Genomic DNA, 55,840 nt, shown 5'->3' with positions numbered 1-55,840 from the left:
ACGTTGTTCGTCCCGGAGGACGGGGTCCCGGAAGAGGAGGGCCAGGCTCGCCACGTGCAGGAGGAAAACAGCGGTGCCCGCGGTCGATATCGCGTGCCGGTTCCACCAGGGTGCTTCGACCTCGGTGGCCACGTAATTGTGGAAAAGGCTCGTGTCGCTGTAATGCAGGGCGGACTCCAGCAGGGCCAGCGCGTAGGGCAGTCCGAGGACCCCGGCCACCAGGCCGGCCCATATCCGTGCGCGCCCGTGGCCGAACAGCAGGATCAGGCCGCCCACCACGACGGGGACGGCCGGGATCGCGAGGTGTTCGGCGTGGGCAACCATGACACTCCGTGACCGTCGGTCAGCAGAAGGAGACCCTGCACCTGCGCGACCGCGGCGACCACGAGCAGGACGCCACGGAGAGGGGAGTACCAGCCGGGCTGACGCAGATTGACGATGTGCGGCGATTCCCCCCTGCCGGTCACGACCATGTGGGTGGACAACTGCTCGAGGTGGACCGGCCAGAGCGCGGCCACGTAAACGGCGGTCAGTCCGGCGGCCACCGCGAGGAGGAGCGTGGGCCGGCGTGCGCCGCGCCGTACCTTCAACGCGATCACGCCGAAAGCGGCGGTGGTCACCGCGGCGAACACGCCGAGCCCGAGTAGCCGGTCACGGAAGCTCATGCCGGATAGGCTCGCCGCGGAGCGCCACATCGCCGCCGAGATCTCGCTCGGGTCCTCGTAGTACGGCAGGGTGAGCGAGCTCTGCGCGTAGGCGAGCAGCGCGATGAGTACCATCACGGTTCCGGTCAGGGCCGGAGAAAGGATCAGAACGATCGCGATTCTGATCCTGTGGGGGACGACCTCCATGTGATCTTTGACGTGACGGAGCTCACTCGTCGTTCCCGCGCCGACGAATCGCCGCGAGGTGACCTCCTGCCTCGTCCGTCTCGTGGTGTTCGTCGATCCCGTAGGGTTTCCCGGCGGTCTCGCGGGAGCTTCCGCACCCCGCCCGCTCCGGCATTTCGCGTCCACCGGCGGGCGGGCGGATGATAAGCGCAGGCCAGGGCGTTCTATGGGGCTGTGTGCCGCCGGGGTGCGGCGGCGTCATCACTATTCGCATGCGGACTCACGGGAGGCGGCGTGTCCACGTACCGAGTTCATCGCTCAGGTGGTTTGCAAGATGAGCCCGCGGTGACCGAAGGTCTGCGCTGGGAGCTGCTCGGACCGGTCAGGGCGTGGCGCGGGGAGGTCGAGATCGGCCTCGGCGCCCCTCAGCAGCGTGCGCTCCTCGGCGTCCTGCTGCTGCGCGAGGGCGCGGTGACGTCGCAGGACCAGTTGATCTCGGCGATCTGGGGTGAGGAGCCGCCGTCCGCCGCGGCGGGGATGATCCGGTCCTATGTCTCGCGGCTTCGCAGGGTCCTGGAAGACGGTTCGACGGCCGTGGTGATCGAGTCCGTGGCCGGTGGCTACGCGTTGCCGGTGACGGCCGGGACCCTCGATCTCGCCGACTTCCAGCGGCGGATCAGGGCCGCCTACGACGCCCGGCGGATCGGTGACCACGAGACCGAGGCGACCGAGCTGCGCGCCGCCCTCGGGCTCTGGAAGGGCACCCCGCTGGCCGGCGTACCGGGCGGGTACCTCGAGAACGAGCGCACCCGGCTGATCGAACTCCGGTTCGCGGCGATCGAGGACCTGGCCGCCGCCGACCTCCGGCTGGGCCGGCACGCCGAGGCCGGGCCCTCGCTGGCGTCGATGGTGGTCGAACAGCCCCTGCGGGAACGGCCCCGCGAACTGCTCATGCTGGCGTTGTACCGGTCGGGGCGGAAGGCGGACGCGCTCGCGCTGTTCCAGGAGACGCAGCGGTTGCTGGCCGACGAGCTGGGCCTCGATCCGGGGCCGGGGCTGCGGGAGATGCAGCGGCGCATCCTGGCTTCGGACCCCTCGCTGGACACCCCGAGGCGGGACGGGCCGGCGGTGGCCGGATCACGGCACGCCGGGGCCGGGGCGGTCGAGACTTCCAGATCACTGCCGCCGGACCTGCCGGAGTTCACCGGAAGGTCCGGCGAGGTGCGCCGGCTGGCCGGGATGCTGGAGGCTTCCGACACGCAGGTGCCGGTGATCGGTATCGCCGGGCTTCCCGGCATCGGCAAGACCACTTTGGCGGTCCACCTCGGGCACAGGCTGGCCGGCGAGTTCCCGGACGGCCAGTTCTTCGTCGACCTGGGCGCGTCGGGGGACCCTCTCGCGGTCCTGCTGCGCGCGGCCGGGGTCGAGGCACCCCCGGAGTCCTCCGGTGAGCGTGCCGCGCTCTGGCGGTCGCTGACCATCGGCCGCCGGTCGCTGGTGGTGCTGGACGACGCGCGCGACGCGGACCAGGTGCGGCCGCTCCTGCCCGGCGCAGGCGGGGCGGCGGTCGTCATCACCGCCCAGCGGTGGCTGTTCGGGCTGTCCCACGCGCGCTGGACCAAGCTCGACCCGTTCTCGGAGCCGGAGGCACGCGCGTTGCTGGAGCGGATGCTGGGCGCGGCACGGATCCGGGCGGAACCCGGCGAGGCCCGTCGCCTGTACGAGTTCACCGCGGGACTGCCGCAGGTGGTCCACACGGTCGGGGCCCGCCTGGCGTCGCGGCCGGACTGGAGCCTGGCGACCGCGGTGAGAAGGCTGGGTGTCCGCGGTCACCACCCGGAGTGGGGGTTCGAGGAGTGCGGGGCGATCGAGGGCAGGTACGAGTCCGCGGTGCGCGCCCTGCCCAGGAACCAGGTCCGGGCGCTCCGGCTCCTGGCCGTGCCACAGGCGGCCGACTTCTCGCTGAGCGCGGCGACGGCCGTGCTCGATCTGGCGCCGCACAAGACCGAGAGCCTGCTGGAGTCGCTCGCCGATGTTCACCTCGTGGAGACCGCCGGCGAGCGCTACCGCTTCCACAACCCGATTCGCAAGTACGCCCGCTCCCGGGCGTTGCTCGAGGAGGGCGAGGCCGCCTGCCACGCCGCGCTGGCCAGACTGACGCGGTTCTACGCGGCCACGCTGCGCAACGCCCTGCTGGCCACCGACCCCGGCCTCGTCCCCGGCCTCTCCCCCGGCCTCGCCCCCGAAGAGGCCGGGGGAGAGGCCGGGCTGGAGTTCGACGGTGCCGGGACGGCCCGGGCCTGGATGCGGGACGAGTGGGAGAACCTGCGGGAGACCGCCGCGCAGGTCGCCGGGATCGGCGAGGCGCCGGCACGGTGGCTGGCCGACATGATCGGTCGGGCGGGCCTGGGAGAGCCCGGCCGCCGTCAAGCCGGGTAGGCGGGTTCCGCCTGCGGGGAGGGGGCGGCCGCCCCTGCACAAAACGTGAACAAAAAATGCACGCCGAGGTACCAGGCTCAGAGCCGGCGCGGAATCTCCGTCGCCGGTGCGGGACGCCCGCGCGCAACCTCTGAGAGGACCTCATGCCCAAGATCGCGATCATCATCGGAAGCACCCGTCCTGGCCGTGTCGGCGAGGCCGTGGCCAGGTGGGTGCTCGACATCGCCGGACGGCGCGGTGACGCCGAGTTCGAGCTGGTCGACATCGCCGATTTCAAGCTGCCGCACCTGGACGAGGAGCTCCCGCCGGCGGCCGGTCGCTACAGCAGGCCGCACACGCTGGCCTGGGCGGAGAAGATCGCGTCGTTCGACGGTTTCGTCTTCGTCACGCCCGAGTACAACCACTCCACCTCCGGCGCGCTGAAGAACGCCATCGACTTCCTGTTCGCGGAGTGGAACGACAAGGCGGCCGGCTTCGTCAGCTACGGCTCCGTCGGCGGCGCCCGCGCCGTCGAGCACCTGCGCCTGGTGATGGCCGAGCTGAAGGTCGCCACCGTGCGCGCCCAGGTCGCGCTGTCGCTGATGACGGACTTCAAGAACTACACCGAGTTCGCCCCCGCCGAGTACCACGTCGCGTCGGTCGACGCGATGCTCGACCAGGTCGTCTCCTGGAGCAACGCCCTCGCGACGGTCAGGGCGGCGTGATCCGAGGCACCTCGACGGGAGTCGCGGTGTTCCCGGCCGGCCGGTACCGCCTGGGGAGCGGGGCCGCACCGGGGATCGATCAATAACAGATGCCGAAAAGACGGGGATGAAGATGCAAATCGGGATCTTCGGGGTGGGGGACGTGGTCGGTGACCCGGTCACCGGCCGCCCCGTCACGGAGCGTGAGCGGATCAAGGCGGTACTGGAGTACGCCGAGCTGGCCGAGCAGGTCGGGCTCGACGTCTTCGCGATCGGCGAGCACCACAACCCGCCGTTCATGCCCTCGTCGCCGACCACGATCCTGGGCCACGTCGCCGCCCGGACGAACCGGATCATCCTGTCGACCTCGACCACGCTGATCACCACCAACGACCCGGTGAAGATCGCCGAGGACTACGCGATGTTGCAGCACCTGGCCGACGGCCGGGTCGACCTGATGATGGGCCGGGGCAACACCGGGCCGGTCTACCCCTGGTTCGGCAAGGACATCCGGGACGGGATCGCTCTCGCCGTCGAGAACTACGCGCTGCTGCGCAGGCTCTGGCAGGAGGAGGTCGTCGACTGGGAGGGCCGGTTCCGTACGCCGCTGCAGGGATTCACCTCGACACCGCGGCCACTGGACGGCGTACCGCCGTTCGTCTGGCACGGCTCGATCCGCAGCCCCGAGATCGCCGAACAGGCCGCGTACTACGGTGACGGGTTCTTCCACAACAACGTGCTCTGGCCGAAGCGGCACGTCCGGCAGATGGTCGGGCTGTACCGCCGGCGGTTCGAGCACTACGGCCACGGCCCGGCGGACCAGGCGATCGTCGGTCTCGCCGCCCAGCTGTACGTCCGGAAGAACTCGCAGGACGCGATCCGCGAGTTCCGCCCGTACTACGACGCCTCGCCGGTCTACGGCGGCGGGCCGTCGCTGGAGGAGACGGCGCGGGACACCGCCCTGCTGGTCGGCAGCCCGCAGCAGGTGATCGAGCGGACGATGGAGTTCCGGGAGTTCGCCGGCGGCGACTACCAGCGGCAGCTCTTCAACGTCGACGCGCTGGGGGTGCCGCGCGCGGTCGTGCTGGAGCAGATCGAACAGCTCGGGGAGATCGCTCAGGTGCTCCGGAAGGAGTTCGCCGCCGACCGGCCCGCGCACGTGCCGGACGCGCCCACGCACGCCTCCCTGAAAGCGGCGAAGGAGGCCGGACGTTGAAGCGCACCATCGCGGTGGTGGCCGCCGGCCTGCGGCAGCCCTCGTCCACGCGGTTGCTCGCCGACCGGCTGGCCGAGGCGACGCGACGCGAACTGGAACGGCTCGGCGCGGAGGTGGATCTCGAGACGATCGAAGTACGTGACCACGGCCACGACCTGGTCAACAACCTGATCGTCGGATATCCGTCCGAGGAACTGGAGCGGGTGCTCCAGAAGGTCGCCCGCGCCGACGGGTTGATCGCGGTGACGCCGACCTTCACCACGTCGTACAACGGGCTGTTCAAGATGTTCGTCGACGTGCTCGACGACACCGCGCTGATCGGCAAACCCGTGCTGATCGCCGCGACCGGCGGCACGGCGAGGCACTCGCTGGTGCTCGAACACGGGCTACGGCCGCTCTTCTCCTACCTGCGGGCCGTGGTCGTCCCGACCGGGGTCTTCGCCGGTCCCGAGGACTGGGGCGCCGCCGAGGGCACCGAGGAGCCCCTGGCGAGACGGGTCGATCGAGCGGCCGCCGAACTCGCCCGCGAGGTCGACCGCCGCGACCCCCCCGACCCCGCCGACCCCGCCGACCCCTTCGAGGCCCCGGCGCCCTTCAGCAGCCTGCTTCACCCCTCGTAGCCGACCGCGACCGCTTCCCGCGTGACCGGCCGCACGCTCGCCTCCACCCCGACGAAGGTGAGGCGGGCTCTCCGTTCCGCTGCCCGGTGAGCGTTTACGGCCCGGGAGGGCGCGGGAGACGGCCCTCCGGGTGCCGCTCGGGCGCCGCTGGAGGCCGGCACCCACCCCCCTCACAGGGCCGGGTGGCCTATATGGTCCACTGGCCAGGGGGAACCGGAGGATGAGTACAGGACGGCGAAGCTCGATCACGACCCGCATCACTCTGTTCACGGGTGTGGTGGCGCTTCTGCTGTGCTCACTGGTGGCGACGATGCTCATGTTCTCGATCAACCGTTTCGTCACCGATTCCCTCATCGAGGAGATCACCGCTGCCGGCGGCCGCGTGGCCGTGCAAATAGAGCGGAACCGTCTGGAGTACCCCCTGGCGCAGCGCCGGTCCCGCAACCTGCAGGTCGTCGACTCGAAGGGCAGGGTCGTCGCCTCGACCCCGCGGCTGTACGGCAAACCGCCCATGGCGACGTTCACCCCCGACGGAATGAACGTCGCCACCTCCGTCGTGTGCGGCGGTGACTTCCTGCTCGGCGAATGCGACCTCGTGGTCGCGCAGTGGGCCCATCGGGGGGGAGAGAGGTGGGTCGTCTACAGTGCCTCTCCCACGGTTCCCCCGCTGGTCGATCCGTGGCTGGCCACGGCGGTCATCGGGGGCATGGCGGTGCTCGCCGGCACCATCACCTGCATCGGCCACCGGATCGTCACCGTGTCCCTCAAGCCGGTGACCGCCGTTCGCACCGAACTCGACGAGATCAACGCGAACTCCCTCGATCGCCGGGTGCCCGTATCACCCGGCGATGACGAGATCCACGAGCTGGCCGACAGCGTCAACCGCACCCTGGCCCGCCTGGAGGGTGCCATGGAACGTCAGCGGCAGTTCACCGCCGACGCCTCCCACGAGCTGCGCACCCCTCTCGCCGGGCTTCGCGCCCAGCTGGAGGAGGCTCAGCTGCACCCCGGCGAGACCGACCTGAACGATCTGCTCGCGCACTCGCTGTCCGACCTCGACCGGCTGCAGTCGATCATCACCGACCTGCTCCTGCTGGCCAAGATCGAGTGCAGCCCGCCCGGCCTTCGGGAAAGGATCGATCTGGCGACGCTGGTACGGGCGGAGGTCTCGCGGCGGGCGGATCCGCGGAAAATGCGGCTCGTCCTCGCTCCGGAAGTGCCCGTCGACGCCGTGCACAGCCAGATCGGCCGCGCCGTCACCAACCTGCTGGACAACGCCGAGCGGCACGCCAGGGAGACGGTGGTCGTCGAGGTGCGGGCGAACGGCGACGGCGCCGAGGTCATCGTCGACGACGACGGGGAAGGCATCGCCGAGACCGACCGGGGACGGATCTTCGAACGGTTCGCCCGGCTGGACGCGGCCCGCAGCCGCGACCGCGGAGGCACGGGCCTCGGCCTCGCCATCGCCCGTAGCATCGCCCACGCCCACGACGGGACGCTCCAGGTCGGAACCTCACCCTCCGGAGGCGCACGCTTCGTCCTGCGCCTCCGCAAGGCACCACCGGAGGACGACTCCTCGTAGCCGAGCCGTCTGATCCGTCCACGTCCAGCCACACCACCGAGCCGGCCCGCGCCGCCGGCGGCCTCCGCCCGGCCGGGTCCCGGCTCGTCGAACGTGAGCGGGAGGCGTCGCCCGCCCGTTCCCGCGGCGGTCGGAACATCACACAAACTCCGGCGTCGGTGATTGCCGCGATTGCGCAGAGACGGCCGTCGATTCCTCCTTCAGGATGTGCGATCAAACAAGGTGTGAGCCGGACGAAACCTCCGGTTCACCGTGGCGTCAGGAGTTCGCCGTGCTGTGGAGAAAACTGCTCGTCCCGCTGACCTCGATCGCCCTCGTCCTCGTCCTGTCCGCCCCGGCCGGCGTGGGCGCCGCCTCGGCGTCCGCCGCCCCCGCCGCCGGCGCCGCGTCGGCCGCCGACTTCGGCGCCCTCGGCCCCTACGCCACCGCCGTGGAGATCGGGACGGTGAACACCCTGTACTACCCGCGTGACATCGCACGGAGCGACCGCCGCCATCCGGTGATCGTGTGGGGCAACGGCACCTTCGCCTTCCCGGTCGTCTACCGGGATCTGCTGCTGCACTGGGCCAGCCACGGCTTCGTCGTCGCCGCCGCCAACACCCCGCAGTCCAACCTCGGCATCTCCATGCGCGCCGGCATCGACCTGCTCACCCGCAGGAACGCCGACCCGAGCAGCGTCTTCCACGACCGCGTCGACCTGGGGCGCGTCGGCGCGTCCGGTCACTCCCAGGGCGGCGCGGCGGCCGTCGTCGTCGGCGCGGACCCGCGGGTGGACACCGTCCTGCCCATCCAGCCCGGACCGCTGGCCAACATCAACGCCGTACACGGCCCGGCGCTCCTGCTGGCCGGCCAGCGCGACAGCATCGTCCTCCCCGCCCTGGTGAGGGTCTTCTACAACGCCGCCGACCACATCCCGGCCATCTACGGCGAGTTGCGCGGGGCCGACCACTTCACCGTGGTGGGCGGGGCCGGGCCGTTCGCCGCGCCGACGACCGCCTGGTTCCGCCTGCACCTCATGGACGACCAGGCGGCCCGTACCCAGTTCTTCGGCCCCGGTTGCGGCATCTGCGCCGACACCCGCACCTGGTCCGACGTCCGTCGCAACGCCCGGGCCACCCAGATCCCCGTCACCGCTCCCTGACCCGGCCCGGAAGATCGCTCCCGCCGCGACCCGCGGCGCCCGATCCCCGTCGCGCCCGCCCCCGGCCCCGCCACGGCCAGGGGCGGCCCGCCGGCCACCCATCGAAAAGGACCGAGATGGACATCATCGCGACCACCCGGCACGGCAAGGTCAGGGGCCGCGTCCAGGACGGGATCGCGACCTTCCTCGGCGTTCCCTACGCCGCCCCGCCCTTCGGCGCCCACCGTTTCCTCGCCCCGGCTCCCGTCGAGCCCTGGGAGGGGGTGCGTGACGCGCTGGAGTACGGGCCGACCGCCCCCAAGAGGCCCTACCGGCCGCCTCTCGACCGGCTGATCCCCGATCCGGACATCCCCGGCGACGAGTGTCTCAACCTCAACGTCTGGACTCCGGCCGCCGGTGAGGACCGGCTGCCGGTGATGGTCTGGATCCACGGGGGCTCGATGCGCAACGGCTCGGCGAGCCTGCCGCTCTACGACGGGCGGGCCTTCGCGCGCGACGGCGTGGTCCTCGTCTCGATCAACTACCGGCTCGGGGTCGAGGGGTTCGGCGTCTTCCCCGACGCGCCAGACAACCGCGGCCTGCTCGACCAGATCGCGGCCCTGACCTGGGTCAGGGAGAACATCGCCGCCTTCGGCGGAGACCCGGGCAACGTCACCGTGTGCGGGGAGTCCGCCGGAGCCATCGCCATCGCGGCCCTGATGACCAGCCCGCGCGCGGCCGGCCTGTTCCACCGGGCGATCCTGCAGAGCGGCCCGCCGCACACGGTGCCGCGCGGCGAGGGCGCGAAGATCGTGAGATCGATGGCGAGGGCGCTGCGGGTGCCGGCCACGGCCGAGGCGTTCGCGGCGGTGGACCGCGAGCGGCTGCTGGACGTGCAGGCCACGGTGGTCGGCAGGGCCGACCCCATCGGCGGCGGGCCCGGCTTCCACATCGTGGTCGACGGCGACGTGGTGCCCGCCGACCCCCCGCCTCCCGAGGTCGACCTGCTGCTGGGCTCCAACCGGGAGGAGTACCGGCTGTGGTTCGTGCCGGACGGGACGGTGGACCGGATCAGCGGTCTCACCCTGCGGCTGGCGCTGCTGAGGTTCCGGATCCCGGGGCGGGTGGCGCGGCTGTACCGGGCCACCCGGCCGGGGGTCGGACCCGGGGAGATCCTCGGCGAGATGGCCACCGACCTGCTGCTGCGCGGCCCCCTCAACCGGCTCGCCGACTCCCGGCCGTCCCGGACGTTCGTCTACGAGTTCGCCTGGCGCTCACCCGTCATGGGGCTCGGCGCGTGCCACGCGCTGGAGATCGGTTTCGTCTTCGACACCCTGCGCGCCGGCGAGGAACTGGCCGGGCCCGGCGCCCCCCAGCCGCTGGCCGACGCCATGCACCGCGCCTGGGTGGCCTTCGCCACCTCGGGAGACCCCGGCTGGGCCGCCTGGGACGCGCGCCGGCCCGTCATGGTCTTCGACCATCCCGGCATGGGCGTGGTCCTCGCGCCGCGGGAGGAGGAACTGCGCGTGTGGCTCTAGAGCCTGTTTCAAAGGCAGGTGAGCCAGTCGTCGATGGCGGCGGGATGGTGGCCTGGTAACGGACGGCGAGCTTGTCGTATCTGGTGGCGAGGGCGCGGTGGCGCTTGAGCCGGTTGACGCCGCGCTCCACGGTGTCGCGATCGCGGTGGTCGATCCGGCCGAAGGCCGAAGGCCGGCCACCGCGGCCACCGCGGCTGCCGCGTCGTAGCCGGCCTTGAACCCGGTCGGCCGGTTCGGGAATCGTGGCGCGGATACCGCGCCGGCGCAGGTGAGAACGGATGGCCTGGGAGGAGCAGGCCTTGCCCGCCCGCACCCGGGCCGGACGGGTGCGCGGCCGTCCCGGCCCTGAACGAAACATCCTGATGGCGGCCATGACCGCCTCGAACTGCGGCGCGTCCCCGCCCCGGCGAGGTGTGGGAGGTGGCGTTCCGCGCGGTCGATCCCGGCGTGTGGATGAACCACTGCCACAACCTCGCGCACGCCGACCAGGGGATGGCCCTGCATCTGCGGTACGAGGGCGTGACATCCCCCTTCCACGGCGGGCACGGCGGCTAGCACCGCGTGGAAGTTTCACGGCGGGGCGGGGCGTCCCGCCACCGGGCGGAAGTGGTCTTCGCAGGAGACGAGCGGGGACGGGCCGGCACGGAAGGATCATGCCGTGGGCAACCGGTTGCCCGGATTTTGCGGTTATATAAGGATTCTCGCGTGACTGATCGCGCGTCCGCCGGGCCGGTGGAGATCACGGAGCCGGAACCGGCCGACGCGGAACCCGGCGCACGTCCCGGCGAGACGACCGCCGAGACTTCCGGCGAAACTTCCAGCAAGGCGACCGGCGAGTCAACCGGTGAGGTGGCCGGGCGGCGGTGGGTGCCCAGGTTCCTGACCGACCCCGGCGACCGGCTGGCCCTGCTCCTCTGGGCGCTGTCGCACGTCGGTGTGCTGATCTACGCCTACCTGGCCGGCCCTGGCCGGACCACCGACCCCTTCCTCAACCGGTTCACCCGCTGGGACGCCGAGAACTTCATCGCCATCGCCCAGTTCGGCTACGACGGCCCCCCGGGCATGCAGGACGCCGGGAAGCTGCCGGCGTTCTTCCCCGGCATGGCGATACTGATCAAGATGATGCGGCCGGTCGTCGAGGACGGCCGGCTGGCCACGATGATCATCTCGCTGGTGGCCAGCGCGGTGCTCGCGGTGGCGCTGTCGCGGCTCGCCGAGACGTACGCGGCAGGCAGCGGCCGGTACGCGGTGGCGGCGCTGTTCCTCAGCCCGTTCGCCGTGTTCCTGTACTCCGGCTACTCGGAGGCGCTGTTCCTCGCCCTGGCCGTCTCGGCGTGGCTGCTCGCCAGGAACGGCCGTTGGGAGGACGCCGCGCTGTGCGCCACCGGAGCCGCCACGGTGCGCATCTCCGGCCTGTTCCTGGCCTTCGGGCTGCTCGTCATGTTCCTGGTGGCGGAGAACGGCCGCAAACGCCCGGGCGGGTGGCGCCTGCTGCCCTGGCTCGCGCTCCCCGGTGTGCCGCTCGTGCTGTACAGCGTCTACCAGTGGACCCGCACCGGCGACTGGCTGGCCTACAACTCGGTGCAGGACCGGTTCTGGGGCCGGCACGCCGTCTGGCCGTGGGAGGCGCTCGCCAACACCTGGAGCATGTCCGACGACGTCGCCTCGCTCACCACCTCCTACTACGAGGAGATCATCTCGGCCGCGGTGCTGCTGGTGCTGGCCGGCTGCCTCGCGGTACGGCGCAAGTGGCCGGAGTTCGCGTACATCGCCCCCCAGGTGCTGTCCTTCCTCACCCTGTCGTCGTTCTACATGTCGATCGGCCGGGGGTCGCTGACCTGGTTCCCCCTGTGGATCGCCATCGGCGTCGCGGGGGTGCGAAGACCCTGGGTGTGGCTGGTGAGCATGGCCATCATGATCCCGGTCATGGCGATCAACACCGGGAACTTCACCACCGGCGCGTGGATCGGCTGACACCGCCCGCGCCCGGCACTCCGCCCGCGCCCGGCGGTCCACCGGCGGGCGTCAGGGCGGGCGCGGGGCGGCGGGTGCCGTCAGGGCCAGGAGGAGTCCTGCTCGGGGTCGCCACCGTCGGACAGCAGCCGGACGTCCGCCTCGACCATCATGGCGACGAGCCCCTCGAACCCCACCGTCGGCTCCCAGCCGAGCTGCACCCTCGCCTTCTTCGGGTCGGCGCACAGCAGGTCCACCTCCGCCGGGCGGTGCAGCGACCGGTCGACCACGACGTACCGCTCCCCGTCGAGCTCGGCCGCCTCGAAGGCCGCGACGACCAGCTCGCGCACCGAGCGCGTCCGGCCGGTGCCGATGACGTAGTCCTCGGCGGTCCCTGCCCGCAGCATCAGGCGCATGGCCTTGACGTAGTCGCCGGCGTACCCCCAGTCGCGCCGGGCCTCCAGGTTGCCGAGCCGCAGGTCGGCGGCCGGGCCCAGCTTGATCCTCGCGGCGCCGAGCGTCACCTTGCGGGTGACGAACTCCGCTCCGCGCCGGGGCGACTCGTGGTTGAACAGGATGCCGGACACCGCGAACATCCCGTAGGACTCGCGGTAGTTCTGGGTGAGGAAGTGCCCGTAGGCCTTTAGTGATCGTGACACATCGCTACATACCGGACTTCGAAACAGGTCCTAGGCCCGCCATGCGAGCCGGACGAACTGAGGCGAACTAGGCGAGATCCCGGGAGATGAGCGCCGCCTGCAGCAACCGCGCCTCGGCGGGGACCGCCAGGTCCAACCCGGTCAGCGCGCGCACCCGGTGCAACCGGTAGTCCAGGGTGTTGCGGTGGATGCACAGCTCCAACGCGGTCCGGCGGCGGTTGTATCCGCGGTCGACGAACACGCGCAACGTCTCCAGCAGGTACGGATGCTCCTCCAGCGGGTCGAGCTTGGCCGCCAGCCGGACCAGCCCGTCACCCGGACGCGCGAGCTGGTACTCCAGCAGCACGTCGTCGAGGCGATAGCACCCGGGCGGGCGGCCGAGCCGCTGGACGAGTTCCAGCACGCGGCCCGCCTCCTCCGCCGCCGACGGGATGGCCGCCGGTTCGGCGGCCTGGGCGGCGGCGGCGAGAACGGGCTCTCCCACCTCCTCCGCGAGCCTGGCCACCAGGCCGGGCAGGTCGGACCCGCCGGGCAGCAGCGCGATCCCGGCGACGTGGTCCATCAGCACCGGGATGCCCGTATGGGCGTCGAGCGAGGACTGCACCAACCTGGCCGGCGGGTTCGACGCGAACGCGAACGCCACCACCTCGTGCTCGCCGGCCACCACGACCCGCGCCGCCTCCGCCGGTTCCTCGTACGGCCGGCCGGCCAGCAGGGCGGTCAGCAGGGCCCGCCGTATCCGCTTGTCCTCGCTGTGGATGTCCTCCTGGGCGTGCAGGTGGGCGAGCACGACGGCGGGCATGGCCGCGCGCAGGCAGGCGAGCAGGCTCGCACCCGCCCCGGCCAGTTCCCCGGGCTCCGCGACCTCGGTCAGTGCCTGCCACCACACGTCGGCGCCGATCAAATAGGCGGCGATCACCGCCTCCAGGGGCACGCGTTCCTCGGCTCGGCGCGCCGACCACTCGATGAGCCGGGTCAGGTCACCCGGGCCCATCGCGCCCTCGTCACGCAGTCCCCGCAGCAGCAGGCCGTGCACCGCAACGATCGACCGGGTCACCTCGCCGTCGAGGGTCTGGCGCGGCAGCGCCCCGTAGAACGGCACCTCCGCCGAGCAGCGCGCGACCACGGCCGCGGTGAGGTCACCGGCCAGGGAGGCCATCCGGGCGTGGAGATCGGGCATCGGCGAATCGTCACATCGCCCGAACCCCGCCGTCAACGCGTCATGACCGATCTTGGAAGCGTGGACCGGGCGATACTCTGGAGCGGGTGGCAACGCCCGCGGCCCCGCGGCCCCTCGGCGGCCGCGCGCCCGCCCCGTTTCCGGAGCCGGCCACGGATCGGAGGTCCTGATCGCCGCCGTCACCGACCTCGTGGATCCCGTTTCCGCCGTTCCGGCGAGCGGGACGGTCACCGCCGTCACGGCGGCGGGTGTCGCCGCGGCCTTCATCGGCGCCGGTCTGGTCGCCATCCGCGTACGGCCCCGCAACCGGGTCGGGCCGCTGATGATCATTATTGGCCTGTTCTGGCTCCTCGCCAGGTTCGCGCCCCTGCCGGCGACGGCGGGCGGTGTCCGTACGGCGCTGGCGGGCACGTGGGCGGCGGTGCTCGCGCATCTGGTGGTGGCGTTTCCCACCGGGCGCCTCGGCGCGCGGCTGCCGCGAGCCGTCGTCGGAACGGCGTACCTGAGCATGGCCGGTGTCGCGGTGCTGGGCACCACCGGGCTCGCGTCGAGCGCGGTGGTCCAGGGCGCCGCGACGGCCGGGGCCGTGCTGAGCGGCCTGGCCGTGATGGGCCTGCAGGTGAGCCGGTGGCGTGACAGCACCGTGACACGGCGCCGGTCGCTCAATCCCGTGTTCGCCGCCGCCGTGGTGGCGACGGCGCTGTTCGTGACGCTCAAGCCGGTGATGATCGCCGGTGTGGCGGTACAGGGTCTGACACCGGTGATGCAGGTGGCACTCGCCGCCGTCCCGCTGGCGTACGTGGGCGGTCTCCTGCGGCGGCGCATCGACCGCGGCGGGATCGCCGGGCTGGTCGTCCACCTTCGCGGCGTCTCACAGCCGGTGAGCATCCAGCGCGCCCTGGCCGGGGTCCTCCACGATCCGACCCTGCGGGTCGGGTACTGGACGCCGGAGTCGAGCCGGTACGTGGACGTCGACGGCCGGGCCCTGCCCCCGCCGGACGGCGGCGACCGCGTGGCGACCCGCGTCGACCACGACGGTGCCCCGCTCGCGCTGCTGGTGCACGATCCGGTGTTGCTGGACGATCCCGAGCTGGTCGAGGCCGCCTGTGCCGCGGCCGCGCTGGCCCTGTCGAACGAGCGGCTGACCGCCGAGCTGAGGGCACGGCTGCAGCAGCTCGCCGAGTCGCGCGGCCAGGTTCTGCGCGCGGCCGAGACGGAACGCCGGCGGCTGGAGCGAGACCTGCACGACGGCGTGCAGCAACGGCTCCTGTCCATCCCCATGACGCTCGGCCTGGCGGAGTCGAGGCTGACCACCCATCCGGACCAGGCGCGGGCGCTCGTCGGCGAGGCGAAGACCACCACGCTGGCCGTTCTCGACGAGTTGCGGGCCCTGTCGCAGGGCATCCACCCGCCGATGCTGACCGAGCGCGGCCTGCGCGGTGCCGTCCGGGAACTGGCCGCGCTCGCACCGGTGCCCCTGCGGCTGTCGTTCGAGATCCAGGCGCCGTTGCCGGTGGAGATCGAGACGACGGCGTACTACGTGGTCGCCGAGGCGGTGGCCAACATCACCAAGCACGCCGGCGCGCGGGAGGCACGGGTGCGGGTCGAGCACCGGGGAGGGCGGTTGCTGGTCGAGATATCCGACGACGGCCGCGGCGGGGCCGACCCGGCCCGCGGATCCGGGCTGCGCGGGCTCGCCGAGCGGGTGGCGGCCACCGGCGGAACCCTCAGGACGCACAGTCCCGCCGGCGACGGCACCCTGGTCCAGGCGGTGCTGCCATGCGGGTAGTCATCGCCGAGGACAACATGCTGCTGCGCGAAGGGCTCGCCCGGCTGCTGGCCGAGAGCGGCTTCGACGTCGTGTCGGCCGTCGCCGACTCCACGGCGCTGCTGACCGAGGTGGCGCGGCACCGCCCGGACGTGGCCATCGTCGACATCCGCCTGCCCCCCACCCGGACCGACGAGGGACTGCGGGCGGCCCGGGAGATCCGCCGGCGCCATCCCGGCGTCGGGGTGCTCGTCCTGTCCCAGTACGTCCGGGTCAGCTACACCGTCGAGCTGCTCGACGACGGCGCCCACGGTGTCGGCTACCTGCTCAAGGACAGGGTGTCCGACCTGGCGGGGTTCGCGGCGTCGGTCCGGCAGGTGGGCGGCGGCGGTTCGGCGTTCGACCCGATCGTCGTCGACCAGCTGGTCGGCCGCCGTGCTCGCGCCGACGACCCGTTGCGCGCGCTCACCGGCCGCGAGCGCGAGGTCCTCGCGCTGATGGCCGAGGGCCGCACCAACCAGGCCGTCGCGGAACGGATCGGCATCGCCGAACGGACCGTGGAGAAGCACTGCACGAGCATCTTCGCCAAGCTCGGACTGCCGGCGAGCGCCGACGACCACCGCCGGGTCCTCGCCGTCCTGCGCTACCTCGACACTTGACCTCCTCCCCGGCTTGAAGGGCCGGGGATTCTCCCGTCGCGTCGCGGTCAAGCGGCGCGCGGGCCTTCGCCCCCGGGCTGAAACCCGGAGCACCGGCCCGCGTTCCGGTAGCCGGCCGCACCCGTGGGGGACGGTCAACCGTCCCCCACGGGTGCGGCGAGCACGGCCCCGGACGGGTGCTGCCCGGCTTCCGGCGCCGGTGTCGCCGTCGCACACTCGGACGTCAGACGACTCGGACGTCCGAGGCCCACGGCCTCGGACGGGACGACGTCCGATCGCCCGGAGAAGAGGAGAGGACGGCGATGTCCGCCATGACGATGTCCGCCATGACGACGAGGAACGCGACGACGACGGCCCGGTGGTTGATCGTCGCGCTGACGGTGACGATGATCTACTACTTCGTCACCTCGAACGCGATACGCCCCGGGAACCCGTTCCTGGTGCCCGACATGATTCTCACGGTGCTGCTGCCCGTCTCGGCCGCTTTCCGGGGGCGGTTCGCCGTGCCGGCGATGATATTCGCCCTCGCCTGGTCGGCGGCCGTCTGGACCGTGTCGCTCTGCACGTACATCACGCGTGGAGCCTTCGCGGACGGAGCGAACCACCTCGCCCTGATCATTCCCAGCGTCGTGGCCGCCGGGCTGCTGGCGGTCAGCGCGAGACATCGCAACGACACATGACAAGCGCTGCAAGAACCTGAGAGGTGTCCGCAGCTATAAAGCAAGATTACGAAACTATTTCGCAGGAGCCTTGTGGAACGAGGCATCGGAGTCCTACTGTCACCTCACCCTCGTGGCGTTCGCTCCGCCCCGAGTGCCTTCAGGTGTTCACCCCCCGAGAGAAACGAGCATCCGATGTCACGGAGCATCACAGGAGCTGTGGCGAGATGGACCGGCAGGCCACCGCGAAGGGCGCCGGCGGTGGTCGCGGCGGTGGTCGCGGCCTCCGTCGGTCTCGGCGTCGTGCCCGGCGCCCCGGCCCTCGCCGGCACGGGCGGGGCACCGGCTCCCGTGGTGACGCGCGCCGCCCTCGACCCGTCGCTCGTCGCGGGCCGGGGCGCCGACGTCGCCTTCGCCGAGCAGGAGGCGGAGAACGCCACGACGAACGGCACGGTCATCGGCCCGGACCGCGCCGCGTACACGCTGGCGGGGGAGGCGTCCGGCCGCAAGGCGGTCAGGCTGACGCCGGGCCGGCACGTCGAGTTCACGCTGCCGAAGACGGCCAACGCGATCACCGTGCGCTACAGCATTCCGGACGCCCCCGACGGGGGCGGCATCACCGCGCCGCTCGACGTCACGGTGAACGGCGGGGGCAGGAAGGTGATGACCCTCACGTCGCAGTACTCGTGGCTGTACAACCAGTATCCGTTCACGAACGACCCGAACGCCGACCTGCTGCACCCCGACTGGTGGATCACCGAGTGCGCCTGCGTGCCCAGCGCCACGACGCCCGCCCCGACGATCACGAAGCCGTTCCGCCCGACCCACTTCTACGACGAGCAGCGTCTCCTGCTCGGCAGGACGTACCGCGCGGGTGACAAGGTGCGGCTCACGGTCCCGGCCGGGAGCAACGCGGCGTGGACGGTCATCGACCTGCTCGACTCGGAGCTCGTCGGCGCGCCGCACGTCAGGGTCGTCGCGGCGAACGTGCTGGCGTTCGGCGCCGACCCGCTCGGCCGGCGCGACTCCGCCGACGCGATCGACAGGGCGATCGCCTTCGCCAAGCGCAACCGCCTCAAGGTCTACATCCCGCCGGGCGTCTACCAGGTGAACCGCCACATCATCGTCGACAACGTGACGATCGAGGGCGCCGGCAACTGGTACACGATCATCAGGGGCAAGGAGGTCACCCTTCCCGCCCCGGCCCCCGACGGCTCGGTGCACACCGGTGTCGGCTTCTACGGCAAGGACGCGTCGGCCGGCGGAAGCAGGAACGTGCACCTGTCCGGCTTCGCGATCGAGGGCGACGTCCGCGAGCGCATCGACACCGACCAGGTGAACGGCATCGGCGGGGCGCTGAGCGACTCGACCGTCGACGGCCTCCACATCCACCGCACCAAGGTGGGCATGTGGTTCGACGGGCCGATGAGGAACCTGAAGATCACGAACAACATCATCGTCGACCAGATCGCCGACGCCCTCAACTTCCACGGCGGTGTCACGGACTCGGTCGTGTCGAACAACTTCACCCGCAACACCGGTGACGACGGCCTCGCCCTGTGGTCCGAGAAGATCGCCAACGCCCGCAACACGTTCGACCGCAACACCGTGCAGACGCCGACCCTCGCGAACGGCATCGCCGTCTACGGCGGCACGGACAACACCGTCTCGAACAACCTCGTCGCCGACCCGATCCGCGAGGGCAGCGGCATCCACGTCGGCTCCCGCTTCGGCGCCGAGGCGTTCGCCGGAAAACTGTCGATCAAGGACAACACCACGGTCCGGGCCGGCACGTACGAGCTGAACTGGAACATCGGCCTGGGGGCCATCTGGCTCTACGCGCTCGACAAGAACATCGAGGCGGACATCCAGGTGGTCGGGAACCACTTCCTCGACAACACCTACAACGCGATCATGCTGGTCAGTGACTGGGGCGTGAAGGACCTCTACTCGATCACGAACGTCCACTTCAAGGACATCAGGGTCGACGGCACCGGCACCTCCGTGGTCAGCGCCCGGGTGAAGGGGTCGGCCTCCTTCGAGAACGTGGACGCCCGCAACGTCGGCGCGGTCGGCGTCAACAACTGCGGCTCGTTCAACTTCCCGCCCACCGGTTCGGAGTTCTCGCTGACGGACCTCGGCGGCAACGACGGGGGCGGCACCACCGGAGCCTGGCTCGCCCCGTGGATGCTGCCGAACACCATCACCTGCGACGACCGTCCGCCGGTCGTCGCGCCGCCGGCGCCGTCCCCGTGGTGATCCCGTGGTGATCCTTCGCCGCGGCGCGTCTTCGGCGCCGTCGACCTGACCGGCAGGCCGCCCGGGGTTCCCGGGCGGCCTGCCGTTCCCCGTACCGGCCGAGGTGCGCGTCTCCACGGCGGGCGGCCGGGCCCATCGGTGACCGGTCAACGGGTGTCAGACGCCGCGGCGCATCGACCTGGTGCCGATCACCAGGCCCACCGCGGCGACGGCGCAGGCGCAGAGCGTCCCGTACAGCACCGACGTGTCCGCGAAACGGCCGGAGAACAGCGCCCGCTCCGCCTCGACGACGTAGGAGACAGGGTTCAGCGCGGCGACGGCTTGGAGCCACCCCGGGCCCGAGTCCACCGGCAGCAGCACCCCCGACAGCAGCATCAGCGGGAACATCACCAGCTGGGTGACCCCGTAGAACAGATCACCGCCCGGGCTGGACGCGATCGCGAGGGCGAAGGAGAGCGCGCCCAGGCCGATCCCGAACACGGCCAGCACCGCCAGGCCGGCCAGCACGCCCGTGGGGTGCGGGCGGAATCCCAGTGGCGTCGCGAGGACGATGATCAGCGCGGCCTGGGCCAGCAGGATGGCGAACTCCTTCATCGTCCGGCCGATCAGCATCGCCGTGCGGTTCAGCGGGGTGACCAGCATGCGCTCCATCGAGCCGCCGATCAGATCGATCAGCAGGGAGTATCCGGCCATCATCGGCCCGGACAGGCACATCATGATCAGGATGCCGGGCACGAACCACTGCCACGGCGAGCCCTGGCCCTCGAAGCCTCCCGTTCCCGCGAGCAGAGGGCCGAACAGGAACAGGAAGAGCAGCGGCTGGCCCATGGTGAAGAGGAGCCCGAGGGGTTCGCGCACCACGGGGGCGAACTCGCGGGAGAAGACGGTTCCGGTGTCACGGAAGAACTGCACGCTCACGGTGGGGCCTTTCCGGCCGGTGGGGGAGGGGACGGTCAAACACCGCTCGTGTCGTTCGGGAGCCCGCCGGCGTCGGCCGGGAGCTCGCCGGTCTCGTCGCTCTCGCGCAGGCTGCGGCCGGTCAGCGCGAGGAACACGTCGTCCAGCGTGGGGCGGGTGGTCTCGGCGGTGCCGACCTTCACCCCGGAGGACTCCAGCGACCGGAGATACTCCGGCAGTGCCACGCCCGCGTGGGGCACCCGCAGCCGCACCGTCGTCCCGTCGACGGTGACCGCGCCGGGACCGGCGATCCGCTCGGCGATGCCGGCGGCCCTCGCCGCCCCCGGCTCGTCGTGGACGGTGATCGTGACGCGGTCACCGGCCAGGTCGCTTTTCAGCCGCTCGGCCGTCCCGTCGGCGATGATCCGGCCGTGGTCGATGATCACCACCCGCTCGGCCATGCTGTCGGCCTCCTCCAGGTAGTGAGTGGTCAGGAAGAGGGTCGTGCCGTGCAGCTCGCGCAGCCGCAGGATGTGCTCCCAGATGTTGGCGCGGCTCTGCGGGTCGAGACCGGTCGAGGGCTCGTCCAGGAACAGCAGCTCGGGCCGGTGGATGAGCCCCAGGGCGACGTCGAGGCGGCGGCGCTGGCCGCCGGACAGGGTGCCGGGCTTGCGGGTGGCCAGCGGCTCCAGGTCCAGCAGGCCGAGGATCTCGTCGGCCCGCCGGCGCGCCTCCGGCCCGCGGAGGCCGTAGCAGCGCGCCTGGGTCACCAGCTCGTCGCGGACGCGGAAGTTCTCGCCCGAGCCGTTCTTCTGGCCGACGTACCCGATGCGGGCGCGAACCCCCGCCGGGTCCGACACGACGTCGCGGCCCGCGACGATCGCGGTTCCCGACGTCGGCGGGAGCAGGGAGGTCAGCATCCGCAGGCTGGTGGACTTCCCGGCACCGTTGGGGCCGAGAAAGGCCACCAGCTGGCCCGCCTCCACATCGATGTCGAGGCCGCGTACGGCGTCGACGCTTCCCTTTCTCACCTTGAATCGCCGGGTCAGCCCTCGGGCATGGATCATCGTCCCCTCCTCGGGGTGGGCACGGGCGGTGGGTGGCATGCCGAACAGACCCCTGGTCGGGGGCTCGGCCGGAGATGCTTCATCCTTGACCGGGCGATCCGGGTTTGGCAAACGTGAAAGATGTGTTCACGTTCTGCCTGACCTGCGGAAACGTGCTCCCGTGCGGCGTGCCGTACGGCCGTGTCGACCTTCGCCCCGAACCGGTCCACGCGCGCTGACGTGGGCTTTTCGTCAATCCCGCCGAAGAGATGAAAAAGATGCGGATTTCCGCCGTGAGCTCGCCGGACCCCGTGCGTTCCGGCGGTCAGTTCCCCCCGGAACGCACGGCGACATGGGCGGGACCGGGCTCCGGGGAGGCTTCCCGGTGGCGCTGGAGCAGGCTGTCGAGTGCCCACGGGCCCGCGCCCAGCACGGCGATGAGCAGGAACGACCAGCAGAACATCGCCGAAGGCTCACCGCCGTTGCGCAGCGGCAGGAGCTCCTGCGGCAGGTGCACCACGAAGAACGCGTACGCCATCGAACCGGACGCGAGGATCGCGGCGGGACGGGTGAGGAGTCCGGCGAGGACGAGACCGCCGCAGAGCACCTGGACGAGCGCGGCCCACCAGCCGGGCCAGACCGCGAAATCGACCGCCCGGCCGGTGGCGGGGTTACCGCCGAAGACGCCGAACATCGACGCCACGCCGTGGCAGAGGAAAAGGAAGCCCGTCACCATGCGGAAGAGCGAGAGCACCGGCCCGCCGAATCGGTCGATCTTCATCGATTCACCCCTGTTCTCGTGACGCGAGGCCGTCCCTCGTCCCAGCCTCGCATCGCCACCGCCCGGGAACGCGCCCGCGCGCGCGTCCTGGTGATCCCCTGTCAAGATTTGGCGTCGCCCGGGGACCCGGCACGGGAGAAGCGGTTGTCCCGGACGGGGCGAGGAGACGAGGGCGACTTTCACGGCTCGTGCGTGCGCTTGTCGCGGATCTTGACCACCCAGGTATCCCGTTGTTCATCCGGCCGTCACCATCTGATGGGGAGGTGGGTTTTGATCAACCTGCCCCTCGGCACGCCGCCGGCGGGCGAACACAGGCTCCGAGTCCTCCGCCGCCTTCTTCGACGCGTTGGGTGGCCAACTGGACGGGCGGGGCCCGAGCGTTCGCGACGACCTCTTCCACCTGGCCGGCGAGCGCGGCTGGGTGCAGCCCACGACCGCGCTGCGTGTGCTGCCGCCGGGTGACTCGATCACCCATGGCGTCGGCGGGAGTCCCGAGGGCGTCGGCTACCGCGCTCGCCTGTGGAGCGAACCGCAGGACGACACCAGCACGCTGGACTTCGTCGGCTCCGTGGACTCCGGGCAGCGGAGCGGGAAGAGATCGCGTTGTGCCGTGCTCAGAAGGTCGGCGTGCGCGAGATCGCGCGGCGTCTGGGGCGCTCGCCCTCGACGATCTCCCGCGAGATCCGGCGCAACGCCTCAGCGCGGACCCATGACGTGGAGTATCGCGCGACGGTCGCGCAATGGCACGCTGAACGCCGGGTCCGGCGACCGAAGACCGCGAAACTGGCCACCAACCGGCGGCTGCGTGAGTATGTGCAGGAGCGGCCGGCCGGACGGGTCCGCTACCCGGACGGCACGGCGGTGGCGGGGCCACGGACGGCGTCGTGGAAGGGGCCGGCTCACCCCCGGCAGCGCCCTCGCCGTCGTGCTGTGGATCGTCGCCTCCGCCGTTTCCGCTTCACCACCCTCCCGCCGCCGATCCCGCCACCCGGGGTTCGCGCCCGGATCAGCCCGGCGTTCACACCGCCACCGGGGCTTTGATGGCCGGATGATGCCGGTAGCCGAGCACCTCCACGTCGGAGTAGGCGTAGTCGAAAAGCGAGTCGGCCCGGCGTAGACGCAGCCCGGGGAACTCGAACGGGGTGCGCGAGAGCTGCTCGGTCACCTGCTCGACGTGGTTGTCGTAGATGTGGCAGTCGCCGCCGTTCCAGATGAAGTCGCCTGGTTCGAGGCCGGCCTGCTGCGCCACCATGTGCGTGAGCAGGGCGTAGCCGGCGATGTTGAACGGGACGCCGAGGAACAGGTCCGCGCTGCGTTGGTACAGCTGGCAGGAGAGCCTGCCGCCGGCGACGTGGAACTGGAAGAGGGCATGACATGGCGCGAGTGCCATTTCGGTCAGCCCGGCGACGTTCCAGGCCGAGACGACCATCCGGCGGGAGTCCGGATCGCGGCGCAGGGTGTCGAGAACGTCGCTGATCTGGTCGATGTGCCTGCCGTCCGGGGCGGGCCAAGAGCGCCACTGCGTTCCGTAGACCGGGCCGAGTTCGCCGTCCGCGTCGGCCCACTCGTCCCAGATGGTGACGCCGTGCTCGCGCAGCCAGCCGACGTTCGAGTCGCCACGCAGGAACCACAGCAGTTCGTACACGATGGGCCTGATGAGCACTTTCTTAGTGGTGATCAGCGGGTATCCCCGCGAGAGGTCGTAGCGCAGTTGGTGCCCGAAGACACTTCGGGTGCCGATGCCCGTCCGGTCGGCTTTGGCCGTCCCGGTGGTGAGCACCAGCCGCAACAGGTTTTCGTACTGGGCGTCCGCCACAGCCGTCGATCCTCCCAGCTCAAGGGCGTTTTTCCGGGTGAGGGGCCGGGTCGGCTCACATCGCCTGGAAGCCCGAGGCCAGGGCTCCCGGTTCGGCCTCGCCCGCGTCCAACCAGGTCCTGATCCCGGCCAGTGCGCCGGGGCCGAGGTCCGAGCCGACATCGTGGGCCAGATCGGTCACGGAGACGGAGCGAAGTGCCTCTCGCCAGGCCGTCTCGGCGCCGGCCATGGCGCGGGAGATGGGACAGGGCGTGGTGCAGGCCTGTGGCGCGGCGGCCAGCGGGCCGCGTCGGCGGATCTCGGTGCAGACGAAGGGCGAGCCTGGCCCGTCGACGGCCTCGACGATGTCGAGCACCGTGATCAGCTCGGGCGAGCGGGTGAGGACGTAGCCGCCCGCCTTGCCCTGGACCGAGTGGACGAGTCCGGCGCGCGAGAGGGCTTGAAGGTGCTTGGCGAGGTAACTGGGCGAGACGTCGTGCAACCGCGCCAGCCGCGCGGCCGGCACCGGTTCTCGCACCGTGGTCAGGACGACACAGCAGTGCAGTGCCCACTCGACCCCGCTGGACATCTTCACGTGTTCACCGTGTTCCGGTGATACGGCGGAACCCCTGGTCGGGGCAGGCCGAGGATCTCCCGTTCCCAGCCCGCGTCAAGAGGCCCCGGTTCGGCGCGCACACCCCGATGACCTTGGCGCCCTGCGCGCCCGACGCCGGGGCCGTGGGCGGGCCGTCAGGGTGTCGCACGGATGGGTGGGCACAGGGTTGGCCGTTCCCGGCCGCCGGTACGGACGCGAAAGCCGGCTCGATAGTGCCCGCCGCGATCGCCGAAAGCATCACATCGGCCGCGGCGACGCTCGGGTCAACCCTCTTCATGTTCTTCGGGGACATAGAACTGCTCCTCCCGTTCCCGTTCCCGTTGACGTGACGAGGCGGATCGATGCCCGGCGGTGGACGATCCTCCCCACGCTCTTACCCAACACGACGAGACAGGACGTCTTTGTGTGATGGTGCCGGCTGGACACCCGTGATCCGGTGCCGAGGCGCTCGCCATGGGGCGGCGATCCTGACGGGATCATCACAAAGCCCTGCCCTGTGTCGTCGTACCGGGCAAAGAGCGCGGGAGAGGGCGATGGAGCGCGGGGCCGAGCTCTCCGGCGGGGTGGAGGTCAGGGGCCGCCCACTCACCTCGATCGACCGTGAGGCCGTACGCGACCCGCGACGATCCAGGGCGGCTGCTCAACCCTCGTGCGCGACGAACAACATTTATCGAGAACGGTGCACTTTGTCAGGATTATTTATTGTCATTGATGGCCAATTACCGCGTCGGCGATCGAGGGGGAACACCTCCCGCCCCGCACAACCTGAAACGACATTCGATAAACCGATCTGTTGAGGTTTCAATGCATCCGATCGCCGACGGGCCCATGGCCGATGTTCGCGATATGTACATGGCACACACCGCGATGCGTCGCGAGTTCACGCTGCTCCCGAGGCTCGTCTCCGACGTCGCGCCGGGCGACGTCCGGCGTGCCGAGGTCGTCGGAGCCCACGCCGAGCTGATGTGCCGCGTCCTGCACCTGCACCACGAGGGCGAGGACCACGTGTTGTGGCCGAAGCTCCTCGATCGCGGCGGTGAGGAGACCGCGGCCATCGTGCCCGCGATGGAGGAGCAGCACCATGCCATCGAGAAGGCCCACGCGCGGGTAACGGCGCTGCTTCCCGGCTGGCGCGCCACCGGGCGGGGCGGCGCCGAACTCGCGGAGGCCCCGGGCCCGACCATCACCAGCACGTCCGGGCCGGCCCTGGTCAGGGTCTCGCGGAACGCCGCGACCCTGCGCGCCCACCGAGCCGTAACGGGATGAGGCCGCACACCTGCGAAGACGGTGCGACGGTGGCTCGTCGGCCCCGCCGAGCAACCGAGAGTTCCCCCTGCCCCGCTCCCCGTGAGTTGTCTCCTCCAAAACCTCGCCAGCTCGTGGGTTGTCTCTTCTGAGACCTCGCTAGCTCGTGGGTTGCCTCCTCCAAGACCCCGTTCGCTCGCGAGTTGTCCCCTCTAGGACGAGACGGCACGAGCTTGTGCGAGGTCGTTCGCGACGCCTCACCCATCACCTGGCGCTCAAGCGCCGTCCGGGGCCGACGCGGTCGTGTCCAGCCCTTATGGACGCCGGTCCGGCAGTAGTGACGCTTATCACCGTTGTCGACGCGCCATCACCGTCACAACCGTTGGCTCTGTTTCGTCGTGTGAGTAAGGCAAGGTTAGGGGCCCGAATGCTTTCCTTGACGGCCAGGCGCCGCTCATTTCAGTTCTCACACTGGTCATTCATGTTCGCGGAAATCGCCGTCTGGTCATTCGTCGTCCTGGTGGTGACCGGGGCGGTGCTGATGGTGTTCTACGACCCGGGCATGTCCCAGGTGACCTATGACGGCTCGTACAGCCCGCTACGCGGACTCCTCGTCAGCAAGGCCTTCGACTCGACCATGCATCTGAGCCTGGAGCTGCGCGGCGGCCTGCTCATCCGCCAGATCCACCACTGGGCGGCGCTCGTCTTCGTGGCGGCCGTCGTGTCGCAACTGCTGCGCATGTTCCTCACCGGCGCGTTCCGCCGCCCGCGCACCGGGCAGTGGCTGATCTGGGTGACGCTGCTGGCGCTGGGCATGGCCGCGGGCGAGACCGGCAACGTCCTCCCCGACGACATGCTGTCGGGTGGCAGCCTATGGCTGATCATGTCGGTCGCGCAGTCCATCCCCGTGGTCGGAACCTGGGCGCTGTCGCTGCTGTTCGGCCCCGATTTCCCCGGTGACCGGGTCGTTCCGGTCATGTACGGCGGGCACCTGCTGATCGCGGTCGTCATGGCCGCGCTGCTGATCGCCCGTGAACTGCTGGTGCGGCGGCACGGCCACTCCCGGTTCGTCGCCTCGCTGCCGGCGCGGCGGAGCGCACGCCCGACGATGGCGCTCGCGACGATCGGCATGCTGATCATCCTCGGATTCGGCTTCCAGATCGCCCCCATATGGCTGTACGGCCCGGCCAAGCCGACGCAGATCTCGGCGGGCTCGGTTCCCGGCTGGTACATGGGGTTCCTCGACGGTGCCCTGCGGATCATGCCCGGATGGGAACTCACCATCGGCGACCACACGCTCAGCCTCGCGGTCCTCGTCCCCGCACTGGTGATACCCGGGATCTTCTTCACCGCCCTGGCCGTCTACCCGACAGCTGAGCGCTTCCTTGTCTCGCGACGCGGCCGCCGCGACGCGCTGGGCCGGCCCAAGAGCGCAGGCCTCAAGGTCCGCGAGACGCTCGCGCACGACCTGCTCGACCGGCCGCGCGAGACGCCGGTGAGGACGGCCGTCGCGGCCGCCGGCGTCACGTTCTACGGCCTGCTGTGGGCGGCCGCGGCCAACGACCAGATCGCCCTCTGGTTCCACCTCACCGTCGAGGCCGTGACGATCTTCTTCAAGTTCGCCGTGGTCACCGGCCCCGTCATCGCCTTCGTCGTGACCCGGTGGATCTGCCTCGCGCTCCAGCAGGCGGATCACCACGTGGCCGAGCACGGCGTGGAGACCGGGATCATCACACGATCCCCAGATGGCGGGTACCACGAACGGCTGGCACCGGCGCGACAGGAGCGCCGGGAGCCGACGATCACCTCGGGGAGATGAGAGTGACACCGAACAGGCCACAGGTGGTGATCGTCGGAGCCGGGGTCGCCGGATACCAGGCGGCGCTGACCCTGTCCCGCGAGGTGGGCGGCGGCGTGGAGATCGTGCTGGTCAATCCGGCCGCCGTCACGCTGCCCCCGGAGTTGCTCCCGCAGCTGATGACGGGCGCCCTCGACCCGGGTCAGGTGAGCAGGCCGCTGGCCGCGATGCTGCCGCGGGTGCGGGTGGTGCTCGGCACGGTCACCCACATCGACACCCACGCCCGGCGCGTCCTTTACGAGCGCGGCGTGCTGGAGTACGACCGACTGATCATCTCGGCGGGAGGTGTGAGCGAGGTCGCTCACACCTCCACGATCTCGGCGCACAGCGTCGGCTTCCACAACGTCGGCCAGGCCCTCCATCTGCGCGATCACATCCACCGGCAGCTTTCCCTGGCGGCCGCGAGCACCGATCCCTTCGAGCGCGCGGCGTGCTGCACGTTCGTCGTGCTCGGCGCGGGATACGCGGGTACGGCGGCGGCCTCGGCCGGGCAGTCGCTGTCCCAGTCGATCGCCCGTCGCTGTTCGCGGTTGCGCCGGCAGCCGATTCGCTGGATCCTGGCCGATCCCGCCGAGCGACTGCTGCCCGACATGCGGCACCGCCTGTCCAGGACCACGGCGCGGGTGCTGCGGTCGCGGGGCGTGGAGGTCCGGACGCGGACCTCGATCGGCCAGCTCACCTCCCGGGGGCTGCGGCTCACCGACGGCGAGTTCATCCCCACTCGCACGATCGTGTGGAGTTTCGGGGTGCGTCCCGATCCGCTCGTGGTCACCCTCGGACTCGCGGCCGAGCAGGGCAGGATCAGGGTGGACGAGCACCTCGCCGTGCCCGGCGTTCCAAACGTCTACGCCTGCGGCGACGTGGCCGCCGTCCCCGACCCCACCAGGCGCGGCAGGATCGCCCCGATGAGCGGGCGGCATGCGCTGTGTCAAGGCAGGCTGGCGGGCGCCAACGTCGCGGCCTCCCTTGGCTACGGCTCGCGCCGGCCGTACCGGCACCGGATCCAGGACTCCATCGCGGGCCTGATCCGTACGCCGGAGCAGCCGCTGCGGGTGGCCTGAAGCGTGTGGCCCGGAGGCGGCGGCACGCTCCGGTTACGAGCCCGGAGGAAGGCCGCGTGTCGTTCGGTCGGCGCCCTGGCCGGTCCAGGCGCGCAGCTTGTCGGGGTTGACGACCATCCATATCCGGGTGAGCACCTCGCCGCGGGTGTCGGTCGCGATCACCGCCACGGCGACGCCGCCCCTGCGGATGACGGCGCCCGGCCGTCCGTTGACGTCCTCTTCACCGAGTTCCATGTCCGGTTGCTTGCGCAGCAGGCCGAGGAATAGACGGGCCACCTTCTGGGCGCCGACGACCGGGCGCAGAGCGGCGTGCACTTTGCCTCCGCCGTCGGAATGAACGACCACACCGTGATCCAGCGTGGCGACCAGAGCGTCGATGTCCCCGCCCTCGCAGGCCTGCCTGAACGCGGAGATGACCTCGCGGTGCCGCTCGGCGTCGTTCGCCGGGCGGGCCCGTTCCCCGGCCAGTCTGCGTCGGGCGCTGACGGCGAGCTGGCGGCAGGCCGCCGGGCTGCGGCCGGCCACCTCGGCTATCTCGGTGAACGGCATGCCGAAGACGTCGTGCAGCACGAACACGACACGTTCGGCGGGTGTGATCGTCTCCATCACCGTCAGCACGCCCATGCTGACGGAATCCTGCAGCATCATCTGGTCGGCGGGGTCGTCGGCCAGGTCGGCGGCGCTGGTCCAGGCGCCGTGGTCGCGCAGAGGCTCGGGTATCCACTCACCCACGTATTGTTCGCGCCGTGCTCTGGCCGACATCAGGTGATCCAGGCAGATCCGGCTCGTCACCTTGCTCAGCCACGCGATGGGCGACTTGATCTCGCGCCGCTCCCGCTCGGCCATCGTGTACCAGCGTGAATACGCCTCCTGCACGACGTCCTCGGCGTCGTGCGCGGAACCGAGCATCCGGTAGGCGAGCCCCAACAGGGTCCGGCGCTCGGCGAGAGCCGTGTTGTCAAGGATCCGCACCATCTGCCGTACTTCGTCTGTCATGCACCTATGACGATATTGCCGACGCGAATGTGAGTATCCGTACCCGCCCGCTGCCGTCCCCTCATCGGAGGGGGTTCCCTGGGGTGGCGCACACTGCCGTCCGATCGTCGCGCCGCCCGCTTCGGCCCGTCGTCGCCAGCGGGTTCGTGTCCCGGTGGTGGGGATCGACGTGCCGGGGCCCGGCTCGCGAGGCGGCCTTGCGCCGCCCATCCCGGCCGAAGTAAACAAAACTTTACATTGGCATGCGGAAATCGGCTGACGAATGTCCAGGCTGCGTCGTCAGGATGACATGCGAGCCATCACGCCGTCATCGGCGATCACGGTCCCTGTCCCTGCTCCCTACCTGGCCGGACTACCACGGCGAGCGCCCGGCCGTCCGCCGGCTCGGTGCAGCGCATGACGGTCGGCATCGACCACGCGACGATGGTCTTTCAGCGGCTGGAGGAGCGACCGGAGTACATGGTCATGACCCTGCACGGCCGGCGGACGTGGTCGGACACGGCCCGGACCGCCTTCTTCGCCGTCCCGGAGGTGTCGTGGAGCACCTTCACCGCCCGTGCCGGTCACACTGCCGGTCGCGGTGGTGCCGGCGGGGTGTCGTAGCGGTGACGACTCCGACGATCGCACTACTTGACGCCCATGGCACCGTGATCAGGTGGACGCAAGCCGCGGAAGACCTCCTCGGCTACCGCAGCGGCGACGTTCTCCATCGTCGAGGCGTGGACCTGCTCATGCCCGGGGATCGTGCGGCCCAGGTGTCCGCCTGGGCTCGCGGGTACGCTCACCAGAACCACTGGTCAGGCCTCGTCGAGGCCCGGCACCGCGACGGCCACCCGCTCCCGCTGCGCCTCGACGCCTGGCGGCTGGACCTGCTGGGCGGAGGTGTCGTCTGGCTCCTGCTGGCGACGCCGGCGCACGCCGACCAGCCGGGGGGCCAGGTGCTGGAGCCCTTCTTCGGACCATCCCTCGCGGCCCTGTCACTCTGGGACGGCGACCTTCGGTGCGTCGGGCGCAACGAGACGGCACGACGCCTGCGGGCGCCCCTCCTCCCCAGCCGGGCCGCCGGCTCGCCGGAGGAGGTCGTGCCGGCAGCCGCGCTGCGACAGGTGCTCTCCGACGGCATTCCCCTGATCGCCAGAGAGTTTTCCCGGCCCCCGGCGGACGAGCGCAAGGGCCGCACCTTCTCCGTCTCGGTCTTTCGCCTTGACGACGAGGAGGGCCGATCGCCGGTCGTCTGCTCGCTGGTTCACGACATCACCCACACCACGGCGCGCCGGCGGTTGTCGCTGCTTCTCGAAGCGGGCGTCCGGATCGGCGCCACGCTCGACGTCAGCAAGACCGCGCAAGAGCTGGCCGATCTGGCCGTGCCGGTGCTGGCCGACTATGTCACGGTCGATCTCGCCGAATCGGTCCTGCCGGACGACGAACCTCTGCACAGGCTGGCCGCCTCGGACACGAGGATTCCCGTCTTCCGCCGCGCGGGCAAGGCGTCGAGCCACCCCGGACGCCGGGAGTCGCTGTGGGATCTCGGGGACGCCGTGTTCGTGCCTCCCCTGTCTCCCTTCATGAGGGTCATGTCCTCGCGCGCGTCGTATTTCGAACCCGTGCTGGACGCCTCGCCCGGCACCTGGCTCGACGCGGACCCGGACCGAGCCGAGATCATTCACAGCACCGGGGTACACAGTCTGATCATCGTTCCGCTCCTGGCTCGCGGTGACATCCTGGGCATCGTGGTGTTCGTCCGCACCGACAATCCCGAGACGTTCACCGTGGACGACCTCATGCTGGCCGAAGGGCTGGCCGCCCGCGCCGCGCTGAGCATCGACAACGCCCGCCGCTACACCCGTGAGCACACCGCCGCCCTGGCCCTGCAACGCCATCTGCTGCCACGTGCCCTGTGCGGCGGTGGCACGCTCGAGGTGGCCGCGAGTTACCGGCCCTCCGACATCCATGCGGGCGTCGGAGGAGACTGGTACGACGCGATTCCCCTTCCCACCGGTCACCTCGCCCTGGTCATCGGCGACGTGACCGGCCACGGCATCCCCGCCGCCGCCATGATGGGACGCCTGCGCACCGTCGTACGCACCCTCGCGCACCTGGGGCTTCCGCCGGAGGAGGTGCTCACCCACCTCGACCATGTGATCGCACAGATGATCGAGGAGGAGACCACGGCCGACGGCATCGGGCCCGACATCATGGCCGCCACCTGTCTGTACGCGGTTTACGACCCGGCGACCCGGCACTGCACGATGGCCGGCGCCGGTCACCCGCCCCCCGCCATCGTCGACCCAGCCGGCGACGTCACCTTCCCCCGCCTGCCGACCGGCACCCCGATCGGCCTCGGCCTGTGCTCCTACCGATCCCTCGACCTGTACCTCGCCGAAGGCAGCCTGATCGTTCTCTACACCGACGGCCTGATCGAGAGCCGCACGGACGACCTTGAGGCGGGAATGAAGCGACTGGGCGACGTCCTGGCCCGGACGACCCTCCCCGCGCCGGATCTGTGCACGGCGGTGCTCGATGCCCTGACGGGCGAGTCCTTCGAGGACGACGTCGCCCTTCTCATCGCCCGCACCCTTGGATGAGAACACTGTCCCGTTTCGGCAGGGCCGGGTGGGCGACACCGGGACAGCTCGGTCGCGGCGGCGGTAGAGCCGGGCCGGTCATCTTCAGCCGGCCCCCTCGACGGACTTGAGCACGGCGTCGGCGATCGAACGCGGGTCGACGCCGAAGTGCTCGCGCACGGACTCCCGGGTGCCGGAGAGGCCGAACCCGTCGGTGCCGATGGAGGTCCACGGCCGGTCGATCCACGGGCTGATCTGATCCGGCACGGCGCGCATCCAGTCGCTGACCGCGATCACCGGGCCCTTGGTCCCGGCCAGGGCCTGCTGGAGGTAGGGCACCGCGGTGGAGGTCATCGCGTCGCGGCGCAGCTCGCTCCACGAGGTGACCGACCAGACGTCGACGCCCACGCCGTACTCCTCCTGGAGCAGCCGCTGCGCGGCCAGCGCCCAGTGAATCGCGGTGCCGCTGGCGAGCAGATGGGCCTGGCCGCCGCCGCGGGAGTACCGGTAGATGCCCTTGAGGATGCCCTCGCGCACGCCCTCGGGCATCGCGGGCTGGGGAAGCGGCTCGTTGTAGAGGGTGAGGTAGTAGAAGACGTCCTCGCCGTCGGGCCCGTACATGCGCCGGAGCCCTTCGCGCACGATCTCCGCGACCTCGTAGCCGAAGGCGGGGTCGTAGGCGAGACACGCGGGGTTGGTGGAGGCGATCAGCTGGGAGTGCCCGTCGCCGTGCTGCAGTCCCTCGCCCGTCATCGTGGTCCGTCCCGCGGTGGCGCCGATCAGGAATCCGCGGCCGAGCTGGTCGGCCAGCGCCCACATCTGGTCGCCGGTCCGCTGCCAGCCGAACATCGAGTAGAAGATGTAGAACGGGATCATGGCCTCGCCGTGGGTGGCGTAGCTGGAGGCGGCGGCCGTGAACGACGCCATCGATCCCGCCTCGGTGATGCCCTCGATCAGGAGCTGGCCGTCGACCGCCTCCTGATAGGACAGCAGCAGGTCCCGGTCGACCGATTCGTAACGCTGGCCCAGCGGCGAGTAGATCCTGGCGGTGGGGAACAGCGACTCCATGCCGAAGGTCCTGGCCTCGTCGGGCACGATGGGCACCCAGCGGCGCCCGGTCTCCGGCTCCTTCATGAGGTTCTTGACCAGGCGGACGAAGGCCATCGTGGTGGCCATCGGCTGCTTGGACCCCTTGTGCAGGGACTGGAACGGTCCCTCGGCCGGCGCCGGCAGCGGCCGGTGGGAGACGGTCCGGCGGGGGATGGGCCCGCCCAGTGCGCGGCGGCGCTCGGCCACGTAGCGGACCTCGGGCGAGTCGGCCCCGGGATGCAGGTACGGCGGCAGGTCCGCGTCGAGCGCCTCGTCCGGCACCGGCAGCCCAAGCCGGTCGCGCAGCGCCCGGAACTCGTCCTGGGTGAGTTTCTTCATCTGGTGGTTGGCGTTGCGCGCCTCCACGCCGGCCCCGAGCGTCCACCCCTTGACGGTCTGCACGAGGATCACCGTGGGCGCGCCCTGGTGGTCGAGGGCGCGGCGGTAGGCGGCGTGCACCTTGCGCGGCTCGTGGCCGGCCCGCGAGCCGCCGACGATGCGCCGCAGGTCCTCGTCGGAGTACGGCACGTCCAGCCCGCGGAACAGATGCTGCCTGATGTAGGCCCCGGTCGAGGCGGCGAAGGTCTGGAACTGCCCGTCCGGTATCTCGCCCAGCCGGGACACCAGCTCGTCCGAACCGAGCAGCCCGTCCCATTCGGCGCCCCACAATGCCTTGACGACGTGCCAGCCCGCGCCCCTGAAGACACCTTCGAGCTCCTGCACGATGCGGGTGTTGCCGCGCACCGGCCCGTCGAGCCGCTGCAGGTTGCAGTTGATCACGAAGGTCAGGTTGTCCAGTCCTTCGCGGGCGGCCAGGGTGAGGGCCGCCGTGGACTCCGGCTCGTCCATCTCGCCGTCGCCGAGGAAGGCCCATACGTGGCTGAGCGAGGTGTCCTTGATACCGCGGTTGTGCAGGTAGCGGTTGAACCTGGCCTGGTAGATCGCGTTGAGCGGTCCGAGGCCCATGGACACCGTGGGGAACTGCCAGAACCCGCGCATGCTCCGCGGGTGCGGGTACGACGGCAGCCCGCCCTCGGGCTCGCGCCGGAACAGGTCGAGCTGGCCCTCGGTCAGCCGTCCTTCCAGGAACGCGCGGGCGTAGATGCCCGGGGACGCGTGGCCCTGGAAGTACACCTGGTCGTGGCCGCCGTGGAAGAAGTGGTTGAATCCGACCTCGTACAGCCAGGCGGCCGAGGCATAGGTGGCCAGATGGCCGCCGAGCCCGAACCGGCTGCCCCTGGTGATCATCGCCGCCGCGTTCCACCGGTCGTAGGCCGCGATCCGCTCCTCCAGTTCGAGGTCACCGGGGTAGCCGGGCTCCTGCGACGTCGGCACGGTGTTGATGTACCGGCTGCTCGTGGCCAGCCGCTTCAGCAGGTACTCGGCCCGTTCCGGACCTGCCGCCCCGCGGACCGCCTCCAGCGATTCCAGCCATTCCGCGGTCTCCTGCGGGTCAACGTCCTTCTCCATGTCTCCATTAAACATCCTATGATTGGTCATCGGACATTTTCGCCGTCATTGTGTACCGGTGAAACCTGTCACACGACTCCCGCCCCATGATCGGATCCGGTGGCGTGACGATCTCGTTGAACGACCGGCCAGACGAGACGACCAGGACGATCCCCTCACGCCCTCCGCGATCGCGGCCCTGACCCGCACCGAGGTGCCGATCTCACCGGTGCCAGGCGGTGTGGCGATACGGCTTGAGCCGCTTGCCCCGCACGTGCGCGACCAGGTTGCGCCCCAGCAGCCGAGCCTGCCGCACCGCGTGCCGGGCGCTGGGCACGATGAACTCTCCCGGCCGGGTAAGGTCCGGCACTGCGGCGCCCTCACCGGCCGCGAACGCGTCGGGGACGCCCGCCACCGTCAGGTACTCGGTGGTGATGATCCGGCCGCCGCGGTCCACCGGCAGCACACCCTCGGCCACGTGCGAGCCCGGCGGCTCACCCGCGGCCCACACCAAGGTGCCCGCGTCGAGCCTCGTCCCGTCCGAGAGCACCGCCACCCCGTCAGCCGCCGATGTCAGCCGGGTGCCGAGCCGCACGTCCGCAGTGCGGCGGGCGAGGATCTCCCGCGGCCCGCGCAGGATGTCGTCACCGGCCTCGACCAGGGTCCAGCTCAGGTCGGTGAGATCGATCGTTTCGTGGTCGGTCAGGGCCTCCTCGGCCAGTACCTGCATCTCGGCCAGCGCCCTGACGCCGGAGAACCCGCCTCCCACCACCACGAACGTCAGCGCCCTGCGCCTCACCCGTTCGTCGTCGGTACGGGCGGCCGAGAGCTGGGCAAGCACGTGGTCGCGCAGGTGTACGGTCTCGAAGCCGTCCTTGCAGCCGATCGTGTGTTCCGCCAGACCCCGGATGGGCGGCCCTTCGGTGATCAGGTCGGCCGTGACGACGAGGATGTCGTACAGGATGGTCCTGGCCGTGCCCTGGGCCGGCCGGAACTCGGCGGTGCGGGCCTCGTGGGCCGTCGGCGTGACATGTCCGGTCAGCACCCGCACCTCCTCGGGCACCCCTGCGGGCGAGGCGGCCACGGAGCGCGGCTCGATCGTGCCGCCGACCACGTCGGCGAGGATCGACGGGTCGTTCGTGGAGCTACGCGGGTCCACCAGCGTGACGCTCGCTTCTCCGGAACGGATGATCTTACGCAGCCTCATGGCACTGTGCGTGCCGACGCACCCGCCGCCCACGATCAGAATGTGCTTTGCCACCGCCTGTCTCCTTTCGGGCTCTTCATCTAACGACGGGATGGCATGGCCGTGTATAAGGACGTGCGCGTGACCGGCGCGGGAAACAGGTCGGCGCGGACGTGGGAACGCGAGCCCTGGACGACGTCGTCCAGGGCTTACGTCGTCATGTTCGCGTCGCGCCCGCCGGAGGGTCCTCGTGCCCTCGAAACGCGCCGAGCTTGTCAGGGTTCATCACGATCCACACGTCCGAGACGAGACCCCCGCAGAGGTGCAGGACGACGACCGCGGCCGTGGTGCCGGCCACGCGGACGACGAGCCCCGGCCCGCCGTTGATCGACGCTTCCACAAGGGTCACATCGGCCTGCCCGCCGAACAGATCGAGGATGTAGCGCGCGGCCTGCTCGGTGCCGCTGACCGGCTGCAGCGGGACGCGGACCCGGCCGCCGCCATCGGTGATCACGACGACGTCAGGGGCGAGCAAGGCGGTCAAGGTGGCGACCCCGTCCATCCCCTCGCAGGCGTCTTTGAACACCTGGACGATGCGGTCACGCCGGTGGCCGGGCGCCAGGGGGTCCGCCGGTCGGCCACCGGCCGCGCCTTCCCCGGGACGCGGGCGCCCGGTCGCGTGCGGCGGGCCCGGACGTGCCCTGTTCAGCCGGTCACAGCACAGGCGGCTCGTGACGCTGACGAGCCAGGCGGTCGGCCAGCCGACCTCCTCCTGCATGTCCTCCGGCATCGCGTACCAGCGGGCATAGGTCTCCCGCACCACGTCCTCGGCGTCGCGCGCCGAACCGAGCAGACGCTCGGCGACCTCACCCAGCAGCCGCCGCTCCCCCACGATCGCGCTGATCCCCGCGTCGGCACAGCGCACGGGCCGGTGCGGCTCAGACATGACGCACACGACGACGGCGGACGTGCCGGTTGTCGATCTGGTCGCGCCGGGTGCCGAGTACGGTGCCGCAGGGCATGCCGCCGGCCGCCCGGATCGTTCCGGACAGGCGGTCCGGCACCGCGTCCGCGTGGCCGCCGCGCGGGGGGCGGGCTTTCCACAGTTGTGTGAGGCTCATGTCCTAACGACGACGCAGGGGCCCTCCGAGTGAGGTGAACACGCGGGGCTCAAGCGGAAGCCGACGAGATCTTCCGGCAGCACCTCAAAAATCATCACATAACGCCGCGCTGTCCCGTCGTACTGAGCGAGGAGCCGAGAGGAGGCGGGTGCGGACCGGTGCGGCATGGCGGGCGACCACGAAGTCGATCCCATGAACCGATCGACGACCGGTGGGTCGCGATCCGGGCGGCACCGCTCGTAGCACTCCGCTCGCCGGGCAGAGCCCGGCACCCGCACCGGGAACGAGCCCGTCCACGGGCTCGTGTGACGGCGGGGGCGGGCGGGTGGTCGAGCGCACATCTCGTGAGACCCATTACGCCGGCCTCGTCCTTTCCCGTCGACGGTGACGGCGACAACGACCCCGGATTCGCGGACAGCGACTGGACGAACGCAGGAGATGATCCGATGCAAGCCAGGATGTTCCGAGCCGCCGCGCTCGGCGTGGCCGTGGCCGCGACCCTGTCCGGGGGGATCGCGCCCCCGGCCCACGCCGGCGGCGGAAACGCCACGACCACGGTGCGGACGGTGGGCGGCTCCGAAGGCCCGGGGCGCCTGGTGTCGGCCAAGGCCATCGCCGGCCTTGACCCGGTGCTCGGCTCGGTGGCCGGGCGGGCGGATCGGATCACCTATCGATCCCGGTCGCTGAGCGGTGAGGACATCGTGGTCAGCGGAGCGCTTCTCAAGCCGAAGGGCAGGGCCCCCAAGGGAGGCTGGCCAGTTGTGTCATGGGCACACGGGTCCAGCGGCATCAGCGACCGGTGCGCCCCGTCCAGCGTGCCGAACAAGGACGGCAAGGTCGACCTGTACGGTTACGGCGCCCTGGTCGCGGAGCTGCTGAAGGCCGGTTACGCGGTGGCCGCGACCGACTACGAGGGTCTGGGCACCACCGGCGAGCATCCCTACATCGTGGCCGACAGCGAGGGCCGTGGCGTGATCGACGCCGTTCGCGCGGCGGTCCAGGCCGATTCGACCCTGTCGACCTCGTGGTTCGCCGTCGGGCACTCCCAGGGCGGGCAGGCCGCCATCGCCGCCGGGGAACTCTCCAAGAGCTGGGGCGAAGGCCTCGACTTCCGAGGCACGGTCGGGCTGGCACCGGTGACCGACGTCGGGCAGGCCTACAACTACGGCTCGCCCTCTCCAGTGGACCGCGGCTTCTACCTGCTGGCTCTGCACGGCCTGAAGACCGTGCACACCGGACTGCGGTACGAGCGGTTCCTCGGCGGCCAGGCGATGGACATGCTGCCCAAGGTGGAGACGGACTGCACCGCGAAGATCTGGGAGGACTTCTCGGCCGACCTCGGCGACAAGCTGAACGACTACCAGTTCACCCCGCAGACCCCTGAGGCGGCGCTGCGGCTGCAAGGTTGGCTGGACGCGCAGAGCGTGCCGCGCGGGAGGACTCCGGGCCCGATGCTGCTGCTCCAGGGCGATCGGGACCCGTCCATCAAGATCGCGGTGACCAGGCAGGCGGTCCGCAACGCTCGCGCGGCCGGCACCGCGGCCGAGTTCCGTCTCTACCGGGGCAAGGACCACTACTCCGTGCTGACGCCCCGCGACCAAGGCGGCGCGGCCACCGACGTCATCGACTGGCTCGACAGGCACAGGACCCGTTAGCGGCAGGCCGTACACAGATCGGAGTGAAAGTCATGTCGACGGTACGCGCCGCGAGCGCCAGCCCGTTCACCGCCGTCCGCGACGGTGAGCGTGACGCCATCTACGCCGAGCTCCTGAGCGAAGGACCCGCCCATCCGGTGGCGGGGCGCTCGGGACCGATCGGGTGGCTGATCACCGGGCACGAGGAGGTACGGTCGCTGCTGTCCGACCCACGGCTGGTCAAGGGCGGCTGGCGGTACGGGACGTACGCGGCCAGGTTGCCGCGGGAGCTGGCCCGCGGGGCCCGCATCGCCCTTGGCACACTGCTGACCCGCTATCCCCGCCTGCGACTCGACACCGGCCCCGGCGCCGTGACCCGCTACCCGTCCATGGTCATGAACGGGCTCAACGCCCTGCCCGTACACCTGCGCTGAGTCTGGACGGCGTCAAAGGCTCTTTGCCCGCGACGGGGGATAAACATGGCGCACAGCGGCATAAATCGGGCACTGGTACCCCCTTGGATCGTGAAGGAGTGCCGTGGTGCCACCTGACCGGGAGCAGGCCGTCCCCTCCCTGCGCCTGATCTTCGAGGGAAGCGGCACCGGCGTGCTCGACGAGCGCGTCACCTTGGTCAACATCGCGTTCAGGATGCTCGGCTCCGCCAACGACGCCGAGGACGTCGTGCAGGAGGCCTACGCGCGGTGGTTCGCCCTGTCCGACGAGGCGCGGCGCGAGATCCGGTCGCCGGCCGCCTGGCTGGTGCGGGTGACCTGCAGGATCTGCCTGGACCAGCTCGGTTCGGCCCGGGTACGCCGGGAGCGGTACGTGGGGGACTGGCTGCCCGAACCGCTCCCGGACGAGGCCCGGTGGACCAGCGCCGGGAAGTCCCGGCCGGGCGATCCCGCCGAGCAGGTGAGTCTCGACGACTCCGTCAGCATGGGCGTGCTCGTCATGCTGGAATCCGTCACCGCCGCCGAGCGGGTCGCCTTCGTCCTGCACGACGTCTTCGACCTGCCCCATACCGAGATCGCCGAGATCGTGGGGCGCAGCCCGGCGGCCTGCCGTCAGCTGGCCGCCTCGGCCCGGCGCCACCTGCGGTCCGACCGGCGCCGCGCCGTGACCGCCCACCAGCATCGCGGCATCGTCTCCGCGTTCAGGATCGCCTGCGAGCACGGCGACTTCGACGGCTTGATCAGCCTGCTCGACCCCGAGGTCCGCGTGCGCGCCGACGGCGGGGGAAAGGCCCGCGCGGCTCTGCGTCCGATCCTGGGCGCCGAGAAGACCGCGCGCTACTTCCTCGGCCTGTTCCACAAGCGATTCGCCCAGGAGATCGTCGAGGAGAACGTCAACGGCTGCCCCGGGCTGGTCGGCTACGCCGACGGCGAAGTCCACTCCGTCATGGCCATCGCCGTCCGGGACGGCCGCATCACCGACATCTGGCGGATCGTGAATCCCGACAAGCTCCACGCCTGGAACGGGCCGGGGCAAGGTCGCCGCGCGGCTGACCGGCGTTGACGGCGCCTGCCTCCGCTTCACCGAAGATCGTCAAGGCATACACCGAGAAGGCGCCCCGGGAGCTGACGCACGGGTCACGCCCGCGGCGAGACGATCGGATCCCGCGAGCGGCCGTCGCGTCCGGCACCCGCTCGATGGCCCTCACGGTAAATCTTTCCAGCCGTACCCCGAACGTCATCACAATCGACGGTCCTGTTCCGTCGAAGAGGAGGAGACCGATGGAGACGGGGTGATGAGGAGAGCGCACAGTGCTCATGGGTGACGATGTGGACGATATGTCGGCACGTGAGCACGACAGGGCGACGTGGCGGCGCGTGCGCCGACCCGGTTCGGCACCGTCCCGTGCTCTCGGTCCGACGGCCGTGACGCCAGGGACAGGTTCACGGGCCGACCCGTCGCACCGCCGGAGCCGGGAGTGCGCGTGCCCGAGGACGAAGTCGTCTCGCGGCGGCCCCTTGATCGCCTCCCTCCTTGGACCACTTCCCGGTACACGAGAGAACGGGGACGGCCATATGACGAATCGTGGGATCGAGCAGCAGCTCAGAGCGGGTCTTTCCGGTCCGGGGGACATCGGTGAGCCGATGGCGCGGCGCATCGCCGAGGATCTCGGCGGGACCTGCCGTTCCGTCGACGTCGACGTCAGCGGACCGCACGGCATCGCGGTGCGGGCCGGAACGCGGGAGAGTCGTCGTGCCGCCTGACCGGGAGCAGGCCCCCTCCTCCCCGCACCCGATCTTCGACGAGCGCGCCGCCGTGATGGTGGATGAGCGCGTCACCCTGGTCAACATCGCGTTCAGGATGCTGGGCTGCGCGCATGAGGCCGAAGACGTCGTACAGGACGCCTTCGCACGATGGTTCGCCCTGTCCGACGAGGCGCGGCGCGAGATCCGGTCGCCGGCCGCCTGGCTGGTGCGGGTGACCTGCAGGATCTGCCTGGACCAGCTCGGTTCGGCCCGGGCGCGCCGGGAGCGGTACGTGGGGGACTGGCTGCCCGAACCGCTGCCCGACGACTCCCGGTGGGCCAGCACCGGCAGGAACAGGGTCGGCGATCCCGCCGAGCGGGTGACTCTCGACGACTCCGTCAGCATGGGCATGCTCGTCATGCTGGAATCCGTCACCCCCGCCGAGCGGGTCGCCTTCATCCTGCACGACGTCTTCGACCTGCCCCACACGGAGATCGCCGGCATCGTCGGGCGTACCGCGGAGTCCAGCCGTCAGCTGGCCGCCTCGGCCCGGCGCCACCTGCGGTCCGACCGGCGCCGCGCCGTGACCGCCCACCAGCATCGCGGCATCGTCTCCGCCTTCAAGAACGCCTGCGAGCAGGGTGACCTCGACACCCTGATCAGCCTGCTCGACCCCCAGGTCACCGTGCGCGCCGACGGCGGGGGGAAGGCCACGGCGGCCCGGCGCGCGATCCTCGGTGCCGGGAAGACGGCGCGTTACTTCCTCGGCCTGCTTCGGAACAGGTTCGCCCAGGAGCTCACCGAGGAGAACGTCAACGGCTGCCCCGGGCTGGTCAGCCATGTCGGCGGCGAGGTCAACGGCATCGTGGCCTTCGCCGTCCGCGGCGGCCTCATCACCCAGATCTGGGTGATCGTGAACCCGGACAAACTCCATGCCTGGAAGGAGTCCGGCCTCTGAGGGCCACGCCCCTCCGCGGGCCGCCGGCGCCGGCGGCCCGAGCCTCGGCACGATCGAACGCCCGGATCCTCATCACATTCGCCCGGCTCATTTCGTCTTGTTGACAAGGCGTAGCCAAGGCAAAGGTGGAACGACGATGAGAGCCGACTCGCTGGCGCGAGCACTCGATGAGCGGGTCGGCGGGGCCGGCTTCGTAAATGGCGGCGCGTGCGGAAGGGGGTATATCTCTGACGATTCAGCGGGCGGAAATGTGAGGTCCGGAAGATATGAGATATGACCTACTGACCGACTGAGGGAAATGGTCAGTCATTTCCTATACTGAAGACATGAACAATGAAAACAATCGGCGCGCACTAATCGTCGGAATGGGAATCAGCGGTATGGCGACGGCGATCCGGCTGCGTCAGATCGGCTGGGAGCCCGTCATCGTCGAACGAGCGCCGCGGCGCCGAAAGGGCGGCTATTTCGTGCTGCTGTGGGGAGCGGGACGCGCCAGCGCCGAGCGGCTGGGCCTGGGACCCGGCGTGGCGGACCACACCTCTCCCAATACCATTCACTACGAAGTCGACCGGCACGGTAACAGGACCAGCATGGCCATTCTCGGTAATCTCCCGGACGGTCCGCGCATGATGCGCCGGGGCGAGGTCGAGGACGCCGCGTTCGAGGCGCTGCCCGACGACGTCGAGATTCGCTTCTCCACCGTCCCGACCGAGATCGAGCAGGACGACGACGGCGTCGACGTGACCCTGCACAACACCTTGAGTGACGAGACCGTGATCGAACGGTTCGGCCTGGTCGTCGGCGCGGACGGGCTGCGGTCGACCGTACGCAGGCTGGTGTTCGGCCCGCACGAGCGGTACATGCACCGGATGGGCGGGATCACCTGCGCGTTCCAGCTGTCGAAACCCCTGCCCGGCCTCGCGCAGGAAGACACCGCCGTGCAGCTCGAACCGGACCGTGGCCGCGCGATGTGGGTGTTCGGGTTCCAGGACATCATCCCCACGGTGATGCTCACGTACCGCACCGATGACATCGACGCCGAGTTCCGGCTGCCCCCGGCGAAGCGACTGCGCCAGGTCTTCGGTGACCGGCCGACGGGCAAGCTGCTCGGCGCCGTCCTCGACGAGGCCGACACCGTGCAGGACATCCTCTTCGACTCGGCCGAACAGGTGCGGATGGATTCCTGGCACCGGGGCCGGGTGGTCCTGATCGGTGACTCGGCATGGTGCGTCACCCTCTACGCCGGGATGGGCGTCTCGGCGGGGCTGGCCGGATCGGACCTGCTCGGCACCATGCTGCGGCGGCATCCGGACGACCTCGCAACAGCGATGACCGAGTGGGAGCGCAAGCTACGGCCGGCCGTCACCGAGTGGCAGGGCTCGGCCGAACCGATGCGGCAGTGGTTCAATCCCTTTGGCCGCCGCGAGGCTCTCGTGCGCCATTTCTGGACCCGAGGCGAGGATTGGCCGGTCATCGGGCATTATGTCCGGCAGTTCTTCATGCGCGGCAGGGTCGCGAAGAACGCGGACATCGCGGCGGCCTGAGCCTGAAGGAGTCGCGGTGACCGAGCTCGTGCGGCACGACCCGGCCAAGGTCGCGCGCATCCTGAAGGTGACGCGGGAGCTGGTGCTCCGCCACGGAGTGCGGAGCATCAGCGTCTCGGAGATCACCCGGTTGGCGCACATCGGGAAGGGGACGCTCTACCTGTACTGGCGGACGAAGGAAGACCTGATCGCCGAGCTGATCGTCCGTGACTTCCTCGACGCGGCCGAGTACCTCCCCGACCTCGGCGCCGACGTCGACGCCGTGTGGCCGCACCGGCTGTGCTGGGAGATGCTCCGGACCACCCTGCTGGGTCACCCGTTCGTGCGCGCGGTGCAGGAGGCCGACGTGCACATGATCGGGCTGCTCACGGAGCGGGAGGAGACCCGGCGCCTGCTCGACCTGCTCGGGCCCGGTGTCCTGTCCCGTGACCTGCTCAAGGTGTGGCGCACCCACGGCCTGGCCAGGGACGACTGGACCTTCGCGCATCAGACGTACGCCATGCGTGCGCTGGTGGGCGGCTTCTTCGGGCTGATGACAGGGGCCGGCGCGGAGGCGCTCGACGATCGGCGGGCGGTGTTCGAGGCGAGCGTACGCGCTCTGCTCCACCCACCCGACCGGACCGGGGCCGATGCCGCCGATGTCGCCGATGTCCGGGCCGCGGCGGCCGCGGCGCTCACGCTGCTGAACGAGCGCCGCGCCTTCGTACAGCGCCTGCTGCCCCCTGACCGGTGACGCGTGACGACCGTGCCGATGCGGGCCGCCGCCGGAGAGGGGGTGGATCAGGCCAGTGGCGCGCGCCGTCCAGCGGGCCCGATCCGGCGTGACGTCCGGGACCTGTACGAGGTCCGGATCGGACGGTCGGCCACGGCCACCCGGCCGGCGGATCGCTGTGGCGACAATCACATCGCGGTTCTATCACAAACGGAAGCCCGATTTCTTCGTATTCATGACGCACCAACCCCGACGACAAGGGACGGCCGATGACGAACACCCAGACTGCGCTGCTTCGTGACCTGCACAGATCCGGTGACCCGCTGATCCTGCCGAACGTGTGGGACGTGGCCTCCGCCACCATCGTGGCCGAGGCGGGAAACCCCGCCCTGGCGACCGCCAGCGCGTCCATCGCGGCCATGCTGGGGTACGACGACCACGAGGGCGCGCCCGTTGACGAGATGCTGGACATCGCGGCCAAGATCATCCGTGCGGTGGACGTACCGGTGACCGTGGACGCCGAGGCCGGATACGGCCTGCCGCCCGCGGAGCTCGTCGAGCGGCTCATCGCCATCGGCGCGGCCGGGTTCAACCTCGAGGAGAGCGACCATCGCGCGGGCGGCCTGCTCGACGTGGACACGCAGGCCGCCCGCATCGCGGCGCTGCGGGCGGCGAGCCCTGACCTGGTGATCAACGCCAGGATCGATCTCTTCCTGACCGGTTCGCCCTCGGTGGAGGAGGTCGCCGAACGCGGCCGCCGCTATCTCGAGGCCGGCGCCGACTGCGTCTTCCCCATCCTGGCTCCCTCGGAGGAGGTAATCGCCGACCTCGTCAAGGCCATCGCAGGACCGGTCAACGTGACCTTCCTGCCCGGCATGGACCTGGGCAGGCTGGCCGCGCTCGGCGTGGCACGGGTGTCCTTCGGTCCCATGACCTACTTGACGGCTCTGGAGGCCCTCAAGTCCATGACCGGCCGGATCCTCTCGGGCCAGGACCCCTACAACGCCTGACAGTCGTACAGGACACCCGCGCGGACACGGCCCGGGCTCGGCCGGTCGCCTGTTCGGGCGGAACCATGAGGTGAGAGGGACGCGTGGCGGCGAGTATGCGGCCCCCCGCGGTTTCGAGCCCGGTGCGCCCTCACGGGGCGGGAAGAGGACGGCGGCCGCCCCTTCCGCCGGGTCGCGCCTCCGCGCATACGTGATGACGAGGCCGCACGGCGGCGCCCGTCCGGTGAACTCAGCCGAGGATCCTGCGAGCCACCGCGGTGATGTGCAGTTCGTCGGGGCCGTCGAGGAGGCGGGCCATCCGGCCGGTGCGGAACAGCGCGGGCAGCGGGGTGTCGGGGCCCAGCCCGGCCGCGCCGTGGACCTGGATGGCCGCGTCGGTGACCTGGTGCAGCATCCGGGCGGCGGCCACCTTCGCCAGGCCGGTCTCGACTCTGGCGTCCAGTCCCGCCTCCACCAGGGCCACGGCCTCGAACACCAGCGGGCGGATGGTCCTGATCGCGAGCAGGGCGTCGAAGACAAGCGCCTGGACGAGCTGGAGGTCGGCGAGTCGTCCTGAGGATGCCGGCCGTGAGCGGGCCCGCTCGCGCATGAGGGTGAAGGCGCGTTCGGCCTGGCCGAGCCAGCGTAGGCAGCGCAGCAGGCGGCCGAGCCGTACCCGTTCGGCGATAACCCGCAGTCCTCGCCCGGCCTCCCCGGGGAGGTGGCCGGGTGGGACGGTGACGAACCACTTGCGCCCGTGAACCGTCCGGGAGCCGTCGGACTCCTGGACGGCCCGGGTGGTGGTGAGGCCGGGTTCGGAGCCGGGCGCGTACGGTTCGGTCATGGCGTTGCACATGGTCAGCTGCCCGCTCGCCACCCGGGGCAGGTAGAGGTCTCGGACGGCGGGCTCGGCGTGTCCGGTCAGGGCGGTCACGTCCAGCACCGCCGTGGAACCGAGCACACCTGGGCCGAGATCGCCCTACGGGAGGAGGTGAGCGACGAGGCCACCGCGCAGGCCGCGACCGGGGTCGCCCACGTGCACGGCCGCCGCGACGGCGAGCCGCGTGGCCTGGCCGCCGACTACCTGACGACCGCGTGCTCGGTACTGGCCGTCCAAGCACTCCTGGCCGCTCTGATCGGCCGGGCCCGCGGCTGCGCGGTCGAGACCGTGCGGACCGGGGTGGACCTGGCCGGGCTGCTCGTCGTCGGCCAGTATCTGGCCGCCGCCACGGCCGAGGACGAGGAGGCGGTGCCGTTCTCGCCCGGCGGGCCGCCCTTCACCACGGCCGACGGCGTGTGCTTCGAGGTCGAGACCCTCGACCCGGCTGTGTGGACGACGTTCTGGCGGGCACTGGGCTTGGCCGAGCGCCTCGCCGGATCGGCGTGGAAGTCCTTCCAGTTCCGCTACGCCACCGCCTGCTGCCCGCTCCCCGAGGAACCGCACGCGCGGGCTCGCGCGGCGAACTGGGAGGGGGTACGGCACGCCGCGAAGGAGTCGGGAGCCTCGGTGTGCGCGCTGCGCTCCCTCGCCGACCGGCTGACCGAATCCCGCCCGGCGGCGCCCTGGCGGCTGTCGCCGCTTCTCTCGGTCTCCCGGCCACCCTCGCGGGACGCGACAGCCGCGACCGCCCGGCCGCTGGCCGGGCTCATGGTCCTGGAGGCCGGGCGGCGGATCCAGGCGCCGCTCACCTGCTGGGGGCGGGCGTGGTGCGGATCGAACCGCCCGGCGGGGATCCGCTGCGCGGCATGCCGCCCATGTGCGGTGACCTGTCGGCCCGGTGGCTCGCGCTCAACCGGGGCAAACGCGCGGTGGAGATCGACATCAAGTCGGCCGCGGGCCGGGCCGAGCTGCGCGACCTGGTCGCCGGCGCGGACGTCTTCGTGCACAACTGGGCGCCGGGCACGGCCGAGCGCCTCGGCCTGGACGACCGCGACCTGTCGGCGGTCAGCCCCGCCCTGGTCTACGCCTACACCAGCGGCTGGGCCGATCGGCTGGCCGACGTGCCGCTGGACTCGATGAGGCAGCCGCCGCCGTTGGCCGGGGATCGCAGCGCTGCTGGATCCCCAGCCATGATCACGGGCCATTTTCCCTGAAAAGGGGCCGGGTATCGAGAAAGTCTCACGTCCGCCATCTATCGTTCACAGCCGCCGACTACAGATCACCGGCACAGAAGTCTCAGGTGCGGCGTGTGCGGGTCAGAGGTCTTTCCAGGAGAGGGCGAGCGTGGTGTGGCGCTTGCGGATGAGCAGCCCGCCGTCGGGCGGGTCACCCCGGTAGGCGTCGATGCGAAGCCCCGAGGTCATGGGCCTGTCCGCCATGTCCCACGCCTGGATGTGGGCGACCAACTCGCTCGCCAGCCGCATCCTGTCCGGACCGTGGCCGCGCGCGATCAGAGTCCCGTCCGGTGACGGCTCCAGCAGGCAGAGGTTGTCGCGCTCGACGATGCCGACGGCCATCCTGAAGCCCGTCATGTCGAGCGGGGGCGAGGCCAGCCACCCGGGCCGCGCCTCCGAGATCGTGCACCAGCGGGGCTCGTGCACCGCGAGCCACAGGCTCAACCCGTCGAGGAGCTGGGAGAGGCTGGCGCTGATCTCGGTGGACAGCTCGACCACGGGTCCGTCGAGCGCCCCCAGCACGTCGCCGATCTCGCTCGTCTCGGGCAGCGAGATCGCCAGGTCGGACTCCCGGTCCAGCACCAGCGTCGTCTCCGGACCGGCGAAGGGGCCGCGCATCCGCATGAACCCGCAGGGCAGCACCGAGCGGCTCGTCCAGTGCCCGTTGTCCCGCTCCATCGCCACCGAGCGCTGCACCCCCCGCAGGTCCAGCGGGGCGACGAGGCGCCCGCCGGGCGCGAGCTGATCCAGCCACGCCGGGGCGAGATCCCACACGCCGACGGTGGCGATCACCCGGTCGTAGGGCGCCTCCGGGGAGAACCCCTCGGCGCCGTCGCCGCACACCAGCCTCACCTCGGGGTGGCCCGCGGCCGCCAGGTGCTCGCCGGCCGCCGCCACCAGATCGGGGTCGATGTCGACGCTCACGACCAGGCCCTCCGGTCCCACCAGATGGGCGAGCAGGGCGGCGTTGTAGCCCGTTCCCGTCCCGATCTCCAGCACCCGCTGTCCCGGCCGCACGTCGAGCTGGTCGAGCATCAGGGCCATGATCGCCGGCTGGGAGGAGGAACTGATCGGGCGGCCCTCCGCGTCGCGCTTGGTCACGATCGCGTCGTCCTGGTAGACGGCCTCCGCCGCGAGCCGCGGCAGGAACACATGGCGCGGCACCACCCGCAACGCGTCGGCCACGACCTTGCTGATGCCCCGCGCGCGTACCCGCGAGACCAGCTCTTCCCGTAACGCGTGCCACTCAGTCATCGCCGACCTCCGTGCCGTATGCGTAGTGCCCTGAGTTATATGCCCCCGCACATGTGGAACGTCCCCGTGGTACGCCGTCTCCCGGCGCCCGTGCTGGAATCGGGAGGGAAAGCGCACGGGTCCGGGCGCCGTGACGGTACCCCTCATACAGGTGCCGCGCAACGCCCACGCGGGCGCGAGATTTCTATGCCCGACTGGCTGAGAACGTAAGGGAACGGCTTTAACATCCCAGCATGAACAGCGATTTCGACTTCCTGCACGGCACCTGGGACATAGACAACCGCAGGCTCCTCAAACCGCTGAGCGGAGAAGACGAGTGGGAGGAGTTTCCCAGCGTCGCCGTCTGCCGCGGTTTTTTCGACGGCGCCGGCGTCTTCGACGAGATCACCTTCCCCACGAAGGGCTTCAAGGGGGCGTCGATACGAACCTTCGACGTCGAACGCGAACTGTGGGCGATCTACTGGATCGACAGCAAGACCGGAGTCATGCACAGTCCCGTCTTCGGCAGGTTCGCCGACGGGAAGGGCGTGTTCCACGGCGACGAGACCCGCGAAGGCACGCCCATCCGGATGCGGTACACCTGGTCGGAGATCACGCCGACCTCGGCCCTGTGGGAGCAGGCGTTCTCCGCGGACGGGGAGAAGACCTGGGAGACCAACTGGACGATGAGGCACACCCGCCGCGCGTGACACGGCACGGGGCCCAGGTGGGTGGAGGGCGGAATCGGCCGCCCTCCACCTTCGGCCCTGGGAGCGTGGACCGCTGTCCGGCATTCGGGGGACGGAGCCGGACAGCGATGAATCTATGCGTCCACCAGCGCGATGTATGCGTAGAAATGCATGCCTACTGCAGGCAGAACTCGTTGCCCTCGGGATCGGTCATGACCGTCCAGTACTCGCCGTGCTCCTCCACCGTCCGCACCTCGACGGCCCCCAGGGCGGCGAGCCGTCCCACCTCCGCCTCCACGAGCTTGCGGCGCTCCTCCAGCGGCGTGCCGGGCGGACCGCCCACGTTGACGTCCAGGTGGAGGCGGTTCTTGGCGGTCTTGCCCTCGGGCACACGCTGGAAGTAGAAGCGGGGCCGCCCCTCGTCCGGGTCCACGATGGCGGACCGGTCGGAGTGCTGCTCCTCGGGGATGCCCTGGGCGTTCGCCCACGCCTCCCAGCTGTCGAACCCCTCGGGAGGCGGCTGGAGGCGGTAACCGAGGGCCTCCGCCCAGAAGGCGGCGAGCGACGGCGGATCGTCGGCGTCGAAAGTGAGCTGGATGTCCATGAAGCCCCTATGCCCACTCGGCGAGGATTCTGGCCTCCTTCTCCGGATCGATGCCGTGCCCGCGGAACGACCGCTCCGCCGGAGGGATCTCGCGGAGCCACGCCCAGGTGTCGCGTACGGTCTCGGCGGCCGGACGGCAGTTCAGCCCGGCCGCGAGGGCCTTCGCCGACGACGTCAGCCAGACCGCGGCGAACTCGGGACCGTCCGGCGCCCAGACGGGGAACTCCGTCCACGGCCGCACCTCCCGGTCGAGCAGGAACCGGTCGTCGACCCAGACGAACTCGGCGTCGGAGCCGGTCACCGCGCGGCACTCGGCCAGCCAGCCGCCGTAGGTGACGTTGCCCGGCACCCCGCCGGCGAGGAACCGGTCGGCCTTCCCGGCCTCGGTGCGGTCGAGGACGAACGAGGCGAGGTCACGCACGTCGATGACCTGCATCGCGCGGTCAGGGTCGCCAGGTGCCAGGACCCGTCCGCCCCGGGAGATCCGGTCCAGCCACCAGGGCAGGCGGCCCACGTCCTCGTGCGGGCCGAGGATGAGACCCGGCTGGATGATCAGAGCGTTGCCCTCGAAGCCCTCCTCCACCGCCCGCTCGCACCCCGCCTTGAGCATGCCGTACTCGCCGTCCTCCGGTCCCGCGTCCGGCGCGCACTCGTATCGCGGCGAGCTCTCGTCGCACTCCTTCGCGGGGAAGTCGACGAGCGCCGAGATGCTGGAGATGTACGTGTAGACGCCCGCCCGGCCGCTGAGCCGGCGCACCGACTCGCCGACCACCCTCGGGATCCTGCCCATGACGTCGATGACGGCGTCCCACTCCCGGCCCTCCACCAGGCGGTCCAGGTCGGCCGGCACCTCGCGGTCGCCCCTGACCGCCTCCACGCCCGGCAGGTCCACCCCGCTGCGCCCCCGGTTGAACGTCGTGACCTCGTGCCCGCGCCGCAGCGCCTCTTCCGTGATCGCCCGGCCGACGAAGACCGAGCCACCGATGATCAGCATTCTCATGGCGCCTCATCCTGGGCGCCCGGCCGGTGCGTGACCACAGGCTTTCACCCGTGGCGCAAGGCATCCGCTCAGAGCGGACGGCTCGCGGTCGGAGGATGCTCCAGCAGGTGCACCCGGGCGGTGCCGATGTCGAAGTACATGCCGACCAACTCCAGGTGCCCGGCCCGGAACAGCCGGTCCACCTGCGGGTAGGTCCGCAGGTTCTCCAGCTGCTGGATCACGTTGACCCGGCAGAGGCGGTCCAGCGGCCCGTCGTCCTCACCGGCGCTCTCGCCCGAGATGAACCGCGCCAGGGTGTGGTTGCCGTGGCGCATCCAGCGGCCGAACGCGGGCAGGCCCGCCGCCTTCTCGCCCCCGCTGAGCAGCGCGGCCATCGCCCCGCAGCCCGAGTGCCCGCAGACCGTGATGGTGCGGACGTTGAGCGCGCCCGTGGCGTACTCGATCGCCGCCGCCACCGAGTCGTCCGCAGGCACCGACCCCAGCCGGGGCACCAGGTTGCCGAGGTTGCGGACGGTGAACAGGTCGCCGGGACCGCTGGCGGTGATCAGGTTCGGCACGATGCGGGAGTCGGCGCAGGTGATGAAGAGGTGCGAGGGCTCCTGCCCGCGGGCCATGTCGTGCAGGAGGGGGCGGACCAGCGGAGCCGTCCGCCGGTGGAACTCCCGCGCCCCGGCCAGCAGGTCGGGCACGGCGGGACTCTCCTCGCGGGGCGCGTGCCGGGCGGCGAGCAGCGGCTGACGGTTCGTCCGCTGCCCGTTCCTCCGGTGGGACCAGGGCAGCCACCACCGGTCGGGAGCACGGGGCGGCGTCTTGGCGGGGAACACCCGGACCCCGCTGGCCGCCATGGCGTACCACTCGTCGTGGATCTCGTCGATGTTCACGGTCCCGCCGGCGCGCTCGTACTCGTTCCGCCAGTCGTGGATGGCCTCGAAGGCCGCGTTGTCCATGAAGTCGATGTTCAGGTCGAGGTCGACCGCGGCCCCCGCGGGGATGGCCCGCAGTTCCGAGGTGAGCGTGGGCACCCCCAGGAAGGTCAGCGAGCCGGCGATCACCACGTGCCAGCGGCCGTCGGGCTCGGCCATGGCCCGCACGGTCACCCGGGTGAGGCGGCGCAACGCGAACAGCGCGGCGAGACCGAGGCCGACCAGCACGCCCTCGGCGAGACCGAGCAGCACCACCCCGGCCATCGTGACGACGTACACCGGGACCTCGCTGTGGCCGCGCAGGTTGCGCAGATGCCCCATGTTGACCATCTGCACGCCGATGAAGACCAGGAGAGCGGCCAGCGCCTCCATCGGGATCAGCGCGATCATCCACCCCAGCCCGACCGCGAACAGCAGGATCCAGATCCCATGCATGATCGTGGACCACGGACTGCGGGCCCCGGCGCGGACGTTGGTGGTGCTGCGGACGATGACCCCGGCCACGGGCAGCCCGCCCAGCGCGCCGGTCACCATGTTGGCCACGCCCTGGCCGGTGAGCTCCCTGTCGAGGTCGGAGCGCCTGCCGTCGTGCAGTTTGTCGACGGCCACCGAGCAGAGCAGCGACTCCACTCCGGCGAGCAGGGCCACGAGCAGCACCGCCCCGATGATCCCGTGCCAGTCGCCCTGGGGCCAGACGGGGCCGGCCCAGGAGTCCAGGCTGGCCGACAGGTCGATCCGGGTGACCTCCCAGCCGAGAGCCCAGGCGGTCACCGAGGCGACGAGCAGGGCCGCCAGCGGCGCCGGGAGGTTCCGCAGCTGCTGCGGCAGGCGGGTCCAGGCGATCAGGACCGCGATGGTCAGCAGACCGGCGAAGACCGCGTGCGTGTGATTGTGGATGATCTGGTGGGGCAGCTCGATCAGATTCTCGATCGCGGAGCGCTGCGGGCTTCCGCCGAGCACCACGTGCAACTGGGCGAGGGCGATCACCACGCCCACCCCGGCCAGCATGCCGTGCACCACGGCGGGGGAGACCGCCAGCGCCGAGCGGGCGACCCGGCAGACGCCCAGCAGCAGCTGCAGGGCGCCCGCGAGCAGAGTGATCATGCAGGTGGCCCGCCAGCCGTACGTGATCACGAGATCGGCCACCACCAGGGAGAGCCCGGCCGCCGGCCCGCTCACCTGGACGACGGAGCCGCCCAGGAAACCCGCCACGACGCCGCCCACCACACCGGCGATGAGTCCCGCCGCCAGTGGCGCTCCCGAGGCGACCGCGATGCCCAGGGAGAGGGGTACGGCCACCAGGAAGACCACCAGGGAGGCGGGCAGGTCATGTCGCAGCACGGGGGCGAGGCCACCCGCTGTCAGAACACCGTCGCTCTTCGTGTCCGTCTCCATGGGGCAGACCTTACGGTGCTGCCCCTCACCATCCGGGTGTTTACCCGAGGCCTTTACGGAGGGCGGAAAGAATCAGCGGTAATAGTCGGGGTAGTCGGGCTCCTGTGCCCGGTGGTGGTTGCCCCGCGAGCTTGCCCGGCCTCGTGCGTCGGAACCGGTGGCCGCGGCCTCGGGGGCCGGCGCCGTGCCGTAGAGCTCGCCGTAGCTCGGCCAGCTCGCCGCGTCACTCCCGTTGGGAGTGCCGGGCTCCGGCCAGGCGGCCGGGCTGGCCGGGCTGGCCTGCCGGGGCTCGTAGCCGTATCCACCCGACGGGCCGCCCGTCGCCGCCCCGCCCCGCGGGTCGGCCGGACGGTCCGGGGTGGAGGAGAAGGTCCGGGAAGGACCGGTCGAGGTGGAGACCGCCGGGCTCGGGCCGGTGATCGCGTCGTCCTCGATGGTGGCCCAGCCCGAGCTGACCTCGTACGAGCCGGCGGGCGGAGCGCTGTAGACCGGCGTCTGGTAGGAGGAGTAGGACGGGCCGGGGTCGTCGAGGATGTCGGCGGTGTTCGCCGCCGGCCAGCCCCCCGACGAGGGGTTCGTGGCCTGAGCCCACGGGTTGTCCGCCGGGTTACCGGTCTTGGGCGGCTGCGACGGGGTGCGGTAGGAGGCGGCGAGCGGGTCGGGCACGGCCGCGGCGGGGAAGCCGCCGCTGGTCGTGGGCCCCATGGGGGGCATCGGGGCACTGCCGCCGGGACCGGCGCCGGGCCGGCCGCCGGCCGGGCCGGGCCGGGCGCCGGGAGCGCCGTTGCCGGCCGCCGGGGAGGCGGCGCCGCTGGGCCGGGAGCCCGCGCCGTTCGCCGCGGAGCCCGCGCCGCGGCGGGAGTAGGAGCCGCCGAGCGGGTCGTTCAGCGGGTCGGGCCGGGACGGGCCGCCCTGGGCGGACCGGGGCGAGCCGCCGTTGCCCTGGGCGGCCGGCTGCGAGGACGCCCTGTTGCCGCCGCGACGGGAGCTCGCCCGGGAGGGGCGGGCCTCGCCGAAGGCGCCGGGAGTGGGAGCCGCGAAGGTCACGGTCTTCTGCTCGGCGAGCGAGGCGGCGGTGGGAGCCGGGTTCGGCTGGACCGGGGCCACCAGGTCGGAGAGACCGGAGGGCAGCGAGGCGGAGGCGATGGCCGGTTCGGCGGCGGGCCTGGCCGGTGGGGCCGAGGGGCGTTGCGGGGTGCCGCGGGACGGCTGGGGCCTGGTCGGCAGCGGAGCCTGCACGGTCACCGCGTCGGCGTCGACCTTCTGGTCGTCCTGCTCGACGGGACGGCTCGCGCCCATCCGAGCCGCCAAGGACCCTCCGAAACCGCCCTCGTCGGCCTGGAGCCGCGTCCAGTAGTCGTCGTCGTAGTCGTCCACCTGGCCGAACTCGTTCAGCCCGCGCTTGCCCCGCGAGCTCGGCGGCCGCGGCTGGCGTGGCGGCTTCGGCTCGTCGAACGGGGTCAGGTCGGGGGTGAAATGGTTCATCTTCGGTTCTCTGGTGGCGAAGTCGTCGCTGGACATGGTCGGAGTCAGCGCCTCCTTCTCCGCCATCTCCCGCAGACGCTCCGCGGGGAGTGCGCTCTCCCTGCGGTTCATCGACCGCATTCCCAGTGCCACGACGACGAGCACGAGGAGCACGACGGCGACCAGGCTTACTACGACCGCGATCATTGCACCACCCTCAAGGCCATGGCCTTACAGCGGCGCCGGTGAGGTCGCGCGGCCATCGACGCGACCTGCCCCCATGCATCACCTGCGCTTGGACATTGGATCTGATTGTGTCGGACCACTATGAGCGTTGTCACACCCTAAGTGAAGAATCGGTAACCATTACTACCTCCGGTGTTTGACCAGTCACTCGATGTGCGCCGCGGTGAGCCGTCCCCAGGCGATCGTCTTGTCCGCGATGCTCTTCAAGGTCTTGTCAAGGAGGGATCCCTTACGAAGCTCGACCTTGCCGTTCAGCGCGTAGACAGTGAAACGATAGTTCTCCTGGGTGTCGCACGGAGGGCTATAGCCCACCTTGCCACTCGTCGTGCTCCCTTCGACGGCTCCCACCGGGACGCTACCCTCCGGTAGCTCGTTAGTCCGCGGATCGATGCCGAAAACGACCCAGTTCACCTCGCCGCCGGTCCGTGAGTTGTTGTCCACCACGATCGCGACGGACTCCGTTCCCTCCGGCACGCGAGACCAGCGGAGCGGCGGGTTACCGGCCGAACCCTTGCACGAGTAGTCGGACGGCAGGGGGCCGCCGTCTCTGACCTGAGGGCTGGAGACGGCGATCGGCTCCAGCTGCAACCGTTCCGTCGAGGCCATGCCGTTGGCCATCCCGCAGCCCGAGGACATGACGACGAGCGCCGCGGCCACCGTCACCTTCGAGATGTGCCGCAGGCGGCGCGTAGACGTTTTCGGCTGCCCCATGCCCGATGATGCTACGCGGGTCTGGAAGATGTGCAGACCGGATCGCGAGGTTCTGCTGCGGGGAAAAAGCCGGAAATATGGGAAAATCGAGGGACGGAAGGGGTTGGAGTGACTTCCAAAACGAGTTTCGCCCGCCCGCCGGACCGCCGGGTCCGGGCCTCAGTCACCGCCCAGCTCCCGGTAGGGCTTCCTGAGCAGATCGACCAGAGGGATGTGCCGCACCTTCACCGCGGGCGGTTCAAGAGCCCGCAGCAGCAGGTCGGCCGGGGCTCCGGTGACGTCGGGCCGGGGCCGCAGGCGGATCAGGGAGACGGCGGGGGAGTAGAAGTCCCCGATCCGCTCCTCGAAGGTCTGTTCCTCGAAGGTTCGTTTCCCGGAGGCCCGCTCGTCGGCGGTCCGTTCTTCGGAGGCCCGCCCGTCCAACGGCCTGCCGCCGGATCCGGTGTCGTCCATCAGATTCTCCCGAGGGGGCCGTCGCTTTTAGGCGACGGGGGAATCGGGAGCGGGAGGGCCGTCAAGGCCCGAGCGTGCCCTGGCCGGTCAGGTCTGCGCATGT

51 protein-coding genes and 2 pseudogenes (1 of these 53 cut by a window edge) are annotated in these 55,840 nt (G+C 70.9%); 30 read left to right on the top strand and 23 right to left on the bottom strand.

Features of this window, described 5'->3' with window-relative positions:
• Both ACTOQ3_RS40255 and ACTOQ3_RS40250 read right to left on the bottom strand, forming a co-directional pair.
• Nucleotides 1–324 carry the 5' portion of a hypothetical protein gene (locus ACTOQ3_RS40255; RefSeq protein ID WP_440089078.1) on the bottom strand. It extends 18 nt beyond the left edge of the window, so the window shows 324 of its 342 coding nt (coding positions 1–324); it begins with the start codon at nucleotides 322–324; the stop codon falls past the left edge of the window.
• The gene (locus tag ACTOQ3_RS40250; protein ID WP_440089077.1) at nucleotides 264–779 is read right to left on the bottom strand and encodes a hypothetical protein; all 516 of its coding nucleotides are present in this window, start codon (nucleotides 777–779) and stop codon (nucleotides 264–266) included. The genes ACTOQ3_RS40255 and ACTOQ3_RS40250 overlap by 61 nt, the downstream gene beginning before the upstream one ends.
• A 396-nt stretch (nucleotides 780–1,175) precedes the next feature.
• On the opposite strand from ACTOQ3_RS40250, the gene ACTOQ3_RS40245 reads away from it, so the two are divergent.
• The 9 genes from ACTOQ3_RS40245 to ACTOQ3_RS40205 all read left to right on the top strand — a co-directional run bounded on the left by ACTOQ3_RS40245 (nucleotide 1,176) and on the right by ACTOQ3_RS40205 (nucleotide 12,002).
• Complete coding sequence (locus ACTOQ3_RS40245; RefSeq protein WP_440089076.1) at nucleotides 1,176–3,269, top strand: BTAD domain-containing putative transcriptional regulator; 2,094 nt, start codon at nucleotides 1,176–1,178, stop codon at nucleotides 3,267–3,269.
• 143 nt (nucleotides 3,270–3,412) lie between these two features.
• The gene (locus tag ACTOQ3_RS40240; protein ID WP_440089074.1) at nucleotides 3,413–3,973 is read left to right on the top strand and encodes an NADPH-dependent FMN reductase; all 561 of its coding nucleotides are present in this window, start codon (nucleotides 3,413–3,415) and stop codon (nucleotides 3,971–3,973) included.
• Between the two features lie 112 nt (nucleotides 3,974–4,085).
• Nucleotides 4,086–5,168, top strand: coding sequence for a CE1758 family FMN-dependent luciferase-like monooxygenase (locus tag ACTOQ3_RS40235; RefSeq protein ID WP_440089084.1), 1,083 nt, complete (start codon nucleotides 4,086–4,088; stop codon nucleotides 5,166–5,168).
• Complete coding sequence (locus tag ACTOQ3_RS40230; RefSeq protein ID WP_440089073.1) at nucleotides 5,165–5,788, top strand: FMN reductase; 624 nt, start codon at nucleotides 5,165–5,167, stop codon at nucleotides 5,786–5,788. The genes ACTOQ3_RS40235 and ACTOQ3_RS40230 overlap by 4 nt, the downstream gene beginning before the upstream one ends.
• Before the next feature lie 220 nt (nucleotides 5,789–6,008).
• Nucleotides 6,009–7,370 carry a HAMP domain-containing sensor histidine kinase gene (locus tag ACTOQ3_RS40225; protein ID WP_440089072.1) on the top strand — a complete coding sequence of 454 codons (1,362 nt, stop codon included), beginning with the start codon at nucleotides 6,009–6,011 and terminating at the stop codon, nucleotides 7,368–7,370.
• A gap of 271 nt (nucleotides 7,371–7,641) precedes the next feature.
• On the top strand, nucleotides 7,642–8,511 hold the full coding sequence (locus ACTOQ3_RS40220) for a poly(ethylene terephthalate) hydrolase family protein (RefSeq protein WP_440089070.1): 870 nt from the start codon (nucleotides 7,642–7,644) through the stop codon (nucleotides 8,509–8,511).
• Nucleotides 8,512–8,627: 116 nt separating this feature from the next.
• Complete coding sequence (locus tag ACTOQ3_RS40215) at nucleotides 8,628–10,028, top strand: carboxylesterase/lipase family protein (protein ID WP_440089068.1); 1,401 nt, start codon at nucleotides 8,628–8,630, stop codon at nucleotides 10,026–10,028.
• A 411-nt stretch (nucleotides 10,029–10,439) separates the two neighbouring features.
• The gene (locus ACTOQ3_RS40210) at nucleotides 10,440–10,583 is read left to right on the top strand and encodes a multicopper oxidase domain-containing protein (protein WP_440089066.1); all 144 of its coding nucleotides are present in this window, start codon (nucleotides 10,440–10,442) and stop codon (nucleotides 10,581–10,583) included.
• 150 nt (nucleotides 10,584–10,733) lie between these two features.
• Nucleotides 10,734–12,002: a mannosyltransferase family protein gene (locus ACTOQ3_RS40205; protein WP_440089065.1), complete on the top strand. Its 1,269-nt coding sequence runs from the start codon at nucleotides 10,734–10,736 to the stop codon at nucleotides 12,000–12,002.
• 80 nt (nucleotides 12,003–12,082) lie between these two features.
• Here ACTOQ3_RS40205 and ACTOQ3_RS40200 read toward each other — a convergent pair whose 3' ends face one another.
• Nucleotides 12,083–12,640: a GDP-mannose 4,6-dehydratase gene (locus tag ACTOQ3_RS40200; protein ID WP_440089063.1), complete on the bottom strand. Its 558-nt coding sequence runs from the start codon at nucleotides 12,638–12,640 to the stop codon at nucleotides 12,083–12,085.
• Nucleotides 12,641–12,707: 67 nt separating this feature from the next.
• Nucleotides 12,708–13,820 (bottom strand): PucR family transcriptional regulator, encoded by a 1,113-nt coding sequence (locus ACTOQ3_RS40195; protein WP_440089061.1) that lies wholly within the window; start codon nucleotides 13,818–13,820, stop codon nucleotides 12,708–12,710.
• 190 nt (nucleotides 13,821–14,010) lie between these two features.
• On the opposite strand from ACTOQ3_RS40195, the gene ACTOQ3_RS40190 reads away from it, so the two are divergent.
• From ACTOQ3_RS40190 to ACTOQ3_RS40175, 4 genes are all read left to right on the top strand, one after another.
• Nucleotides 14,011–15,609, top strand: coding sequence for a sensor histidine kinase (locus ACTOQ3_RS40190; RefSeq protein ID WP_440089060.1), 1,599 nt, complete (start codon nucleotides 14,011–14,013; stop codon nucleotides 15,607–15,609).
• Complete coding sequence (locus ACTOQ3_RS40185) at nucleotides 15,600–16,247, top strand: response regulator (RefSeq protein ID WP_440089058.1); 648 nt, start codon at nucleotides 15,600–15,602, stop codon at nucleotides 16,245–16,247. Before ACTOQ3_RS40190 ends, ACTOQ3_RS40185 begins: the two co-directional genes overlap by 10 nt.
• 302 nt (nucleotides 16,248–16,549) lie before the next feature.
• Nucleotides 16,550–16,927: a hypothetical protein gene (locus tag ACTOQ3_RS40180; protein ID WP_440089056.1), complete on the top strand. Its 378-nt coding sequence runs from the start codon at nucleotides 16,550–16,552 to the stop codon at nucleotides 16,925–16,927.
• 198 nt (nucleotides 16,928–17,125) lie between these two features.
• The gene (locus tag ACTOQ3_RS40175) at nucleotides 17,126–19,165 is read left to right on the top strand and encodes a glycosyl hydrolase family 28-related protein (protein ID WP_440089054.1); all 2,040 of its coding nucleotides are present in this window, start codon (nucleotides 17,126–17,128) and stop codon (nucleotides 19,163–19,165) included.
• 156 nt (nucleotides 19,166–19,321) lie between these two features.
• Here the strand turns inward: ACTOQ3_RS40175 and ACTOQ3_RS40170 are convergent, their stop codons facing one another.
• From ACTOQ3_RS40170 to ACTOQ3_RS40160, 3 genes are all read right to left on the bottom strand, one after another.
• On the bottom strand, nucleotides 19,322–20,083 hold the full coding sequence (locus ACTOQ3_RS40170; protein ID WP_440089053.1) for an ABC transporter permease: 762 nt from the start codon (nucleotides 20,081–20,083) through the stop codon (nucleotides 19,322–19,324).
• Nucleotides 20,084–20,118: 35 nt separating this feature from the next.
• Nucleotides 20,119–21,129: an ATP-binding cassette domain-containing protein gene (locus ACTOQ3_RS40165; protein ID WP_440089051.1), complete on the bottom strand. Its 1,011-nt coding sequence runs from the start codon at nucleotides 21,127–21,129 to the stop codon at nucleotides 20,119–20,121.
• Between the two features lie 304 nt (nucleotides 21,130–21,433).
• Nucleotides 21,434–21,889, bottom strand: coding sequence for a DoxX family protein (locus ACTOQ3_RS40160; protein ID WP_440089049.1), 456 nt, complete (start codon nucleotides 21,887–21,889; stop codon nucleotides 21,434–21,436).
• Between the two features lie 567 nt (nucleotides 21,890–22,456).
• On the opposite strand from ACTOQ3_RS40160, the pseudogene ACTOQ3_RS40155 reads away from it, so the two are divergent.
• A pseudogene (locus ACTOQ3_RS40155) lies at nucleotides 22,457–22,813 on the top strand (helix-turn-helix domain-containing protein); the annotation flags it as partial.
• Nucleotides 22,814–22,907: 94 nt separating this feature from the next.
• Here ACTOQ3_RS40155 and ACTOQ3_RS40150 read toward each other — a convergent pair.
• Complete coding sequence (locus ACTOQ3_RS40150; protein ID WP_440089047.1) at nucleotides 22,908–23,705, bottom strand: thymidylate synthase; 798 nt, start codon at nucleotides 23,703–23,705, stop codon at nucleotides 22,908–22,910.
• Nucleotides 23,706–23,760: 55 nt separating this feature from the next.
• Nucleotides 23,761–24,273, bottom strand: coding sequence for an RrF2 family transcriptional regulator (locus ACTOQ3_RS40145; RefSeq protein WP_440089082.1), 513 nt, complete (start codon nucleotides 24,271–24,273; stop codon nucleotides 23,761–23,763).
• Between the two features lie 873 nt (nucleotides 24,274–25,146).
• Here ACTOQ3_RS40145 and ACTOQ3_RS40140 point away from each other — a divergent pair.
• The 3 genes from ACTOQ3_RS40140 to ACTOQ3_RS40130 all read left to right on the top strand — a co-directional run bounded on the left by ACTOQ3_RS40140 (nucleotide 25,147) and on the right by ACTOQ3_RS40130 (nucleotide 28,464).
• Nucleotides 25,147–25,566: a hemerythrin domain-containing protein gene (locus ACTOQ3_RS40140; protein ID WP_440089046.1), complete on the top strand. Its 420-nt coding sequence runs from the start codon at nucleotides 25,147–25,149 to the stop codon at nucleotides 25,564–25,566.
• Nucleotides 25,567–26,026: 460 nt separating this feature from the next.
• Entirely contained in the window at nucleotides 26,027–27,364 is a 1,338-nt protein-coding gene (locus ACTOQ3_RS40135) for a cytochrome b (RefSeq protein WP_440089044.1), read from the top strand.
• Nucleotides 27,361–28,464 (top strand): NAD(P)/FAD-dependent oxidoreductase, encoded by a 1,104-nt coding sequence (locus ACTOQ3_RS40130; RefSeq protein WP_440089042.1) that lies wholly within the window; start codon nucleotides 27,361–27,363, stop codon nucleotides 28,462–28,464. Before ACTOQ3_RS40135 ends, ACTOQ3_RS40130 begins: the two co-directional genes overlap by 4 nt.
• A gap of 33 nt (nucleotides 28,465–28,497) precedes the next feature.
• Here the strand turns inward: ACTOQ3_RS40130 and sigJ (ACTOQ3_RS40125) are convergent, their stop codons facing one another.
• Nucleotides 28,498–29,460 carry an RNA polymerase sigma factor SigJ gene (sigJ, locus tag ACTOQ3_RS40125; RefSeq protein WP_440089041.1) on the bottom strand — a complete coding sequence of 321 codons (963 nt, stop codon included), beginning with the start codon at nucleotides 29,458–29,460 and terminating at the stop codon, nucleotides 28,498–28,500.
• Between the two features lie 396 nt (nucleotides 29,461–29,856).
• Here sigJ (ACTOQ3_RS40125) and ACTOQ3_RS40120 point away from each other — a divergent pair, with 396 nt between their 5' ends.
• Complete coding sequence (locus ACTOQ3_RS40120; RefSeq protein ID WP_440089040.1) at nucleotides 29,857–30,063, top strand: hypothetical protein; 207 nt, start codon at nucleotides 29,857–29,859, stop codon at nucleotides 30,061–30,063.
• Entirely contained in the window at nucleotides 29,997–32,045 is a 2,049-nt protein-coding gene (locus ACTOQ3_RS40115) for a SpoIIE family protein phosphatase (RefSeq protein WP_440089038.1), read from the top strand. Before ACTOQ3_RS40120 ends, ACTOQ3_RS40115 begins: the two co-directional genes overlap by 67 nt.
• Before the next feature lie 84 nt (nucleotides 32,046–32,129).
• Here ACTOQ3_RS40115 and aceE read toward each other — a convergent pair whose 3' ends face one another.
• The 4 genes from aceE to ACTOQ3_RS40095 form a co-directional block, all read right to left on the bottom strand.
• Nucleotides 32,130–34,583: a pyruvate dehydrogenase (acetyl-transferring), homodimeric type gene (aceE, locus tag ACTOQ3_RS40110; protein ID WP_440089037.1), complete on the bottom strand. Its 2,454-nt coding sequence runs from the start codon at nucleotides 34,581–34,583 to the stop codon at nucleotides 32,130–32,132.
• Nucleotides 34,584–34,785: 202 nt separating this feature from the next.
• On the bottom strand, nucleotides 34,786–35,823 hold the full coding sequence (locus ACTOQ3_RS40105; protein WP_440089036.1) for an NAD(P)/FAD-dependent oxidoreductase: 1,038 nt from the start codon (nucleotides 35,821–35,823) through the stop codon (nucleotides 34,786–34,788).
• Nucleotides 35,824–35,965: 142 nt separating this feature from the next.
• A complete protein-coding gene (locus tag ACTOQ3_RS40100) occupies nucleotides 35,966–36,694 on the bottom strand; it encodes a sigma factor (RefSeq protein WP_440089035.1) in 729 nt (242 codons plus the stop codon).
• Nucleotides 36,687–36,869: a hypothetical protein gene (locus tag ACTOQ3_RS40095; RefSeq protein WP_440089034.1), complete on the bottom strand. Its 183-nt coding sequence runs from the start codon at nucleotides 36,867–36,869 to the stop codon at nucleotides 36,687–36,689. Before ACTOQ3_RS40095 ends, ACTOQ3_RS40100 begins: the two co-directional genes overlap by 8 nt.
• 446 nt (nucleotides 36,870–37,315) lie before the next feature.
• Here ACTOQ3_RS40095 and ACTOQ3_RS40090 point away from each other — a divergent pair, with 446 nt between their 5' ends.
• From ACTOQ3_RS40090 to ACTOQ3_RS40055, 8 genes are all read left to right on the top strand, one after another.
• On the top strand, nucleotides 37,316–38,524 hold the full coding sequence (locus ACTOQ3_RS40090) for an alpha/beta hydrolase family protein (RefSeq protein WP_440089033.1): 1,209 nt from the start codon (nucleotides 37,316–37,318) through the stop codon (nucleotides 38,522–38,524).
• Nucleotides 38,525–38,556: 32 nt separating this feature from the next.
• The gene (locus tag ACTOQ3_RS40085) at nucleotides 38,557–38,937 is read left to right on the top strand and encodes a hypothetical protein (protein ID WP_440089032.1); all 381 of its coding nucleotides are present in this window, start codon (nucleotides 38,557–38,559) and stop codon (nucleotides 38,935–38,937) included.
• Nucleotides 38,938–39,040: 103 nt separating this feature from the next.
• Nucleotides 39,041–40,018, top strand: coding sequence for an RNA polymerase sigma factor SigJ (gene sigJ, locus ACTOQ3_RS40080; RefSeq protein ID WP_440089031.1), 978 nt, complete (start codon nucleotides 39,041–39,043; stop codon nucleotides 40,016–40,018).
• Between the two features lie 512 nt (nucleotides 40,019–40,530).
• Nucleotides 40,531–40,719 (top strand): hypothetical protein, encoded by a 189-nt coding sequence (locus ACTOQ3_RS40075; RefSeq protein WP_440089030.1) that lies wholly within the window; start codon nucleotides 40,531–40,533, stop codon nucleotides 40,717–40,719.
• Nucleotides 40,709–41,659 (top strand): RNA polymerase sigma factor SigJ, encoded by a 951-nt coding sequence (gene sigJ / locus ACTOQ3_RS40070; protein WP_440089029.1) that lies wholly within the window; start codon nucleotides 40,709–40,711, stop codon nucleotides 41,657–41,659. The genes ACTOQ3_RS40075 and sigJ (ACTOQ3_RS40070) overlap by 11 nt, the downstream gene beginning before the upstream one ends.
• Nucleotides 41,660–41,985: 326 nt before the next feature.
• On the top strand, nucleotides 41,986–43,203 hold the full coding sequence (locus tag ACTOQ3_RS40065; protein ID WP_440089027.1) for an FAD-dependent monooxygenase: 1,218 nt from the start codon (nucleotides 41,986–41,988) through the stop codon (nucleotides 43,201–43,203).
• Nucleotides 43,204–43,219: 16 nt separating this feature from the next.
• The gene (locus tag ACTOQ3_RS40060) at nucleotides 43,220–43,936 is read left to right on the top strand and encodes a TetR/AcrR family transcriptional regulator (RefSeq protein ID WP_440089026.1); all 717 of its coding nucleotides are present in this window, start codon (nucleotides 43,220–43,222) and stop codon (nucleotides 43,934–43,936) included.
• 248 nt (nucleotides 43,937–44,184) lie between these two features.
• Complete coding sequence (locus tag ACTOQ3_RS40055) at nucleotides 44,185–44,925, top strand: isocitrate lyase/PEP mutase family protein (protein ID WP_440089025.1); 741 nt, start codon at nucleotides 44,185–44,187, stop codon at nucleotides 44,923–44,925.
• Nucleotides 44,926–45,154: 229 nt separating this feature from the next.
• Here the strand turns inward: ACTOQ3_RS40055 and ACTOQ3_RS40050 are convergent, their stop codons facing one another.
• Complete coding sequence (locus ACTOQ3_RS40050) at nucleotides 45,155–45,865, bottom strand: acyl-CoA dehydrogenase family protein (RefSeq protein WP_440089024.1); 711 nt, start codon at nucleotides 45,863–45,865, stop codon at nucleotides 45,155–45,157.
• Between ACTOQ3_RS40050 and ACTOQ3_RS40045 the strand changes: the two are divergent.
• Nucleotides 45,818–46,384: pseudogene (locus ACTOQ3_RS40045) on the top strand (CoA transferase); the annotation flags it as partial. The gene ACTOQ3_RS40050 and the pseudogene ACTOQ3_RS40045 overlap by 48 nt on opposite strands.
• Here the strand turns inward: ACTOQ3_RS40045 and ACTOQ3_RS40040 are convergent.
• On the bottom strand, nucleotides 46,309–46,554 hold the full coding sequence (locus ACTOQ3_RS40040) for a hypothetical protein (RefSeq protein ID WP_440089023.1): 246 nt from the start codon (nucleotides 46,552–46,554) through the stop codon (nucleotides 46,309–46,311). The pseudogene ACTOQ3_RS40045 and the gene ACTOQ3_RS40040 sit on opposite strands and share 76 nt — an antisense overlap.
• Before the next feature lie 57 nt (nucleotides 46,555–46,611).
• On the opposite strand from ACTOQ3_RS40040, the gene ACTOQ3_RS40035 reads away from it, so the two are divergent.
• Complete coding sequence (locus ACTOQ3_RS40035; RefSeq protein ID WP_440089022.1) at nucleotides 46,612–46,998, top strand: CoA transferase; 387 nt, start codon at nucleotides 46,612–46,614, stop codon at nucleotides 46,996–46,998.
• A gap of 102 nt (nucleotides 46,999–47,100) precedes the next feature.
• Here ACTOQ3_RS40035 and fxlM read toward each other — a convergent pair whose 3' ends face one another.
• Nucleotides 47,101–48,273, bottom strand: a complete 1,173-nt coding sequence (gene fxlM, locus ACTOQ3_RS40030; protein WP_440089021.1) for a methyltransferase, FxLD system — start codon at nucleotides 48,271–48,273, stop codon at nucleotides 47,101–47,103.
• Nucleotides 48,274–48,506: 233 nt separating this feature from the next.
• On the opposite strand from fxlM, the gene ACTOQ3_RS40025 reads away from it, so the two are divergent.
• On the top strand, nucleotides 48,507–48,962 hold the full coding sequence (locus tag ACTOQ3_RS40025; RefSeq protein ID WP_440089020.1) for a hypothetical protein: 456 nt from the start codon (nucleotides 48,507–48,509) through the stop codon (nucleotides 48,960–48,962).
• Between the two features lie 154 nt (nucleotides 48,963–49,116).
• Here ACTOQ3_RS40025 and ACTOQ3_RS40020 read toward each other — a convergent pair whose 3' ends face one another.
• The 6 genes from ACTOQ3_RS40020 to ACTOQ3_RS39995 form a co-directional block, all read right to left on the bottom strand.
• A complete protein-coding gene (locus ACTOQ3_RS40020) occupies nucleotides 49,117–49,545 on the bottom strand; it encodes a VOC family protein (RefSeq protein ID WP_440089019.1) in 429 nt (142 codons plus the stop codon).
• Nucleotides 49,546–49,552: 7 nt separating this feature from the next.
• On the bottom strand, nucleotides 49,553–50,545 hold the full coding sequence (locus ACTOQ3_RS40015; RefSeq protein WP_440089017.1) for an NAD-dependent epimerase/dehydratase family protein: 993 nt from the start codon (nucleotides 50,543–50,545) through the stop codon (nucleotides 49,553–49,555).
• A 68-nt stretch (nucleotides 50,546–50,613) separates the two neighbouring features.
• Complete coding sequence (locus ACTOQ3_RS40010; protein WP_440089016.1) at nucleotides 50,614–52,863, bottom strand: SulP family inorganic anion transporter; 2,250 nt, start codon at nucleotides 52,861–52,863, stop codon at nucleotides 50,614–50,616.
• Between the two features lie 72 nt (nucleotides 52,864–52,935).
• Nucleotides 52,936–54,534, bottom strand: coding sequence for a hypothetical protein (locus ACTOQ3_RS40005; protein ID WP_440089014.1), 1,599 nt, complete (start codon nucleotides 54,532–54,534; stop codon nucleotides 52,936–52,938).
• A gap of 183 nt (nucleotides 54,535–54,717) precedes the next feature.
• Nucleotides 54,718–55,284: a YbhB/YbcL family Raf kinase inhibitor-like protein gene (locus tag ACTOQ3_RS40000; protein ID WP_362681338.1), complete on the bottom strand. Its 567-nt coding sequence runs from the start codon at nucleotides 55,282–55,284 to the stop codon at nucleotides 54,718–54,720.
• Nucleotides 55,285–55,443: 159 nt separating this feature from the next.
• The gene (locus ACTOQ3_RS39995; RefSeq protein ID WP_440089013.1) at nucleotides 55,444–55,737 is read right to left on the bottom strand and encodes a hypothetical protein; all 294 of its coding nucleotides are present in this window, start codon (nucleotides 55,735–55,737) and stop codon (nucleotides 55,444–55,446) included.
• Nucleotides 55,738–55,840: the final 103 nt, after the last annotated feature.

Source organism: Streptosporangium sp. LJ11, from assembly GCF_051918945.1.
Lineage (GTDB): Bacteria > Actinomycetota > Actinomycetes > Streptosporangiales > Streptosporangiaceae > Streptosporangium.
Note: the sequence above shows the minus strand (reverse complement) of the source record. Positions and strands in the feature narration are given on the sequence as shown.

Bases quoted from the DNA above. Each gene is read 5' to 3' on its own strand.
- ACTOQ3_RS40250 (WP_440089077.1), bottom strand. From the start codon at position 779: ATGGTACTCATCGCGCTGCTCGCCTACGCGCAGAGCTCGCTCACCCTG.
- ACTOQ3_RS40240 (WP_440089074.1), top strand. From the start codon at position 3,413: ATGCCCAAGATCGCGATCATCATCGGAAGCACCCGTCCTGGCCGTGTC.
- ACTOQ3_RS40235 (WP_440089084.1), top strand. From the start codon at position 4,086: ATGCAAATCGGGATCTTCGGGGTGGGGGACGTGGTCGGTGACCCGGTC.
- ACTOQ3_RS40225 (WP_440089072.1), top strand. From the start codon at position 6,009: ATGAGTACAGGACGGCGAAGCTCGATCACGACCCGCATCACTCTGTTC.
- ACTOQ3_RS40215 (WP_440089068.1), top strand. From the start codon at position 8,628: ATGGACATCATCGCGACCACCCGGCACGGCAAGGTCAGGGGCCGCGTC.
- ACTOQ3_RS40195 (WP_440089061.1), bottom strand. From the start codon at position 13,820: ATGCCCGATCTCCACGCCCGGATGGCCTCCCTGGCCGGTGACCTCACC.
- ACTOQ3_RS40185 (WP_440089058.1), top strand. From the start codon at position 15,600: ATGCGGGTAGTCATCGCCGAGGACAACATGCTGCTGCGCGAAGGGCTC.
- ACTOQ3_RS40180 (WP_440089056.1), top strand. From the start codon at position 16,550: ATGTCCGCCATGACGATGTCCGCCATGACGACGAGGAACGCGACGACG.
- ACTOQ3_RS40165 (WP_440089051.1), bottom strand. From the start codon at position 21,129: ATGATCCATGCCCGAGGGCTGACCCGGCGATTCAAGGTGAGAAAGGGA.
- ACTOQ3_RS40160 (WP_440089049.1), bottom strand. From the start codon at position 21,889: ATGAAGATCGACCGATTCGGCGGGCCGGTGCTCTCGCTCTTCCGCATG.
- ACTOQ3_RS40145 (WP_440089082.1), bottom strand. From the start codon at position 24,273: ATGTCCAGCGGGGTCGAGTGGGCACTGCACTGCTGTGTCGTCCTGACC.
- ACTOQ3_RS40140 (WP_440089046.1), top strand. From the start codon at position 25,147: ATGTACATGGCACACACCGCGATGCGTCGCGAGTTCACGCTGCTCCCG.
- ACTOQ3_RS40135 (WP_440089044.1), top strand. From the start codon at position 26,027: ATGTTCGCGGAAATCGCCGTCTGGTCATTCGTCGTCCTGGTGGTGACC.
- ACTOQ3_RS40130 (WP_440089042.1), top strand. From the start codon at position 27,361: ATGAGAGTGACACCGAACAGGCCACAGGTGGTGATCGTCGGAGCCGGG.
- sigJ (WP_440089041.1), bottom strand. From the start codon at position 29,460: ATGACAGACGAAGTACGGCAGATGGTGCGGATCCTTGACAACACGGCT.
- ACTOQ3_RS40120 (WP_440089040.1), top strand. From the start codon at position 29,857: ATGACGGTCGGCATCGACCACGCGACGATGGTCTTTCAGCGGCTGGAG.
- aceE (WP_440089037.1), bottom strand. From the start codon at position 34,583: ATGGAGAAGGACGTTGACCCGCAGGAGACCGCGGAATGGCTGGAATCG.
- ACTOQ3_RS40100 (WP_440089035.1), bottom strand. From the start codon at position 36,694: ATGTCTGAGCCGCACCGGCCCGTGCGCTGTGCCGACGCGGGGATCAGC.
- ACTOQ3_RS40095 (WP_440089034.1), bottom strand. From the start codon at position 36,869: ATGAGCCTCACACAACTGTGGAAAGCCCGCCCCCCGCGCGGCGGCCAC.
- ACTOQ3_RS40090 (WP_440089033.1), top strand. From the start codon at position 37,316: ATGCAAGCCAGGATGTTCCGAGCCGCCGCGCTCGGCGTGGCCGTGGCC.
- ACTOQ3_RS40085 (WP_440089032.1), top strand. From the start codon at position 38,557: ATGTCGACGGTACGCGCCGCGAGCGCCAGCCCGTTCACCGCCGTCCGC.
- ACTOQ3_RS40075 (WP_440089030.1), top strand. From the start codon at position 40,531: ATGACGAATCGTGGGATCGAGCAGCAGCTCAGAGCGGGTCTTTCCGGT.
- ACTOQ3_RS40065 (WP_440089027.1), top strand. From the start codon at position 41,986: ATGAACAATGAAAACAATCGGCGCGCACTAATCGTCGGAATGGGAATC.
- ACTOQ3_RS40055 (WP_440089025.1), top strand. From the start codon at position 44,185: ATGACGAACACCCAGACTGCGCTGCTTCGTGACCTGCACAGATCCGGT.
- ACTOQ3_RS40040 (WP_440089023.1), bottom strand. From the start codon at position 46,554: ATGAGCCCGGCCAGCGGCCGGGCGGTCGCGGCTGTCGCGTCCCGCGAG.
- fxlM (WP_440089021.1), bottom strand. From the start codon at position 48,273: ATGACTGAGTGGCACGCGTTACGGGAAGAGCTGGTCTCGCGGGTACGC.
- ACTOQ3_RS40025 (WP_440089020.1), top strand. From the start codon at position 48,507: ATGAACAGCGATTTCGACTTCCTGCACGGCACCTGGGACATAGACAAC.
- ACTOQ3_RS40020 (WP_440089019.1), bottom strand. From the start codon at position 49,545: ATGGACATCCAGCTCACTTTCGACGCCGACGATCCGCCGTCGCTCGCC.
- ACTOQ3_RS40015 (WP_440089017.1), bottom strand. From the start codon at position 50,545: ATGAGAATGCTGATCATCGGTGGCTCGGTCTTCGTCGGCCGGGCGATC.
- ACTOQ3_RS40010 (WP_440089016.1), bottom strand. From the start codon at position 52,863: ATGGAGACGGACACGAAGAGCGACGGTGTTCTGACAGCGGGTGGCCTC.
- ACTOQ3_RS40005 (WP_440089014.1), bottom strand. From the start codon at position 54,534: ATGATCGCGGTCGTAGTAAGCCTGGTCGCCGTCGTGCTCCTCGTGCTC.
- ACTOQ3_RS40000 (WP_362681338.1), bottom strand. From the start codon at position 55,284: ATGGGGCAGCCGAAAACGTCTACGCGCCGCCTGCGGCACATCTCGAAG.
- ACTOQ3_RS39995 (WP_440089013.1), bottom strand. From the start codon at position 55,737: ATGGACGACACCGGATCCGGCGGCAGGCCGTTGGACGGGCGGGCCTCC.